This window comes from Pseudomonas sp. 2hn (assembly GCF_019646095.1).
Classification (GTDB): Bacteria; Pseudomonadota; Gammaproteobacteria; order Pseudomonadales; family Pseudomonadaceae; genus Aquipseudomonas; species Aquipseudomonas peradeniyensis.
This window is the reverse complement of sequence record NZ_CP081016.1, coordinates 1,870,935-1,928,605: the sequence shown is the minus strand read 5'-3', so window position 1 is coordinate 1,928,605 and position 57,671 is coordinate 1,870,935. Positions and strand designations below refer to the sequence as shown.

Sequence of the window (57,671 nt, the reverse complement as noted above, 5' to 3'; positions counted from 1 at the left end):
GTGGCGCTTCGCGCTGGTACAGGTCGAACGGCGCGCGGGCCGGCACGTACAGCAGCGAGTTGTATTCGAGCTTGCCTTCGACCTTGTTGTGGGTCCAGGCCAGCGGGTTCTCGAAGTCATGACCGATGTGCTTGTAGAACTCCTGGTATTCCTCGTCCTTGATCTCGGTACGCGAACGGGTCCACAGGGCGCTGGCGCGGTTGACGGTTTCCCACTCCTGCGCCGGCTGCTCTTCACCTTCGGCGGCCGCTGCCTGTTCTTTCGGCAGCTCGATCGGCAAGGCGATGTGATCGGAGTATTTCTTGATGATGTTGCGCAGGCGCCAGCCGTCGGCGAACTCGTCCTCGCCCTTCTTCAGGTGCAGGACAATGCGGGTGCCACGCTCTGGCTTGTCGATCGTTGCAACTTCGAACTCACCCTCGCCCTTGGACGACCAGTGCACGCCTTCGGCGGCCGGCAGCCCGGCGCGACGGCTGAACACATCGACCTTGTCGGCGACGATGAACGCAGAGTAGAAGCCCACGCCGAACTGACCGATCAGGTGCGAGTCCTTCTTCTGGTCACCGGTGAGGTTCTTCATGAAGTCAGCGGTGCCGGACTTGGCGATGGTGCCCAGGTGGGCAATGACGTCTTCGCGGCTCATGCCGATACCGTTGTCCTCGAGGGTCACGGTATTGGCGGCCTTGTCAAAGCTCACGCGGATCTTCAGCTCGGCGCCGCCTTCGAGCAGCTCGGGCTTGGCCAGGGCCTCGAAACGCAGCTTGTCGACGGCGTCGGAGGCGTTGGAGACCAGCTCGCGCAGGAAGATCTCCTTGTTCGAATACAGGGAATGGATCATGAGGTGCAGCAGCTGCTTTACCTCGGTCTGGAAGCCCAGGGTTTCTTTTTGAGTCTCCACACTCATGGTCTTCAAAACTCCAATCTGTTGGTTGTTGGCGCCTGGCGGCCGTCTGGCCTGCTTTTGATGGCGGATGTCCAACAGATGGGGGCAGCCCTGACTATTTCAAGGGCTTTTCCGGTTCGATCTTGAAATGCGCGCGCGCCGTGGCGATCGGCGTGTCGCGATCACCCTGCCAGGCGGTGATGGCGACGTTGGTCACCCGCCGCCCCTGGCGCCACAGCTGACACTGGGCATAAGTGTCGCGAAAATGCCCGGCGCGCAGGTAGTCGATGGAGAAATCGATGATCTTCGGAATACTCGCGCTCTCGCTGTAGATCAGCAGGTAGAGCGCTGCGGACAGCTCCATGAAGCCGGCGATGACGCCGCCATGGATCGCCGGCAGCAGCGGATTGCCGATGTTGTCGGGGTTGGCCGGCAGACGGAACAGCAGGTCGTCGCCCTGGCGCTCGCATTCGATGCCGATCAGCCCGGCATACGGGATCAACGCCAGCAGGGGCTGGTAGTCGCCCCGCGCGTGGGCCTGGTTCAGCTGTTGACGGATGTCGGCGGGAATCACGCGCGGCCCTCCTTGAGGCTGTTGCCGAAGCGGATGCCGCCCTTGACGTCCTGCCCCAGGCGCATGAAGGTGCCGACCACCTGGCAGATCGGTTGCGCAGGGTCATCCTGGTAGGCGGTACCACGGGTAAAGATGACATCGCGGGTCACCCGGTAGCACTGGGCATGGCCGTAGATATCCTTGCCTGCCTCGGCCGGGTGCATGTAGTCGATGCGCAGGTCCAGGGTCGGGCACACCTCTAAGCGCGGCAGCGCGCAGAGCGTGGCCATGCCGCAGGTGGTGTCCATCAGCGTGGTCAGCACGCCGCCGTGCACCGCGCCGTTCTGCGGATTGCCGACAATGGCCGGCGACCAGGGCAGCACCAGCGTCATGCCGTCGGTATCGGCGTGATGCACGCGCATCTGCAATACCTGGCAATGTTTCAGCGCCGAGAGAAAACGCTCGGCCATCGCCATCAATGGCGTCTCGTTCATTGTCCCTCGCTTCATAAAATGGATAAAAAGTCCATATAGGTCGGGCAGTTATATATCTGTAACCTTTGTGGAACTTATTCGTACCCGGTGAACTCGAAGGTACAAGTAAAGTTATTCCACCCAGGAGAAACACCCCATGCGTAAACCTTTTGCTTTTGCTCTGATGCTGGCCGCTGCCATGGGCCTGGCTGCTTGCGATAAAGCGAGCGAAGACAAAGCCCAGGACGCACAGCAACACGCCGAGCAAGCCCAGGAGAAGATGGGCGAAGCTCAGGATAAGATGAACGAAGCCGCCAAGGAAAACGCCGAAGCCGCCAAAGATCAGGCCGAAGCGCAGCAGAAGGCCGCCGAGGAAGCCGCGCCGACCACTCCAGCGCCGACCACTGCGCCTGCCGAGCCTGCCAAGCAGTAATCGCGCAGCACAAAAAAACCCGACAATGTCGGGTTTTTTTGTACCTGGCGCTTAACGCTGAAAGGCTTCAGCTGGTAATACCGGAAGTTTCCTTGCCTGCCTCGACCGAAACACTTTCGGTCGGCGTGAACACCATCACTTCCAGTACATGGGAATGAAACTCGCGGCGATACAGGATGAATACCACGCCCACGCTCATGACCATGAACAACCAGGGGCTGATGAACCAGCTCAGCATGGCCATGCCGAAGTAATACGAACGTAATCCCAGGTTGAACTGGTTGGCGGCCAGCGACAGTACTCGTGCGGCCCGAGAGGCGAAAGCCTTGCGCTCGAGTTCGTTGACCAGGCGCTCGCCGATCATCGGCGCCGAGCCCACCAGCACGGCGGCGAAGTTGTATTGACGCATGCACCAGCTGAAGGTGAAGAAGGCGTAGACGAACACCATCGCCAGGCACAACAGCTTGATTTCCGACATGCCTTGCGAGGCCTGCTGCACCAGTGGCAGGTCGGCCAGCAGCGACAGCGCGCGATCCGACGCACCGAGCACGGTGAGGATACCGGCGAGGATGATCAGCGTGCTGGACGCGAAGAACGAGGCATTGCGCTCGAGGTTGCCGATCACGCTGGCATCGGCGATGCGGTTGTCGCGCAGCAGCATGCGCCGCATCCAGTCCTCGCGGTACAGGTGCAGCACGCTGGCCAGGCAGGCCGTGTCGCGCCCCTTCCAGATGGCGTAGCGGGTGTAGCCACCCCAGCAGATGGCGAACCAGCAGGCGGCCAGGAGGTTGCCCAGGTTGTTTTGGATGAAGCTCATGCAGGAATCCCGTCAAAGAGAAACAGACCGGTTTTCGACGCCCGGATTCGCCATAAGACACATGTGCGCCATTTTTTGGTTTTCCTGCACCGGCCTCTTCGCGGGTAAACCCGCTCCCACAGGGATCGCACGCCTGTGGGAGCGGGTTTACCCGCGAAAGGGCCGGCACAGGCAATAAAAAACCCCGCTCCTTCACAGGAAGCGGGGTTTCGATATCCACCTTGGTCAGGCGCCCTTCGGCTTGTGGCCGGCGCCCTGCCCTTCGGGCTTCAATCCATCAGGCCAGCGCCTCGCGCGGCTTGCCCAGCATGCGGTCGAAGACCACGGCGGCGGCCAGGGTAACCACCGAAGGCACCAGCCAGGCCATGCCTTCGTTGCTGAACGGCAGGTGCGCCAAGGCGTCAGGCAGTACGTGGGCAAAGCTGCTGCCCTTGATCGCGTCGACAACGCCGAACACCAGCGACACCAGCATGACCGGGGCCAGGATACGGGTCGGCGAATTCCACAGGTCCTTCACGAAGCTCAGGCCCACGACCACGATGCACGGCGGGTAGATCGCCGTCAGCACGGGAATCGAGAACATGATCAGCTTGGTCAGGCCCAGGTTGGAGATCACCAGCGAGAAGCCGGCCAGGATCACCACCAGGGTGCGGTACGACAGCGGCAGGATCTGGCTGAAGTACTCGGCGCAGGCGCAGGTCAGGCCAACGGCGGTCACCAGGCAGGCCAGGGCGATCAGCACGGCGAGGAAGCCGCTGCCCAGGGAACCGAAGGTGTGCTGCACATAGGCATGCAGGACCATCGCGCCGTTGGTGGCATCGGCGGCAATGTCATGGCTGCCAGCGCCGAGGCGGAACAGGCTGACATACACCAGCACCAGGCCGACACCGGCAATCAGGCCGGCGATGATGGCATAGCGGGTGATCAGTTTCGGCGACTCGACGCCACGCGAGCGGATGGCGTTGACGATGACGATACCGAAGACCAGTGCGCCCAGGGTATCCATGGTCAGGTAGCCATCGGAGAAGCCTTTGGAGAACGCGGCGGCGGCATAGGCAGGCTGGGCCTCGCCAATGGTGCCGGCCGGCAGGGCGAAGGCGGCGATGCCCAGCACCGCCAGGGCGATGATCTTCAATGGCGCGAGGAAACGGCCCACGGTATCGAGCAGCTTGCCTGGGTACATGGATACGGCCAGGACCACGGCGAAGTACACGATGCTGTAGATGAGCAGCGCGGTCGGGCTCTCGCCGGTCAGCGGCGCAACGCCCACTTCGAACGACACGGTCGCGGTACGCGGAGTGGCGAACAGCGGGCCGACCGAGAGGTAGCACACGGCCGCCAGCAGGCCACCGAAGAACTTGCCGATCGGGCTGCTCAGGGCGTCCATGCCGCCACCGACCTTGGCCAGGGCGACCACGGTGATGACCGGCAGGCCCACGGCGGTGACCAGGAAGCCGAGTGCGGCCATCCATACGTGCGGACCGGACTGCAGGCCGACGATAGGCGGGAAGATGATGTTGCCGGCGCCGACGAACAGCGCGAACGTCATAAAGCCAAGCGCCAGGATATCCTGGCCTTTTAACACTTTCATTTAAGGAAATACCACACTGCTGAAATCGGGAGTCGGAGGGGATTTCCCATAGGATGAAGGGAAATGCTGCCCGGCTTGGTGAGCCAGACCCGTTTAGCGTGTCGTTCCCTTTTGGGGTACGGGCACAGAGTGAACGCGTAGCCTACCTGTTTTGCCCGACAAACGCACTGGCACAGTGCTGCTTGTCCGATGTGCGTATGTGTTTGTCGTCTGGTTGAACGTGTTAGGCGACAATTTATTGCTCATTTGGGTAGATGTCTGGTTGAAAAACCTGATTGAGGTGATCGAATTTTCCCAGGTGTAGGAACGGCCGCTGATCGCCAGGAAAAACGACAAAGGCCACCCGAAGGTGGCCTTTGTGCGCGTGGGGGGTACTGCGTGTTACTTACTTCTTGACTTCCCAGCCAGTCAGCTCGGCCAGGGCCTTGCCGATGTCAGCCAGGGAACGCACGGTTTTCACACCGGCGTCCTGCAGGGCGGCGAACTTCTCGTCCGCAGTGCCCTTGCCACCGGAGATGATGGCGCCAGCGTGGCCCATGCGCTTGCCCGCAGGTGCGGTAACACCGGCGATGTAGGAAACGACAGGCTTGGTCACGTTGGCCTTGATGTAGGCCGCGGCTTCTTCTTCAGCGGAACCGCCGATCTCGCCGATCATGACGATCGCTTCGGTCTTCGGGTCTTCCTGGAACAGCTTCAGGATGTCGATGAAGTTGGAGCCCGGGATCGGGTCACCGCCGATGCCGACGCAGGTCGACTGGCCGAAGCCGGCGTCGGTGGTCTGCTTCACAGCTTCGTAGGTCAGGGTGCCGGAACGCGAAACGATACCGACCTTGCCTGGCAGGTGGATGTGACCCGGCATGATGCCGATCTTGCACTCGCCCGGAGTGATCACGCCTGGGCAGTTCGGGCCGATCAGGGTCACGCCCAGCTCGTCGCACTTGACCTTGGCGTCCAGCATGTCGAGGGTAGGAATACCCTCGGTGATGCAGACGATCAGCTTGATGCCACCGAAGGCGGCTTCCAGGATCGAGTCCTTGCAGAAAGGAGCCGGTACGTAGATGACCGACGCGTCAGCGCCGGTGGCCTCTACGGCTTCTTTCACGGTGTTGAACACCGGCAGGCCCAGGTGGGTGGTGCCACCCTTGCCCGGGGTGACGCCGCCGACCATCTTGGTGCCGTAGGCGATGGCTTGTTCGGAGTGGAAAGTACCCTGCGAGCCGGTGAAGCCCTGGCAGATGACTTTGGTGTCTTTATTGATCAGGACGCTCATTACTTGCCCTCCGCAGCTTTGACAACTTGTTGAGCAGCGTCGGTCAGGCTGGTTGCCGCAATGATGTTCAAACCGCTTTCTGCCAGTACTTTAGCGCCCAGTTCGGCGTTGTTGCCTTCGAGGCGAACGACAACCGGAACCTTGACGCCGACTTCTTTCACAGCGCCGATGATGCCTTCGGCAATCATGTCGCAGCGAACGATGCCGCCGAAGATGTTGACCAGGACGGCCGCGACATTGCTGTCGGACAGAATGATCTTGAACGCTTCGGTAACGCGCTCTTTGGTAGCGCCGCCGCCCACGTCGAGGAAGTTGGCTGGCTTGCCGCCGTGCAGGTTGACGATGTCCATGGTACCCATGGCCAGGCCGGCACCGTTGACCATGCAGCCGATGTTGCCTTCGAGGGCGACGTAGTTCAGTTCGAACTTGGCGGCGTGGGCTTCACGGGCGTCGTCCTGCGACGGGTCGTGGAAGGTCTTCAGCTTCGGCTGACGGTACATGGCGTTGGCGTCGATGTTGATCTTGGCATCGAGGCAGTGCAGATCGCCGTCGGCCTTGATCACCAGCGGGTTCACTTCCAGCAGGGCCAGATCGTGATCCTTGAACAGCTTGGCCAGGCCTACGAAGATCTTGGCGAACTGTTGAACCTGCTTGCCTTCCAGACCCAGCTGGAACGCCAGTTCACGACCCTGGAACGGCTGAGCGCCGACCAGCGGATCGATGGTGGCCTTGAGGATCTTCTCAGGAGTTTCGTGAGCGACTTTCTCGATGTCCACGCCACCTTCGGTGGAGGCCATGAACACGATGCGACGGCTCGAACGATCGACTACAGCGCCCAGGTACAGCTCTTTGGCGATGTCAGTGCAGGACTCGACCAGGATCTTGGAAACTGGCTGACCGTTGGCGTCGGTCTGGTAGGTGACCAGGTTCTTGCCCAGCCACTGAGCAGCGAACGCCTTGGCGTCTTCCTTGCTGCGAACCAGCTTGACGCCGCCCGCCTTGCCGCGACCACCGGCGTGGACCTGGGCTTTGACGACCCACTCGTTCCCGCCGATCTTGTCGCAGGCTTCTGCAGCTTGCTCAGGGGTATCGACAGCGAAACCCTTGGAAACTGGCAGGCCGTACTCAGCGAACAGCTGCTTACCCTGATACTCGTGAAGATTCATGCTTTTTACCGTCTTCGTTAGGTACTGCGCTTCGGCGCTGCGCCATTACTGGCGCCGCACCACCTGTGACCGTTGACCCCGGGTTTTCCCGTGTGATCCGGTCCGGCGGACGTTCCGCGGTGAGTCTTGCACGCAAGACCCACGACGGGCAGCCCGCCGTGGTTTCTTATAATTAACGCTTCTTACGGTTGGCGACGTGAATGGCACCGCCATTCACCGCCAGCGCTGCTTCATGCAACGCTTCGGACAGGGTCGGATGGCTGAAGACCATCATGCCCAGGTCCTCGGCACTGGTGCCGAATTCCATTGCGATCGCGCCTTGCTGAACCAGCTCGGCAGCCGATGGGCCGATCACGTGAACGCCCAGTACGCGGTCGGTCTTGGCATCGGCGATGACCTTGACGAAACCACCGGTGTCGTTGGCCGCCATCGCACGGCCGCTGGCCGCGAACGGGAAGGTGCCCACGTTAACCTCAACGCCTTCGGCTTTCAACGCCTGTTCGGTCTTGCCGACCCACGCGATTTCCGGGTGGGTGTAGATGACCGACGGGATCAGGTCGTAGTTCATCTGGGCTTTGTGGCCCTTGATGCGCTCGACGACCATGATGCCCTCTTCCGAGGCCTTGTGCGCCAGCATCATGCCGCGCACCACGTCACCGATGGCGTAGACGCCCGGAACGCTGGTGGCGCAGTGATCGTCGACGAAGATGTAGCCACGCTCGTCGATGGTCACGCCGCTGTCGGCAGCCAGCAGGTCGGTGGTCACCGGACGACGGCCGACCGCAACGATCAGCTTGTCGAAGGTGATCTTCTGCTCGCCTTCGGCGTTGGTGTAGGTGACTTCGACTTCGTTGCCGTTGACTTTCGAGCCGGTGACGCGAGCGCCCAGCTTGATGTCCAGGCCTTGCTTGGTCAGGGTCTTCTGGGCTTCTTTCGACACGGCGGTGTCGGCAGCCATCAGGAAGGTGTCCAGGGCTTCCAGGACGGTGACTTCGGCACCCAGTCGAGCCCAGACCGAGCCCAGCTCCAGGCCGATCACACCGGCACCGATGACGCCCAGGCGCTTCGGTACGCTCTGGAATTCCAGGGCGCCGGTGGAATCGACGATGACGTTCTGGTCGACCGGAGCCGGCGGAATGTCGATCGGACGCGAACCGGAGGCCAGGATCACGTTCTCGGCTTCGATGACTTCGGTGGTGCCGTCAGCCTTGGTGACTTCGACTTTCTTGCCGGCCAGCAGCTTGCCGTGGCCCTGGATCGAAGTGACGCCGTTGGCCTTGAACAGGGTGGCGACGCCACCGGTCAGGTTCTTGACGATACCGGCCTTGCGGCCAACCATCGCGGCAACGTCCATCTTCACTTCGCCAGTGGAGATACCGTGCACGTTGAAGCTCTCTTTGGCTTCCTTGTACTTCCAGGAGCTGTCCAGCAGCGCCTTGGACGGAATGCAACCCACGTTCAGGCAGGTGCCGCCCAGGGCCAGCTTGCCCTCGGCGTCGGTGTATTTCTCGATACAGGCAGTCTTCAGACCGAGTTGGGCAGCCTTGATGGCGGCAACATAGCCGCCAGGACCTGCACCAATCACCACTACGTCGAATTTCTGGGTCATAAAAGATTCCTTATCAGCTACAAGCTACAGGCCGCGTACCGCACGGCCCCGTCTCTTGCGAAGAGCGGGGCCGGCGGCGCGCAGCTAGTTGATTAGATGTCCAGCAGCAGGCGAGACGGATCTTCCAGCAGGTTCTTGATGGTCACCAGGAAGGTTACCGCTTCCTTGCCGTCGATCAGGCGGTGGTCATAGGACAGCGCCAGGTACATCATCGGGCGGATCACCACTTGGCCATTGATGGCCATCGGGCGCTGGATGATGTTGTGCATACCCAGGATCGCGGCCTGCGGCGGGTTGACGATCGGGGTCGACATCATCGAGCCGAAGGTACCACCGTTGGTGATGGTGAAGGTACCGCCAGTCATCTCTTCGATCGACAGCTTGCCGTCACGGGCTTTCTTGCCGAAGGTGGCGATGCCGTTCTCGATCTCGGCCAGCGACATCGATTCGGCGTTGCGCAGCACCGGTACCACCAGGCCACGGTCGCTGGAGACGGCGACGCCGACATCAGCAAAGCCGTGGTAGACGATGTCGTTGCCGTCGATCGAGGCATTGACCGCCGGGAAACGTTTCAGCGCCTCGGTGGCAGCCTTGACGAAGAACGACATGAAGCCCAGGCGCACGCCGTTGTGGGTCTTCTCGAACAGGTCCTTGTACTTCGAACGCAGGGCCATGACTTCGGTCATGTCGACTTCGTTGAAGGTGGTCAGCATGGCCATGTTCGACTGGGCTTCGACCAGACGCTCGGCGATCTTGGCGCGCAGGCGGGTCATCGGCACGCGCTTCTCGGTACGATCGCCAGCGGCGACGACGACCGGGGCAGCGGCAGCAGCGGCCGGCTTGGCAGCCGGTGCGGCGGCAGGGGCCGACTTCTTGTTGGCGACGGCAGCAACGACGTCTTCCTTGGTGATGCGACCGCCCTTGCCGGTGCCCGCAACGGTAGCCAGGTCGATGCCGTTCTCTTCAGCCAGCTTGCGCGCGGCTGGAGCGGCGACCGGGTCGTCTTCGCCAGCATCGGCGGCTGCGGCAGCCGGGGCAGCAGCAGCGGCCGGAGCGGCAGCAGGAGCTGCGGCGGCAGCGCCACCTTCAACGATCGAGCCCAGGACTTCGTCGGACAGGACGGTGTCGCCCTCGCCCTTGACGATGGCGCCCAGCACGCCGTCGGCGGTGGCCAGGACTTCCAGGACGACCTTGTCGGTCTCGATGTCGACGATCAGCTCGTCACGCTTGACGGCGTCGCCCGGCTGCTTGTGCCAGGTGGCAACGGTGCCATCGGCAACCGATTCCGGGAAGGTTGGGGCTTTGATCTCGATAGCCATTATCTGTGTTTCCTTAAATTCGGTTTCAGGTGCGCGAAGGCGTTAGACAGTGAAGGCGTCTTGCAGCAGTTTTTCCTGCTGTTCGGCGTGCTTCGATGCGTAACCACAAGCTGGCGCGGCGGAAGCGTCGCGACCGGCGTATTCCAGGACCAGCGCCTTGTTGTGGCGGCCCAGGATACGGCGCATGTGGTGCTGGCTGCTGTACCAGGCGCCCTGGTTCATCGGCTCTTCCTGACACCACACTGCGTGCTTGAGGTTGGTGTAAGGCGCGAGGATCTCGACCAGGTCGTCCTCAGGGAACGGATACAGCTGCTCGATACGCACGATGGCGATATCTTCGCGGCCTTCGGCACGGCGTTTTTCCAGCAGGTCGTAGTAGACCTTGCCACCGCACAGGACCAGGCGCTCGACCTTGGCAGGATCCAGGGTGTCGATTTCCGGGATCACGGTCTGGAACGAGCCATCGGCCAGGTCTTCCAGGGTCGAGATGGCCAGCTTGTGGCGCAGCAGCGACTTCGGCGTCAGCACGATCAGCGGCTTGCGCAGCGGACGGATGACCTGGCGACGCAGCAGGTGGTAGATCTGTGCCGGGGTGGTCGGTACGCAGACCTGGATGTTGTGCTCGGCGCACAGCTGCAGGTAGCGCTCCAGACGCGCGGAGGAGTGCTCCGGACCCTGGCCTTCATAGCCGTGCGGCAGCAGCATGGTCAGACCGCACAGGCGGCCCCACTTGTGCTCGCCGCTGGTGATGAACTGGTCGATCACCACTTGCGCACCGTTGGCGAAGTCGCCGAACTGGGCTTCCCAGATCACCAGCGCGTTCGGCGTGGTGGTCGAGTAGCCGTATTCGAAGGCCAGTACCGCTTCTTCCGAGAGGAAGGAGTCGTACAGCTCGAAGCGCGGCTGACCCGGGAACAGGTTCTTCAGCGGCACGTAGGTGCTGGCGTCCTTCTGGTTGTGCAGCACCGCGTGACGGTGCGAGAAGGTGCCGCGGCCGATGTCCTGGCCGGTCATGCGGATCGGGTGACCTTCGAACTGCAGGGTGGCGTAGGCCATGGTCTCTGCATAACCCCAGTTGATCGGCAAGCCACCGGCCTGCATCTTCTGGCGATCTTCGTAGATCTTGGCGACCTGGCGCTGGACGACGAAACCTTCAGGCAGCTCGAGCAGCTTGGCCGACAGCTCCTGCAGGGTCTTGAGGTCGAAGCGGGTGTCGTGACGCGCGGTCCAGGCATGGCCCAGGTACGGACGCCAGTCGACGAACAGCTCGCGGTTAGGCTCCTTGACCAGGCTCTTGACCACATGCAGGCCGTTGTCCAGGGCGTTGCGGTACTCGTCGATCTTGGCCTGGGCGCGCTCGGCGTCGATGCGACCGGCGCTGATCAGTTGCTCGGCGTACAGCTCACGGGTGGTGCGCTGCTTGCTGATCTGCTGGTACATCAAAGGCTGGGTGCCGTTCGGCTCGTCGGCCTCGTTGTGGCCGCGACGACGGTAGCAGACCAGGTCGATGACCACGTCACGCTTGAACTGCATGCGGTAGTCGATGGCCAGCTGGGTGACGAACATCACCGCTTCCGGATCATCGCCGTTCACGTGCAGGATCGGCGCCTGGATCATCTTGGCAACGTCGGTGGCGTACTCGGTGGAGCGCGCATCCAGCGGGTTGCTGATGGTGAAACCGACCTGGTTGTTGATCACGATGTGCACGGTGCCGCCGGTCTTGAAACCGCGGGTCTGCGACATCTGGAAGGTTTCCATGACCACACCCTGGCCGGCGAACGCTGCGTCACCGTGGATGGAGATCGGCAGGACCTTGTCGCCAACGGTGTCGTTGCGGCGATCCTGGCGGGCGCGAACCGAACCTTCCACCACTGGCGAGACGATTTCCAGGTGGGAGGGGTTGAACGCCATGGCCAGGTGGACTTCGCCACCGGGGGTCATCACGTTGGAGGAGAAGCCCTGGTGATACTTGACGTCACCGGAGCCCAGCTCGTTCATCTTCTTGCCTTCGAACTCGTCGAACAGCTCGCGCGGGTTCTTGCCGAAGGTGTTGACGAGCACGTTGAGGCGGCCACGGTGGGCCATGCCGATCACGACTTCCTTGGTGCCGTAGGAGCCGGAGCGCTGGATCATTTCGTCCAGCATCGGGATCAGGCTTTCGCCACCCTCGAGGCCGAAGCGCTTGGTGCCCGGGTACTTGGTGCCCAGGTACTTCTCCAGGCCCTCACCGGCCGTGACGCGTTCGAGCAGGTGAGCCTGCACGTCGGCGGAGAATTCCGGACGGCCACGCACGCTTTCCAGGCGCTGCTGGAACCAGCTGCGCTGCTCGGAATCGACGATGTGGGTGAACTCGGCGCCAATGGTGCGACAATATGTCTTCTGCAGCGCTTCGAAGATTTCGCGTAGGCTCGCTTCCTCTTTGCCGATGAACAGGTCGCCGGCACGGAAGGTCGTATCAAGATCGGCATTGGTCAAGCCGTAGTGATTGATCGACAGGTCTACGGGCGCAGGACGCTGCCACAACCCCAACGGGTCGAGCTTGGCAGCCTGATGGCCGCGCATACGATAGGCCTGGATCAGTCGCAGCACTTCAACCTGCTTCTTCTCGTGTTCACTGCTCACGCTCCCGGCGGATACCGGTTGGGCGCGGCGCTGGTTCTTTGCCAGCAGTACGAAATGGTCGCGGATCGTCGAGTGCGATACATCGGTAGCGGTGCTGCCGTCGGCGGGCAACTTCTGGAAGTAAGTGCGCCACTCTTCTGGCACAGCGTTAGGGTCGTGCAGGTAGAGCTCATAAAGCTCTTCCACATATGCAGCGTTACCACCTGAAAGGTGGGCGCTATCCCACATGCGCTGCATCACGCTTTCTTGCATGCTTGGTCACCCTCGGTTAGGGGACTGATCGGCGAGAGCCACAGCAAACCTGGAAAAGTCCGAACACAGCGACTGAACCACGCCACCTGGATCCTGCTGATTTTCCGGGTACCAGCCCGGAAGCCCCTGCTGGTCTCATATCTTCATAGGTAATGAGCGCGGGCTTTTTGAGCCCTTGCTCGGGTTTTACCTCAGTGCGGGCTCACCACCCGCACCTCGGCTTACTGCAGGTACAACGCTTTGAATCAGGTGCCGCTTTGCAGCAGCATGTTACGTACGTGGCCGATTGCCTTGGTCGGATTCAGACCTTTGGGGCAAACGTTCACGCAGTTCATGATCCCGCGGCAGCGGAACACGCTGAACGGGTCATCCAGGGACGCCAGGCGCTCCTGAGTCTTGGTGTCGCGGCTGTCGGCCAGGAAACGGTAGGCCTGCAGCAGTGCGGCGGGGCCCAGGAACTTGTCCGGGTTCCACCAGAACGACGGGCAGGAGGTCGAGCAGCAGGCGCACAGGATGCACTCGTACAGACCGTCCAGCTTGTCGCGATCTTCCGGCGACTGCAGACGCTCGATGGCCGGGGCCGGGGTGTCGTTCTGCAGGAACGGCTTCACCTTCTCGTACTGCTTGTAGAAGATGCTCATATCGACGACCAGGTCACGGATAACCGGCAGGCCTGGCAGCGGGCGCAGGACCAACTTGTTACCTTTTACGACAGCGGACAGCGGCGTGATGCACGCCAGGCCGTTCTTGCCGTTGATGTTCATGCCGTCGGAACCGCACACGCCTTCACGGCAGGAGCGACGGTACGAGAAGCCCTCGTCCTGCTCCTTGATCAGCGCCAGCACGTCCAGGACCATCAGATCCTTGCCGCCGGTGTCGACCTGGAAGGTCTGCATCTTCGGCGCCGAATCGGTGTCCGGGTTGTAACGATAAACTTCGACTTGCAACATAGCGGCCACCCTTAGTAAGTCCGGACTTTCGGTTCGAAGGCAGGAACTGTCTTCGGCGCAAAGTTGACGCCACGCTTGGCGACGCGCTTCTCACCCGGGTAGTACAGGGTGTGGCACAGCCAGTTCTCGTCGTCACGGTCTTCGAAGTCTTCACGGGCGTGCGCGCCGCGGGACTCTTTACGGGCTTCAGCGGCAATGGCGGTCGCTTCGGCGACTTCCAGCAGGTTCTGCAGCTCCAGCGCTTCGATACGCGCGGTGTTGAAGGCCTGGGACTTGTCGTTGATCTTGACGTTGGCGATGCGGTCACGCAGGCCAGCCAGCTGCTCGATACCCTTCTGCATGTATTCGCCGGTACGGAATACACCGAAGTAGTTCTGCATGCAGCTCTGCAGCTCGCGCTTGAGGCTGGCGACATCTTCGCCGGTGGTGCGCTCGTTGAGCTTGCTCAGGCGGTTCAGGGCAACGTCGATGTCGGTGTCGCTGGCATCGCGGTACTCGACGCCGTCGCTCAGCGCCTTCTCCAGGTGCAGGCCGGCGGCGCGGCCGAAGACCACCAGGTCGAGCAGCGAGTTGCCGCCCAGGCGGTTGGCGCCGTGGACCGATACGCACGCCACTTCACCTACGGCGAACAGGCCCGGGATGATGTGGTCGTTGCCTTCGGCGTCCATGGTGATGGCCTGGCCATGAATGTTGGTGGCAACGCCGCCCATCATGTAGTGGCAGGTCGGGATGACCGGTACCGGCGCGACCACAGGGTCGACGTGGGCGAAGGTCTTGGACAGTTCGCAGATGCCCGGCAGGCGGCTGTGCAGCACTTCCTCGCCCAGGTGATCCAGCTTCAGCAGTACGTGGTCCTTGTTCGGGCCCACGCCGTTGCCGGCGATGATCTCTTTGACCATGGAACGGGCGACCACGTCGCGGCCAGCCAGGTCCTTCGCGTTCGGCGCGTAACGCTCCATGAAGCGCTCGCCGTGGGCGTTGATCAGGTAGCCACCCTCACCGCGGCAACCTTCGGTGACCAGTACACCGGCGCCGGCGATGCCGGTCGGGTGGAACTGCCACATCTCGATGTCCTGCACCGGCACGCCGGCACGCAGGGCCATGCCGACACCGTCACCGGTGTTGATCAGGGCGTTGGTGGTGGAGGCGTAGATACGACCGGCACCGCCAGTGGCCAGAACGGTGGCCTTGGACTTGATGTACATGGTTTCGCCGGTTTCGATGCAGATCGCGATCACACCGACGAAAGCGCCGTCCTGGTTCTTCACCAGGTCGACGGCGTAGTACTCGTTGAGGAAGGTGGTGCCTGCTTTCAGGTTGCCCTGGTACAGGGTGTGCAGCAGCGCGTGACCGGTACGGTCGGAAGCGGCGCAGGTACGGGCGGCCTGGCCACCTTTACCGAAGTCCTTGGACTGGCCACCGAACGGACGCTGGTAGATACGGCCAGTCTCGGTACGCGAGAACGGCAGGCCCATGTGGTCCAGCTCGAAGACCGCAGCCGGGCCTTCCTGACACATGTATTCGATCGCGTCCTGGTCACCGATGTAGTCGGAACCCTTGACGGTGTCGTACATGTGCCAGCGCCAGTCGTCGTTCGGGTCGGCCGAAGCGATGGCGCAGGTGATGCCGCCCTGGGCGGAAACGGTGTGCGAACGGGTCGGGAACACCTTGGTGACTACGGCGGTCTTGTGGCCGCCTTGAGCCAGCTGCAGCGCTGCGCGCATGCCAGCGCCGCCGCCACCGATGATGATGGCGTCGAAGGAAATCGTAGGAATGTTAGCCATGAATCAGATACCCCAGAGAATCTGCACACCCCAGACGAAGTAAGCGAACATCGCTACACCGCATACCGCCTGGAACAGGAAACGAATCGCAGTCGCCGACTTGCCGAAGGACATCGGCGTCAGGTAGTCGGTGGCAATGGTCCACATGCCGACCCAGGCGTGAGCGCCCAGGGCAACGAGGGCCAGCAGACTGAAGATGCGCATCGCGTTGTTGGAGAACAGAGCGTGCCACTGGGCGTAGTCGATGCCCGGGTGGGCAGCGAGGTAGCCGATCAGGAAGATGAAGTAAGCCGCGAGAACGACCGCCGAGACGCGCTGCGCCATCCAGTCGTAGAGGCCCGAACGCGACAGGTTCGTGACGTTAGTTACCATACCCAAACTCCTGCCAGAACGATCAGCACCACGGAGATGACGATCACGATTTTCGAGCCCAGCTTGCCGCCTTCCAGCGTCTCACCGATACCCATGTCCATGATCAGGTGGCGCACACCTGCCACGAGGTGATACAGCAGGCCGGACAGCAGGCCCCAGGTCACCAGTTTGGCCAGCGGACTGGTCAGACACGCCTTCACCTCGGCAAAGCCTTCCTCGCCACCCAGCGACTTGCTCAATGCGTACAGCATGATGGCAAGGCCGAGGAACAGGATGACGCCGGAGATACGGTGAAGAATGGACGTGTACGCGGTGATCGGGAGTTTGATGGTCCTTAGGTCTAGGTTTACAGGTCGTTGGCTTTTCACGGCTTTTTTCACACTGAAGAGCCCCTAGCTAACAGGGCAAAGTTGTTGGTAAGTGTACTGGTCAGGTACCCACCACCCAGGAGAGCGACGACACCCAGCAGGGCGGGCTTGAAAGCCCCTGGGAGTCGGCTGCCGAGTATAGACAGTTAGGCTGCTTATGACAACGTGAGGGGCTCGCCCAAATAGCGCATTGCCTTTAGTGAACAAAAGGCGTAAACGGGCGAGAATTTCGTGAAAAACCAGGCTTCAGGGGGCGTTTCAACCAGCCTTTAGGCAAATTGACATTCGAATTTATCCCTCTATAGTGGTGCGGGCCCTGCGTGGGGGGTCTGTCTGATGATTTCAAGCATTAATAGGAGGCCACATGGCTGACAAAAAAGCGCAGTTGATCATCGAGGGCGCTGCCCCCGTCGAGCTGCCCATTTTAACCGGCACCGTTGGTCCCGATGTTATCGACGTCCGCGGGTTGGGGGCATCCGGCCACTTCACCTTCGACCCCGGCTTCATGGCGACCGCCTCGTGCGAGTCGAAGATCACCTACATCGACGGCGACAAGGGCATCCTGCTGCACCGCGGCTACCCGATCGAACAGCTCGCCGAACAGTCGGACTACCTCGAGACCTGCTACCTGCTGCTCAACGGCGAACTGCCGAATGCCGAGCAGAAGGCCCAGTTCGTCAGCACCGTGAAGAACCACACCATGGTTCACGAGCAGCTGAAGTCGTTCTTCAACGGCTTCCGCCGCGACGCCCACCCGATGGCGGTGATGTGCGGCGTGGTCGGCGCCCTGTCGGCGTTCTATCACGACTCGCTGGACATCAATAACCCGCAGCACCGCGAAATCTCCGCGGTTCGCCTGGTCGCCAAGATGCCGACCCTGGCCGCGATGGTCTACAAGTACTCCATGGGCCAGCCCATGATGTACCCGCGCAACGACCTGTCGTACGCGGAAAACTTCCTGCACATGATGTTCAACACCCCGTGCGAGATCAAACCGATCAGCCCGGTGCTGGCCAAGGCGATGGACCGGATCTTCATCCTCCACGCCGACCACGAGCAGAACGCCTCCACCTCTACCGTGCGCCTGGCGGGCTCCTCGGGCGCCAACCCGTTCGCCTGTATCGCCGCCGGCATCGCCGCGCTGTGGGGCCCGGCCCACGGCGGCGCGAACGAAGCCGTACTGACCATGCTCGATGAAATCGGCGATGTCTCGAACATCGACAAGTTCATCGCCAAGGCCAAGGACAAGAACGATCCGTTCAAGCTCATGGGCTTCGGTCACCGCGTCTACAAGAACCGCGACCCGCGCGCCACCGTGATGAAGCAGACCTGCGACGAAGTCCTCAGCGAACTCGGCATCAAGAACGACCCGCAGCTGGAACTGGCCATGCGCCTGGAAGAGATCGCCCTGACCGATCCGTACTTCGTCGAGCGCTCGCTGTACCCGAACGTCGACTTCTACTCGGGCATCATCCTCAAGGCCATCGGCATCCCGACCAGCATGTTCACCGTGATCTTCGCCCTGGCACGTACCGTGGGCTGGATCTCGCACTGGAAGGAAATGCTCTCCAGCCCGTACAAGATCGGCCGTCCGCGCCAGCTGTACACCGGTTACGAGCAGCGTGACATCGTTGACCTGAAGGACCGCAAGTAAGCTTCATAGGCTGAACGCAAAAAGGCTGCCCTCGGGCAGCCTTTTTTGTTCCGGCCTATATACCCTTCCCCTGTGTAGGAGCGGCCTTGTGCCGCGAAAGGGCTGCACAGCAGCCCCAGGATCTCGTGCCAGACTCAAAATCGCCGGGGCCGCTGCGCAGCCCTTTCGCGGCACAAGGCCGCTCCTACACAGGGAACACGCCAGCCTTTAGTTCTTCTCGGCGCGCTCTTTCAGCCCCTTGAGGGTATTGAACGGTGCATCGACCACGAACTTGTTGGCCAGCCACGACGGCACGCTGCCGCCCGGTTCGGTGTGCACCTGGTAGGTCACCTCGGTGCTGTCACCCTTGGGCACCAGCTTCCAGAAGCCTTCCACCTGGGCGACACGCACGAAGCCCTTTTCCTCCGGCAGATACTTTGGCTCTTCCTGAAGCTTGCGGGTCAGGCTGCCATCAGCCTCCTGGACCGTGGTCACATGCAGGATCGAATCCCGCGGCGTCACCGGCCAGGGCGTATTGAACTGGGTGTAGGTCCAGCTCTGGTCACCTTCGCTCTTGAGCAGCTTCTGCGACTTGCACTCGTGGATCCAGGCACAGGCCCCCGCCACGTCCTCCTGCAGCGCCTTGACCTTGGCCAGCGGCGCCTTGATCACGGTCACGCCGCGATAGGCCTTGTACTTCGAGCCGGCCACCTCGCTGAGGGAGACCTTGATCCCCTCCTCGTCCTTGGCCACCTGCCAGTTCTCGGCCCAGGCCGTCGGTGCCAGCAGCACGCCCATGCCACACAGCAGTGCAATACCTTTGATCGATCTCATCATCTTGTTCCTTGTTGTCGAAGATCCAACCTGTCACGCCGCCGTCATCTGCTCCAGCCACCCGATGATGCGGATAGCCTCGTCACGATCGTTGCCACAGATGTCCGCTTCCGCCTTGAAGCCGCCACACACCTGCGGCCGCTCGGGCTTACCGAACAGCGCACAGAGGTTTTCGACATTCAGGTGCAGACAGCGTTCGCCGGCCGGCTTGCCCTGCGGCATACCGGGGATCGGTGAACTGATGGACGGGGCGATGCAGCAGGCACCACAGCCCTCGCGGCATTTCATGACAACAGGACTCCCAGGAGCAAAACGGGACGAACGTCCCTGGATACTAACCGCTCAAACATATGTTTGAAATTGCCGAGCGGATGAAATCAGCCGTGACCCGGCAGTCAGTTGCGGAATTCGAATTCGATGGCCGCGCCTTCCACGTCCCGCCGACTGTCGTTGCGCAACTGCAACTGCATTTCGTTGCTGATCAGCCGGCCGTTGAGCTGGAAGGGACTGCTGTCGGATTCGGGCTTGGTGGGGAACATCGAGGGCAGCAGCGGCTTGCGCACCACCGGCCCGTCGCCAAGATCCGGCTCGAGATGCTTGACCATGTCCTTGGGCAGGCTCAGGTCGATCTTCGGCTTGGGAAGCGGCTTGGCCACGGACTTGCTGACAGACCTGGCCTTCGGTTTGGGTTTGGGCTTCGCCTTGGTTACCGGCTTGGCCTGAGGTTTGGCAGGGGCCTTGGTGGACGCCTTGTTCACCGACTTGTGTACACCCTGCGCCTTGGCCGCCGGTTCGGCAGCCTGCACCGCACCGACCGACAGCCAGGGCAAGGCGAAACACAGGGCGATGGCGAGAGGACGAAGCAGGTTCATGGGTACCAGGAGCGCAAGCTGTAAAACGCGTATGCTCCCTGTTCCCGACTCGTCTGACAAGCCTACAACAGCACGCCGTTCGATTCCCGGCACAATTGCTGGGCCAGCAGCCCCAGCGTCATCACTGCACGCTCGGCCTCGCGATTCCAGGGAATGCCGCAATTAAGCCGGATACAGTGGTTGAACTGCTCGGTATTGCTGAAGATCAGCCCGGGGGCGATGCTGATGCCCTGCTCCAGCGCCCGCACATGCAGCTCCTGGGTATTGACCCGCCCCGGTAGGCTGACCCAGAGAATGAAGCCGCCGGTTGGCCGGGTCATCTGAGTGCCTTCCGGGAAGTGCTGCTGCACCGCCAGTTGGTAAGCGCTGAGGTTTTTGCGGTATTCCTGTCGGATGAAGCGCAAATGCCGATCGTAGCCACCATTCTCCAGGTAGGCGGCCACCGCCATCTGCGTGACGCTGCACGCCGAGTGGGTGGTGAAGGTCTGCAGGCGCTGGATCTCGTCCTGGTAGCGCCCGGCGATCATCCAGCCAACCCGCACCCCCGGCGACAAGGTCTTGGAGAAGCTCGAGCAGTAGATCACCCGATCCAGCCGATCGAACGCCTTGAGCGACTTGGTGCGCCCTTGCTCGAACATCAGCTCGCCGTAGATATCGTCCTCGACGATCTGGATGTCGAAATCCGAGGCCAGGCGCAGCAACTGTTTCTGTCGTTCCTCGGGAATGGTGCCACCCAGCGGATTACTCAGTCGCGCGGTCAGCACCAGGGCCTTGATCGACCACTGGTTGGCGGCCAGCTGCAGGGCCTCCAGGCTGATGCCGGTGGAGGGGTCACTGGGGATCTCGATGACCTTGAGCCCGAGCAGGTCGGCCAGTTGCAGCAGCCCATAGTAGGTAGGCGACTCGGCGGCGATCAGGTCGCCCGGCCGGGTCAGGACTCGCAGCGCCATTTGCAGGGCATCGACACAACCATGGGTCACCACCACTTCGCGGGGATCGACCAGCACGCCGGCATCGCGCATGCGGATGGCAATCTGCCGACGCAACGGCTCGAAGCCGGGGCTGAACATGTAGCTGAAGGCACGCGGGCTATGGAAGCGCGTCACCTTGGCCAGTTGCTGGTGCAGGGCGCGCACGGGCAGGTAGTCGACATGGGGCACCGCCGCGCCGAAGGGAAAGACGCCATCGCGTCGCGCCTCGACCAGTACCTGCTGGATGATGCTGGCCCGGGTGACCAGGCCAGGGCGCTCGACCCGGGCGATATCCGGGGTCTGCGCCGTCAGTGCCGGGGTCTGGTGGACATAGTAGCCCGACTGCGGTCGGGCGCGGATCAGGCCCTGGTCCTCGAGATTGGCATAGGCCTGCAGCACGGTGGCGTGGCTGACATTGAGCTGGGCGCTCATCTTGCGCACCGACGGCACCCGTTCGCCTGGCTGGTAGACACCCTGACGGATGTCATCGGCCAGTTGCTGGGCAATACGCTGGTACAGCAGCAGGTTGGTCATGGCGTGTTCTCGAAGCGCGGACGGGGTCGTTATTCTTGTGTGACTCACTGCCGAGGCAGAATACCGTAACAGTTGCGAAGTGTACTGGGACAGATCGCAGGATAGTCAACAATACAGTTGCGTGACAGAGCAACGATTAATGTTTGAGTCGGCGCGCCGACGAACGCACAGAATGGTGATGCTGCCCGCTGTTGCCTGTTACCCGTTACACGTTACACGTTGCCGTTGCCGTTGCCGTTGCCGTTGCCGTTGCCGATCAGGAGTCTAGCGCCATACCCCGCTAGCGACAGCTGCGCCAGCCCAGGCGCCGCCCGTACCTTCGCGACTTCAGGAGGCCGAACGCAGGCCTTGCGGAGGGAGGTGACGGGCATGGATGCCCGTCAAGCGCTGCGCCCCAGGATGGGGCGTTCAGCGCGGTCCTCCCGGGAGCAAGGCCGGAGTGAGGGGACCCGGAGCGAAGCGGAGGGCCGGATGAATGGAGCGAGGATTTTTTGGTTCCTTTTTGATCCTTCAAAAAGGAACTCGCCGTAAGGGCGAAAAGGTGACTTCGCGTCACCATCGCAAATGAATGCGCTTACAACTATTAAAACCAGCACCAACCGACTTTGACTTTGACTTTGACTTTGACTTTGACTTTGACTTTGACTTTGACTTTTAGAGCATGTGTTTTGAAAGTTATATGCGCATTCATTTGCGATGGTGACGCAAAATCACCTTTCCGCCCTTACGGCGGGTCCCTTTTTGAAGGATCAAAAAGGAACCAAAAAATCCTCGCTCCATTCATCCGGCCCCTACGCTTCGCTCCGGGGTTCCCTCGCTCCGTTCTTGCTCCCGGGAGGACCGCGCTGAACGCCCCATCCTGGGGCGCAGCGCTTGACGGGCATCCATGCCCGTCACCTCCCTCCGCAAGAACTCCGCTCGGCCTCCTGAAGTCGCAATTGGTGTTGCCTGAACTACCGCGCACTTAGAAGCAAGAGCAAGAGCAAGAGCAAGAGCAAGAGCAAGAGCAACCAGTCAAACTAACCGACTAACCGACTAACCGACTAACCGACTAACCGACTAACCAACTAACCAACTAACCAACTAACCAACTAACCAACTAACCAACTAACCAACCAATTAAAATATACAACCCACTTCAAGACAACTCTCCCTCAACCCGATCCCGCCCTCCCTGCTTAGCCACATAAACCCCAGCATCCGCCCGCAACAACAACGCATCAGCCCCTTCCCCAACCCGCCACCCCGCCACGCCAAAGCTCGCCGTCACCCGCCCAACCCCCTCGACCGGCACACTCCGCACCCCCTGCCACAACTCCTGCGCCAGCATCCGCGCCTGCTCGGCATTGCTCCCCGGACACAGCACCATGAACTCCTCCCCCCCCAACCGACAAAACACATCGGTTCGCCGCAACCGCTGCCCGATCCGCTGACACAGGCTGCGCAGCACATGATCCCCCACCGCATGCCCATATTGATCGTTGATCCGCTTGAAGTGATCGATATCCAGCATGATCACCGCCAGGTCCAACCCATCCCGCTGCGCCCGATCCAGTTCGTTGCGCAGCCGCTCCTGGAAATAGCGCCGGTTATAGATCCCGGTCAGGGCATCGGTCACCGACAGCGCCCGCAGCTCCTCCTCTACCCGCTTTAGGTCCGAGATATCAGTCAGGTACCCATGCCAGAGCGTACTGCCGTGCTCGCCAATTTCCGGAGTCGCCTCCCCCCGCACCCAACGCAACCCCGCCCGTGGCAGGCACACCCGGTACTCCTCCCGCCACGGCGTCAGGTACTCGGCGGAGTAGCGCACCGAGCGCCGTACCCGCTCCAGGTCGTCCGGATGAATACGCTCGAACACCGCCGCGGCGTCCTGGCGCAGCAACGCCAGGTCCACCTCATAGATGTCGTGCAGGCCCTGGCTGGCATAGGGGAAACAGGAATGACCATCGGCATCCAGACGATACTGGTAGATCCCGCCAGGCACCTCCGCGCTGAGTTTTTCCAGCAGCCGGTCGCGGGCCGCCAGGGCCTCGTGCACCCGGCGCCGCTCGGTGACATCGATGCAGATCGCCAGGTAGCCCACCCACAACCCCTGCTCGTCCAGCACCGCCGTCACCAGCATGTTGGCCAGCAAGTGACTGCCATCCTTGCGCACCAGGGTCCAGTCGGCCGGCTCCGCGCCGCCCTCCTGCACCGTCTCGGCGAACATCGCCTGACCCGCGCCGACCTCACGACCGAATCGCACGCTCAAGGCGTGGGCACGCTGGTGCAACTCTTCGGGCAAGACCAGATCCTCGAGCCGCAATTGGCCCAGCGCTTCGCCGGCCGAATAGCCCAGCATGCGTTCGGCGCCCGCGTTGAAGGTGCCGATCACCCCGCGCAGGCTGGTGGCGATGATCGCCACCTGGGTCGCGGCATCGAGCACGCTGCGCAACTGGTTGTGAGTCTCGCGCAATGACTGCTCGCTGACGCGCAGCTCGGCAGTGCGCCGGGCCACCAGGCCCAGGGCGCGCTGGCGCTGGCTGAACAGGCTGTACAGCAACAACGCCAGCAACACACTGAGCAAGCCGCCGAGCAACGCCACCACCGGCACCGCCGACGAGCGATTGGCCGCGAGAAAGCCCTGACTGGGGCGAATATCGAGCTGGTAATGGTGGTCGGCCAGGTGCAGCAGGTGACTGCTGGCAAATCCCATCCGCGCCGGCGGCATCCCCGAATCGAACAACACCTCGTGCCCACCCTCGGTGGACAGGTCGAGGATGCGCACCACCAGGTTGTCGTCGGCCACCGTCGGCAGGCTCTCGGCGATCAGCTGATGCAAGCTCAGCAAGGCCATGACGTAGCCTCGGGGCGGCTCGCCCGCAGACGCTTGCTCGGCGAACACCGGGGCGACTATCAGCAGGCCACGGGTATAGGTCGGCTCGACGTTGATCATGTCCAGCGGCGCCGACACCGCCATGCTGCCGGGGCTCACGGCCCGGGCCAGGGTCGCGGCGCGCAGCGGCTGCCCGCCCAGGTCGAAGCCGTAGGGCTGGGCCTGGCGGCTCGTCGCCTGGGTGTACAGAACCGGATAGTAGTGATCGCGCGCGGGCGCGGCCTGCCAATCGCCCTGGGCGTCCACGTCGCGGATCCGGTAAGGCTGGCCCAGCCAGGCACTGGCGCGCCGCTCGAAGTCCTCGCGTTGCGCCGCCGCTACCCGCGGTGCCCAGGAGTAGGCCTGGGTGCGGTGCAGCAAGGGACGTGCGTAGCCATCGAACTCGCGGGGGGTGATCTCGGTGGAATAGGCGAAGAACCGACGCAGGCCGTCCAGGCGCTGTTCCTGCTCCTCGAAACGCTCGGCGATACGGCTGTAGCGCTCACTGGCCAGCAGCTCGAAGCGCTGGCGCAGTTGCTGCTGGTAGAAGGTCTGGGTGGCGATCGCCAGGGCCGCCGTGAGCAACGCCCCGGCGACCAGCGCCGCCAGGGCCACGCCCCAGGCCGACAACTCGTCGCCGAGCAGGCCAAGCCGCTTCACAGGTACGCCCGGGGTCGACATAGAGGACTCCAACCAAGGTCAGCGTCCTGCGTATTGTCCCGCCCTGTCCTGAGTTATAGCCACTGGCCAGCAGGCGCGCCACGTACCTCGTCGGTTCAGCGCAGGCGTAGCTGCCAGGCGCGGTGGATGCGGTTGTTGCGGGCGAAGTCCGGGTCCAGGGTCTGGGCACTGATCTCCTCCACCACGTACCGCGTCGCCAGGTGCTCGTCGAGCTGGAACTTGCGGAAGTTGTTGGAGAAGTACAGCACACCTCCCGGGGCCAGGCGCGCCATGGCCAGGTCGAGCAGCTGCACATGGTCGCGCTGCACGTCGAATACCCCTTCCATGCGCTTGGAATTGGAGAAGGTCGGCGGGTCGATGAAGATCAGGTCGTAGCTGTCTTGGGCGTTCTCCAGCCAGGCCATGACATCGCCCTGCTCCAGGCGGTTGCGCTCGGAAAAACCGTTGAGCGACAGGTTGCGCCGCGCCCAGTCCAGGTAGGTCTTCGACAGGTCCACGCTGGTGGTGCTGCGCGCGCCGCCCTTGGCCGCATGCACGGTGGCCGTGGCGGTGTAGCAGAACAGATTGAGAAAACGCTTGCCCGCCGCCTCGCGCTGGATACGCATGCGCATCGGGCGGTGGTCGAGGAACAGCCCGGTATCCAGGTAGTCGGTGAGGTTGACCAGCAGCTTGACGCCGCCTTCGTTGACCTCCTGGAAACGTCCTTCGGTGGCCTGGCGCTCGTACTGGCGAGTGCCGGTCTGGCGCTCCCGGCGCTTGAGCACCACACGCTGAGGATCGACGCCGAGGGCCTGGGGAATCGCGCTCAGCGCATCGAGCAGGCGCGCCTGGGCCTTGTCCGGATCGATCGAGCGGGGCGCGGCGTATTCCTGCACATGCACCCAGTCGTGATAAAGGTCGACCGCCAGGGCGTACTCAGGCATGTCGGCATCGTACACACGGTAGCAATCGACCTTCTCGCGGCGGGCCCATTTGCCCAGCTGCTTGAAGTTCTTCTGCAGGCGGTTGGCGAACATCTGCGCGCCTTCCGACAGGCGCGCCGGCTCGCTGGCCACCGGGGCCTGGCGACGAGGCTCGCCCTCAGCCGCCTCGGCCTGGGCCGAACGACGATCACCGGTAACGAACTGGTCGGGCTGGACCTTGAACAGCAACAGCTTGCACGGCAACGCGCCGTTCCAGAAGGCATATTGCTTGTGGCTGCGGATGCCCATGCGCTTGCCCAGTTCCGGCGCGCCGGTGAACACCGCCGCCTCCCAGCCCATGCAGGCCTGACGCAGGCGCTCGCCGAGGTTCTGGTAGAGGTACAGCAGGCTGGCTTCGTCGCCCAGGCGCTCGCCGTACGGCGGGTTGCTGATCACCAGACCTTTCTGGTTCTGGTCCGGGCGCGGCTCGAAGCTGGCCACCTCGCCCTGGTAGATCTTCACCCAGTCGCCCAGGCCCGCGCGCTCGACGTTGTTGCGCCCCGGCTGGATCAACCGCGGGTCGGCCTCGTAGCCGCGGATCCAAAGCGGCGGCTTGGCCAGGCCGGCCTGAGCCCGGGCCTGGGCCTCGTCGTGGACCTTGCGCCACAGCGCCGGCACATGGCCGAGCCAGGCGCTGAAGCCCCAGCGCTCGCGCTTGAGGTTGGGAGCGATATCGGCGGCGATCATCGCCGCCTCGACCAGGAAGGTGCCCACGCCGCACATCGGGTCGGCCAGGGCCCCGCCCTCGGCCGCAATACGTGGCCAACCAGAGCGGATCAGCACCGCCGCCGCCAGGTTTTCCTTCAAGGGTGCCGCGCCCTGCTGCAGGCGATAGCCACGCTGGTGCAGGCTGTGGCCGGACAGGTCGAGGGACAGGATCGCCTCGCCACGGTCCAGGCGCAGGTGCACGCGCACATCCGGATCGACCTTCTCCACAGACGGACGCAGGCCTTCGCGGTTGCGCAGCTTGTCGACGATCGCATCCTTGACCTTGAGCGCGCCGAAGTGGGTGTTGTCGATGCCCGAGCCATGGCCGCTGAACTCCACCGCCAGGGTGCCATCGGCCGCCAGGTGGTCGGCCCAGTCGACGGCATGCACGCCATCGTACAGGTCGTCGGCGTTCTTCATCGGGAAGCGCTTGAGCACCAGCAGCACGCGGTTGGCCAGGCGCGACCAGAGGCACAGGCGATAGGCGGTTTCCATGTCGGCGTCGCCGCGAATGGCCGAGGTGTGCTCACGCACCTCGTTCAGGCCCAGTTGACGGGCTTCCTCGGCGAGCAGGCCTTCAAGACCCTTGGGGCAGGTAAGGTAAAGTTCGAAACGGTCCGACATGTGCAATCCAGAGCCTTTGGCTAGGTAGATGGCGAGCCGACGCATCGGCTGCCGCTGTTTGCCCGCACGCCTTTCCACGAGGCGCCCGGGTGGCCCGGCGAAACGCTCGCCAGGCCTGGCCGCCCGTCGATCATGCCTTTGCCGGGTGGCGAAAAAGGCTTTGATCGTCGAGCAGTATGAAAATTGCGTGGACGCAGGGTTCAGATGTGACCCTTCGTCGCATTACCAAATATTACTGTCATCAACCAGCAACGCTGGCCAATTGACGTCAAGGTTGGGTAAACCCTGATCATAGCGGGCTCAACGGCAAACAAGGTTGAGTCGCATTTATTTACTTATCCCCTCACCCTCGGAAAGGTTACGTCCTTATGACAAATCGATCATTCACACTGTGACTCGCATTCGTTAGAACTGATCTCAGGCCGCACCGCAACGGGGCGGCACTTCCAGCCCGCGACGCCGGCAGCGGGCGCACACCGGCAGAACGATTCTGCCCGGCCTCGGAGAGGCCGACGGGACATTACAGTCAACAAGTGAGGGCAACACCCTATGAGAAGACTTAAGCGTGATCCGTTGGAAAGAGCATACTCACGTGGCTACCAGTATGGGGTCACCGGCAAATCCCGCGAACTTTGCCCCTTCAATCTACCCTCTGTACGCCAAGCCTGGATCAACGGCTGGCGCGAAGGTCGCGGCGACAACTGGGATGGCATGACCGGCACCGCTGGCATTCATAGACTCAACGAAAATCACGCCGTTGGCTGAACGAGGACACTGAATTCGAGTCACCATGCGCGCCCTATCCGGGCGGCGGGCTGCGGCCCAGGGGGTCCCTTGAGGGACCCCTTTTTTATTGCGTCGCATCTTACACCAGCGCCGGCCGCTTCGCGGGTAAACCCGCTCCCACAGGTACAGCGCCAACCTCAAGGCAGCATGAGACCTGTGGGAGCGGGTTTACCCGCGAAGAGGCCTTGTTAGGTCAACGCTTCATCGCAGCAATCGCATCCACCGCCTCACGGATCAGCGCCGGCCCCTTGTAGATGAAGCCCGAGTAGATTTGCACCAGGCTAGCTCCGGCGGCGATCTTCTCAGCCGCATGGCGTCCTTCGGTGATCCCGCCCGCTGCGATGATCGGCAGCTTGCCACCCAGCTCACCCGCCAGCACCTTGACCGTGTGGGTGCTCTTCTCCAGCACCGGCGCCCCCGACAGGCCGCCTGCCTCACCGCCATACGGCAGGCCTTCGACGCCCTCGCGCCCCAGGGTGGTGTTGGTGGCGATCACCGCATCCATCCCCGACTCGACCAGCGCCGCCGCTACCAGGGCGGTTTCCTCATCGCTCATGTCCGGGGCGATCTTGATCGCCAGCGGCACGCGCTTGCCGTTCGCCTGCGCCAGCTGTTCGCGGCGTTCGGCCAGGGCATCGAGCAGTTGCTTGAGCGAGTCGCCGAACTGCAACGAACGCAGGCCCGGGGTGTTCGGCGAGCTGACGTTGACGGTGATGTAGCTGGCGTCGTTGTAGACCTTCTCCAGGCAGATCAGGTAGTCGTCCTGGGCCCGCTCGACCGGGGTGTCGAAGTTCTTGCCGATGTTGATGCCCAGCACGCCGGTGTACTTCGCGGCACGTACCCGCGCCAGCAGGTGGTCGACGCCCAGGTTGTTGAAGCCCATGCGATTGATGATGGCCGTTGCTTCCGGCAGGCGGAACAGTCGCGGCTTGGGGTTGCCCGGCTGCGGACGCGGCGTCACGGTGCCGATCTCGACGAAGCCGAAGCCCAGCTGGGCAAAGCCGTCGATGGCCGCGCCGTTCTTGTCCAGGCCGGCGGCCAGGCCGACCGGGTTGGCGAAGTTCAAGCCCATCACCGTCACCGGCAACGCCGCTGGCTGCTTGCACAGCAGGCCGTTGAGCCCAAGGCGGCCACCGGCGCCGATCAGGTCCAGCGAGAGGTCGTGGGAGGTTTCCGGGGAGAGCTTGAACAGCAGCTGGCGGGCCAGGGTATACATGGGCGGGCGGACTCGCGGTGTGTGAGGGGGCGATTATAGCCAGCGCGCCGCCGGGGCGACAGGGCCATGGCATATGGGTTGCTATGTCTGCTGCATGCGGCCATCCGCGAATGCCCGAGGATTCTCGTGAACACACCCCTCCCGACAACGCCCCTGGCCTGGGTCAACGGCAGCGACGCGCCGGAAAAGCCCAGCCTGGACATCGGTTTCATGGCCCTGACCGACTGTGCCTCGGTGGTGGTCGCCGCCACCCAGGGCTTCGCCCAGCAGTTCGGCCTGACCCTCAACCTGCGCCGCCAGGCCTCCTGGGCCGGGCTGCGCGACAGGCTGGTCAGCGGCGAGCTGGACGCCGCCCACTGCCTCTATGGCCTGGTGTACGCGGTGCACCTGGGCATCGGCGGCGTGCCCGCCAGCCCCCTGGCCGTGCTCATGGGCCTTAACCAGAACGCCCAGGCCATCAACCTCTCCCCTGCACTGCAACGCAAGGGCGTGACCAGCCCCGAGGCACTGGCGCGATTGGTGCACCAACAGGGCGCACGACTGACCTTCGCCCAGACCTTCCCCACCGGCACCCATGCCCTGTGGCTCTACTACTGGCTGGCCAGCCAGGGCATCCACCCGCTGCGCGACGTGACCAGCGTGGTGGTGCCCCCGGCGCAGATGGCCGCCCACCTGCAGGCCGGGCGTATCGACGGTTTCTGTGTTGGCGAACCCTGGTCGGCGGATGCACTCGCCAATGGCCAGGGCTTCACCCTGGCCACCAGCCAGTCGATCTGGCCCGACCATCCGGAAAAGGTCCTGGCCTGCGCCCGCGGCTTCGTCGAACAGTACCCCAACAGCGCCAGGGCGCTGATCAAGTCGGTACTCGCCGCCGCGCGTTTCATCGAGCAGAGCCAGGAGAACCGCCGCGGCACCGCGCAACTGCTCAGTGGCAGCGCCTACCTGGACGCTCCGGTCGGCAGCATCGAGCCGCGCCTGCTCGGTGACTACCAGGACGGCCTGGGCCATCGCTGGCACGACCCTCATGGCTTACGCCTGTTCGACCAAGGGCGGGCCAACCTGCCGTACCTGTCCGACGGCATGTGGTTCATGACCCAGTTCCGCCGCTGGGGCCTGCTGCGTGACGACCCGGACTACCTGGCCGTCGCCGGCCAGGTGCAGCAGCTGGCGCTGTACCGCGAGGCCGCCACAGCGCTGGGCGTCCCCTGCGCCGACCCGCCCATGCGCAGCAGCCTGCTGATCGACGGCAGTCGCTGGGACGGCAGCGACCCCCATGGTTATGCGCGCAGCTTCGCCCTGCACGCCCTGGACGCGGCGCCTGGCGCCCGCGCCCATCGCTGAGGGCGCGGCCATGTTGCGTATCCTGCTGATCGACGACACGGAAAAGAAGGTCGGCCGCCTCAAGGCCGCCCTGATCGAGGCCGGCTTCGAGGTGATCGAGGCGGGTAGCCTGAGCATCGACCTGCCCGCCTGTGTCGAAACGGTGCATCCGGACGTGGTGCTGATCGATACCGAGTCACCGGGCCGGGACGTGATGGAACAGGTGGTGCTGGTCAGCCGCGACCGGCCGCGCCCCATCGTGCTGTTCACCGACGAGCATGACCCCGGTGTGATGCGCCAGGCGATCCAGGCCGGGGTCAGCGCGTACATCGTCGAGGGTATCCAGGCCACGCGCCTGCAACCGATCCTCGACGTGGCCATGGCCCGCTTCGAAAGCGACCAGGCGCTCAAGGCCCAGTTGATGGCCCGCGACCAGCAACTGGCCGAGCGCAAGCGCATCGAGCAAGCCAAGGGCCTGCTGATGAAGATGAAGGACTGCAACGAGGAACAGGCCTACACCTTGATGCGCCGCCAGGCCATGAGCCGCCAGCAGAAGCTGATCCAGGTGGCGGAACAGATCATTGCCATGTCGGAGATGTTGGGGTAGCTGTAACGCCATGGTGTCGCGCAATACCCTTCCTGTAGGAGCGGCCTTGTGCCGCGAAAGGGCCGCAAAGCGGCCCCGGCGATCTTTGTCAGAACCCTGAAATCCTGGGACCGCTGCGCAGCCCTTTCGCGGCACAAGGCCGCTCCTACAGGAATTGCGCATGGCCGGAACATTGGCCCGCCTCTTGCTCTGAAAACCCCGGTAGCCAACGGCGGTTGCCCCCATACCCTGACAAAGACGTCGCTTGCCCTTCCACATCCGTGGACCGGGCAGCGGCGTCTTTTCGTTTCCGCGCCCAACGAGGTGTTCGATGAATACGAGCTTCTGGAAATCCGGGCATGTGCCCACGCTGTTCGCCGCCTTCCTGTATTTCGACCTGAGCTTCATGGTCTGGTACCTGCTCGGCCCCCTGGCGGTGCAGATCGCCACCGACCTGCAACTGAGCGCTCAGCAACGGGGCCTGATGGTCGCCACGCCGATCCTCGCCGGCGCGGTGCTGCGCTTCGCCATGGGCCTGCTGGTCGATCGCCTGTCGCCCAAGACCGCCGGGCTGATCGGCCAGGTCATCGTGATCGTCGCCCTGGCCTGCGCCTGGCACCTGGGGGTACGCAGCTACGAGCAGGCGTTGCTGCTGGGCGTGTTCCTCGGCTTTGCCGGAGCCTCGTTCGCCGTGTCCCTGCCGCTGGCCTCGCAGTGGTATCCGCCCCAGCACCAGGGCAAGGCCATGGGCATCGCCGGCGCCGGCAACTCCGGCACGGTGTTCGCCGCGCTGCTGGCCCCGGCGCTGGCCGCGGGCTTCGGCTGGAACAATGTGTTCGGCTTCGCCGTGCTGCCCTTGCTGCTGACGCTTGTGCTGTTCGCCCTGATGGCGCGCAATGCGCCCCAACGCCCCAGGCCCAAGGCCATGGCCGACTACCTCAAGGCCCTGGGTGACAGGGATAGCTGGTGGTTCATGTTCTTCTACAGCGTGACCTTCGGCGGCTTCATCGGCCTGGCAAGCGCCCTGCCCGGCTACTTCAGCGACCAGTACGGCCTGAGCCCGGTGACTGCAGGCTACTACACCGCCGCTTGCGTGTTCGCCGGCAGCCTGATGCGCCCGCTCGGCGGTGCCCTGGCCGACCGTTTCGGCGGGATCCGCACCCTGCTGGCGATGTACGGCGTGGCCGCCGCGTGCATCGCCGCGGTGGGCTTCAACCTGCCCAGCGCGGCGGCGGCCCTGGCCCTGTTCGTCAGTGCCATGCTCGGACTGGGCGCCGGCAATGGCGCGGTGTTCCAACTGGTACCACAGCGCTTCCGTCAAGAGATCGGCGTGATGACCGGACTGATCGGCATGGCGGGTGGCATCGGCGGTTTCCTGCTTGCCGCAGGCCTGGGCACCATCAAGCAGCATACCGGCGACTACCAGCTCGGCCTGTGGCTGTTCGCCAGCCTCGGCCTGCTGGCCTGGTTCGGCCTGCATGGGGTCAAGCAACGCTGGCGCACCACCTGGGGCTCGGCGGCGATCACCGCAGCGCGGGTCTGAGGCCTTGCCATGAGCCTGCGACTGAGCTTTGCCCAGGCCAGCGCAACCGGGCCGCGCCCGGAAAACCAGGATGCCCTGCGCCTGGTGACCCCCGCACCGGAGCTGGCCGCCAGCAAGGGCTACCTGTGCGCACTGGCCGACGGTGTCAGCCAGTGCGCCGACGGCGGCCTGGCGGCGCGGGCCAGCCTGCAGGCCCTGGCCCTGGATTATTACGCCACGCCCGCCACCTGGGGCGTGACCCAGGCGCTGGACCGCCTGCTCACGGCACAGAACCGCTGGCTGCGTGCCCAGGGCAATGGCCAGCCGCTGCTGACCACCCTCAGCGCCCTGGTGCTGCGCGGGCGGCGATTCACCCTGGCCCATGTCGGCGATTGCCGGGTGTATCGCTGGCAGGCCGACCAGTTGCACTGCCTGAGCGAAGACCATGTCTGGGACCAGCCCGGCATGCAGCATGTGCTCAAGCGCGCGCTGGGGCTGGACCAGCACCTGCTGGTGGACTACCTGGAAGGCGACCTGCGCCAAGGCGAGTGCTTCGTGCTGCTCAGCGACGGCGTGTGGGCCAGCCTGGGCGATGCGCACATCCGCTCGATCCTGCGCGAACAATCCGATTTGCAGGTGGCCGCCCACACTCTGGTCACCAGCGCCCATCACTGCGGCAGTCAGGACAACGCCAGCGCCCTGTTGGTGCGGGTCGACCAGTTGGGTCCCAGCACCCTGGGCGACGCCCTGGCACAGCTCCAGCAATGGCCGTTACCGGGCGCGCTGCGTGACGGTCAGTCGATTGATGGCTGGCAGGTCGACGGCCTGCTGGCCCAGAGTCGGCAATCGCTGCTGTACCGGGTCCGCGACCCGCAAGGCCAGTCCTGGCTGCTCAAGACCCTGCCGCAGTCCCGCGATCAGGAGCCCGGCGCCGCCCAGGCGTTGTTGCTGGAAGAATGGTTCCTGCGTCGGGTCGCCGGCCGTCACTTCCCTGAGGTACATCCGGCCAGCCAACGCCAGCACCTGTACTACCTGATGCGCGAATACCCGGGCACGACCCTGGCCGGGCAGCCCCCGCTACCACTGGCACAATGGCTGGAGGTCGCCCGCCAGCTGCTGCAGGCCGTCGGCGTGCTACACCGGCGCAACCTGCTGCACCGCGACATCAAGCCGGACAACCTGCACCACGGCAGCGATGGCCAACTGCGCTTGCTGGACTTCGGGCTGGCGTACTGCCCGGGGCTTTCCGAAGACCCGCCCCATGCCCTGCCGGGCACGCCCTCGTTCCTCGCCCCGGAAGCCTTCGACGGCCTGCCCCCCGCGCCACGACAGGACCTGTATGCCGTTGGCGTGACGCTTTACCACCTGCTCACCGGCCACTACCCCTATGGCGAGGTCGAAGCGTTCCAGCGGCCGCGCTTCGGCATGCCAGTGAACCCGGCGCGGTATCGACCTGATTTACCGGAGTGGTTGCAACGCAACCTGTTGCAGGCGGTGGCGGCAGATCCGGCGCAGCGCTTCGAGACCGCCGAGCAGTGGTTGCTGTTGCTGGAGCGGGGGGATCGCCAGGAGCTGGACGAACGGCCACGGCCGCTGCTGGAGCGCGAGCCGTTGAAGGTGTGGCGTACGATTGGGTTGGTGTCGTTGCTGTTGAACATGGTGTTGTTGCTGGTAATGCTCAAACGCTAAACGCATAGCCGAGCGACGTTCCATGTAGGAGCGGCCTTGTGCCGCGAAAGGGGTGCGCAACGCCCCCCAGAATTTCGGCATCATGTGAGACTGTCGGGGCTGCTACGCAGCCCTTTCCGGCCGGTCCGACGCCTCGGCAAGGCCGCTCCTACAAAGGAAGGGCGACGTGTGCCTCGAGAAATCGCAGGCAAAGAAAAACCCGGCCGAGGCCGGGTTTTTCATGAAGCGTCAGACCAATTACTTGGCCTGGGCTTCTACCTGAGCTTCTACGCGACGGTTGACGGCGCGGCCAGCATCGGTGGCGTTGTCGGCGACCGGACGGGTCTCACCGTAGCCAACCGAGTCAACACGGCTCGATTCGATGCCGTACTGCTGGGTCAGGACGTTCTTGACAGCGTTGGCACGACGCTCGGACAGCTTCTGGTTGTAAGCGTCTGGGCCGACGGAGTCAGTGTGACCTTCCACGGTGGTGGTGGTCTGTGGGTACTGCTTCATGAAGTCAGCCAGGTTCTTGATGTCGCCGTAGCTGTTAGGCTTGACGACCGACTTGTCGAAGTCGAACTTGACGTCCAGCTCAACGCGAACGACTTCGGCAACAGCCGGGCAGCCATCAGCGTCAACGGTAACGTTGGCTGGGGTGTCAGGGCACTTGTCGACGTTGTCGCAGACGCCGTCGTTGTCGCTGTCGGAGCAGACTTCGGCAACTGGAGCCGGCGCAGGAGCGGCTTTCTGGCCACCGCTGCCACCGAAGTTCAGACCCAGACCAACGGTCGGGCCCCACTCGGTGTTGCCGTTGTCGATGTTGTACATGGCTTCGACGCCGGCACGGGCGAAGAACATGTCGGTGATGTACCACTTGGCGCCAGCGCCAACGTTGGCGAAGGTGGAGTGGTCACGGCCGCCGCGAGTGGCCTGGCCCAGGCTCTCGTGGGCGAAACCAGCGGAAACGTACGGACGCAGGGCGTCGCCGACGGTACCGAAGTGGTAGGTGGCGTCCAGCTTGGTCTTGGAGCCTTTGATGTCTTTGTTGAAGACTTCACCACGAGCGTTGTGGGTCTCGTTGTAGCCCAGGTCCAGGGAGACGTCGTCGGTCAGGAAGTAACCGAGGCGAACACCTGGATTGGTGCCGGTGTTCTTGAAGTTACGTTCGCTGTCGTAGTACTGCTTGGTAACGTTGCCTTCGATTTCGACAGCGCCTTGGCCTTGAGCCAGAACGCCGAACGAAGTAGCGGCCACGAGCGAGCCAATGGCCAAGCCCAAGGTGTTTTTCAATTTCATCCGTTAAATCCCCATCTGGTGATAGTTAAGCAGTCCCACCAACATCCGGGGGACAACTCGACGGCAAGTCTAGCAGAACTTGCCGGTTGGTTAGAGGTATTTGCTGGCCACTAAGTTTCAGCCAGGCCTGCAAATTTCTCTCTAAGCTTGTCGAGCGCACGCTTGTAGCGCATTTTCGTGGCGCTCAGGCCCATGTGCATGATGTCCGCGATCTCCTGGAATTCCAGCTCTGCGACAAATCGCAGCACCAGGATTTCCCGGTCGATCGGGTTCACATGCACCAGCCATTTGTCCAGCCCGCCTTTCTCCTCCGGCTTCGGTGCCTTGTCCTCGGACGCCTCTTCGACAGGATCCAGACTCAGGGCATCCATCAACCGGCGCTTGCGGCGCTCCTTGCGGTACTGGGTGATGCATTCGTTGTAGGTGATGCTGTAGAGCCAGGTCTTGAACTTGGACTTGCCCTCGAAGTTCTTCAACCCGTAGAGCACCTTGAGCATCACCTCCTGACAGACATCGTCGGCATCCCGATCGTTCCCCAGGTAGCGCGCGCAGACGTTGAACAGCGTGCGCTGGTAGCGGCGCATCAGCTCCTCGTAGGCGCGGGTGACATGAAACAGCTCCTCATGCGAACGCGCCACCAACTCCTCGTCGGTGAGCTCGCGGGGGTCATAGCGCATGGGCGGCGAATGAACTTTATTCAAAACGGATCTGGCCGACAGTCAGGTCAATGTCGCCGCTCGGCCCCCAGGGCCGATTTTTGCGGCGGCATACATTAACAGCTTTTGTGCGGTTAGCGGCTATTCACGCGCTGCTCGAGCAGCTCGCGATTAGACAGCGACACCAGTTCGCCATCATCGGTCAGCAGGGTCGTCTTGACCGTGCCGATCTCCTCGATGTGGCCTTCGACCTCGCCAATCCGCACCTGCTGGCCTACCTGATACAGCTCGCGCACATAGATGCCGGCCAGGATCTGCCCGGCGATTTCCCGGCTGCCCAGGCCCATGGCCAACGCAATTGCCAGACCAACGGTAATCAAGCCAATGACGATCACGTGGTTCAGCAGGTCGGTCTTGACCTCGAGCTGGCTGATGGCCACCGAGATGCTGATGATGATCACCAGGCCCTGGGCGATACGCCCGACGCCGGCGGCATATTCCAGGCCGATGCCCTCGGCGGCGCCGCGCACCAGGCCGTTGACCAGTTGCGCAAGGAGCACACCCGCCAGCAGCACCAGGGCCGCGCCAAACACCTTGGGCAGGTACAGGGCGAGCATGTCGAGGGTCGCCGAGACCCGCTCGAGCCCCAGGGATTCCGCGGCCGAGACCAGGAAGATCAGCAGCACGAACCAGTAGACGATCTTGCCGATCAGGGTCGAGATCGGCACCTGGATGCCGACCCGGGCGAGCATCTTGGTCAGCCCGGTGCCGCTCATCAGGCGATCCAGGCCGAACTTGGCGAGCACCTTGGACAGCAGGGTGTCGAGCAACTTGGCGACGACGAAGCCGAGCAGCACCACGACCAGCGCGCCGAACAGGTTGGGGATGAAGTTCGCCACCTTGGTCCAAAGGGCAGTCATGGCGGTGACCAGGCTCTGGGTCCAGAGATCGAGTTCCATATTCAATCGGCCTTATCTGCGTTGCTGCCGGCGGCAGGTTTGCGGGTAGAGTTGCGACGGACCGGCGCGACATGCGCCGAGCCATTGTTCACGGCAATCAGCAGCGCCTGGCTCCAGCGGCCAAGCAAGCTGAACAGATCGCCCGCGCCGACCTGGCGGTTGGCGGTCTTGAGTACGCGACCCAGGCAGGCGGCGTCGTCACGGTCCTGGCCGGACGGCGACGCCTTGAGCAGGTCGCGCAGGGATTCTTCAAACGGATCGTGCATGGGCACCTCGCGCAATGTCAGTCAAAGACGAGGGCGCCGAGCGATGGGTCACACAGGGATGTGGGACGAATGTTTCAAAATGAGTGTGCGAACCCATCGCGGGGCAAGCCCGCTCCCACGGAACCACGCTCAGAGCGTGGGAGCGGGGTTGCCCCGCAACAAGACACATCACACCCACCGCAACCGCCGGAACAGCAGCCACTGCCCTACCGCCAGCCCCAGCACGATCAGGCTGGCGAACAGGAATCCGTAGGGGCTGTCGGAGCCTGGAATACCGCCGACATTGATACCCAGCAGCCCGGTGACGAAGCTCATGGGCAGGAAGATGCAGGTGATGATGCCGAACCGGTACATGGTCCGGTTCATCCGCTCGCTGCGCCGCCGGTCCTCGCTTTCCAGCACGAGCGCTGCGCGCTCGCGGGCCAGTTCGAGCTCTTCGAGGTAGCGGATCAGGCTGTTGTTCAGCTCGTTCCAGTAGTCCCCATCGGCATCGGCGAACCAGCTGCATTTGTTGCGTGACAGCTGGGCATAGATGTCGCGCTGGGGGGCGAGGAAACGCCGCAGGCCGGCGGCGCGACGACGGATCTGCTGCAGGCTGCCCTGGGCCGGAGAATACCGTTCGTCGGATTCTGCCTTTTCTTCTTCCAGATCGACCGCTTCCGACAGGTCGCTGACCAGCGCCTGGACCTTTTCGGTCAACAGCTCGCCCATCAGCAACAGCAGTTCCGAGGCGGTCTTCGGCCCCCTGCCCTCGTCCAGTTGCTGCAAGACCTCGTCACTCGCCCGCAGAGGCCGCAGACGCAGGGAAATGACCCGCCGCGCCTCGGCGAAGATGCGCACCGAGACCATGTCCTCGGGCTCGGCGCCCGGATTGAGGTTGACCCCGCGCAGGAACAGCAGCATCTGCTCGTCGGCCAATGGCAGCAGGCGCGGGCGGGTGTTCTCCTCCAGCAGCAGTTCGCAGGCGAACTCGCTGAGGCCGCTGTCGTGAAGCAGCCAGGTGCGGGTCTGCGGGTGACTGCGGTCCCAGTGCAGCCACAGGCTCTCCTGGGGCTGCAACTGCAGGTCGTCCAGCTCGGTGCGGGCGATCGAACGCGCGCCACCCTTGCCATCGAGCACCAGGGCATGCACCAGGCCCCACTGCGCGTTGTCTTCCTCGAACATCAAAGCTCCATCGGTGTACGGCGCGTCACTCGGGCATTTTCAGCGGGCTTGGCGAGACCAGCACACCGTTGTTGTCGGCATACACGTACTCGCCCGGGCGGAAGGTCACGCCGGCGAAGGTCACCGCGACATTGAGGTCGCCGATGCCGCGCTTGTCGGTCTTCATCGGATGACTGGCCAGGGCCTGGATGCCGACATCGGTCTGCGCCAGCACGTCCACGTCACGCACGCAGCCGTAGATCAGCAGGCCTTCCCAGCCATTCTTCGCCGCCTTCTCGGCGAGCATGTCGCCCAAAAGCGCACGGCGCAGCGAGCCGCCGCCGTCGACCACCAGGACCTTGCCCTTGCCGTCGAGTTCGACCTGCTCCTTGACCAGCGAATTGTCCTCGAAGCACTTGATGGTGACGATCTGGCCACCGAACGAGTCGTGGCCGCCGAAGTTGCTGAACATCGGTTCGAGCACCTGGACCAGGTCCGGGTAGGCGTCGCACAGGTCGGGCGTTACGTAATGCTGCATGGGAAACTCCTGTCAGTCACAACGAAAGCGGATGTGGAGCAAGGCTACACCGCAGGAGGCCGGCAGTCATCCGGGACCGAGCAGTCAGTTCGCCTTTACCTGCGAAGAAGCCGACACGCAATCAATTGGCGGGCACCGGCTCCATCACCACCGTCGAGGCATGCACCGGCACCCGCGGATCCCTCAGCCAGCGCTCCACCAGCGGCCACACCTGGGTTTGCGCCGCCTTGCTGACCAGCATGTCGACATGTCCGAAGGCCTCGAAGCCTTCCTCGCGCCCCAGGCGCAGGAACTGCCTGGCGTCACCGCCAAACTGCTCGAACAGCTTGCGGCAGGCCCACACCGGGTCCTGGAAGTCGCCGGCCCCGGCCACCGCCAGTAGCGGTACCTCGACCTCGGCCAGCCCCGCCCACCAGTCCTTGTCCTTGTCGCCGAAGCGGCCAAACAGGCCATTCCAGCGCAAGCTCTCCAGGGCCAGGCCGATAGGTTCGTCCTCCGGACCACGCTTGAGGCGCGAACCCGAGATCTGCGCGAAGCGCTTGAGCAGCACGCGCGCGCCCCATTCCACCGGCGGTACTTTCAGCGGCCAGTAGACCCGGCTGACCTGGGTGCCGAACAGCGCCGCGCTGGCCACCAGCGCGACGTCCAGGTAACCGCTGCCCAGCGCCGCCGCCAGGGTGGTGCCGCCCAGCGAGTGGCCGACCCAGTGCGGCGCCTGCCCGGCCTGCTCGCGAACGAAGGCGCCGATCACCGGCAGGTCGTAGCGGGCATAGTCGGCCACCCGGTTCTGCCGCCAGTCGCGGTTGCGCGGCGACAGGCCGTGGCCGCGCATCTCCGGGATCCACACATCGAAACCGGCGCGGGCCAGGTAGGCGCCCAGACCGATGCCCTTGGGCGAGTACCAGAAGCGACGGTTGGAGAAACTGCCGTGCAGGAGAATGACCGGCACGCCCTGGGCGTGTTCCTGATCAGCCAGGCCCAGGCGGGTGACAGCCAGCTCGACGCTCGGATCGGGGCTGTTGCCGGCCTTGATCCGGTAGACGTCTTCGCTGAGGTCGCCGCGGCGCTCGGCACTGAGCAACGCGACGGGGAATTGGGTGGAGCTGCTTTGCATGGGTTCACAAACAAACAGAGGATATGAACGTGGGAGCGGGCTTGCCCCGCGATTGAACCAGACCTACAGACACTGCTGTCCCATCTGGCGCTATCGCGGGGCAAGCCCGCTCCCACAGTGTGTTGCCTTCAGCGCATCACGCCGCGCCCTGGCCCTCGGCCAGGAAGAACCAGGTCTCGAGCACCGAGTCCGGGTTCAGCGACACGCTCTCGATACCCTGCTCCATCAGCCACTTGGCCAGGTCCGGGTGGTCCGACGGGCCTTGACCGCAGATGCCGATGTACTTGCCGGCCTTGTTGCACGCGGCGATGGCGTTGGCCAGCAGCTTCTTCACGGCCGGGTTACGTTCATCGAACAGGTGGGCGATGATGCCTGAGTCGCGGTCCAGGCCCAAGGTCAGCTGGGTCAGGTCGTTGGAGCCGATGGAGAAGCCGTCGAAGTACTCGAGGAACTCTTCGGCGAGGATGGCGTTGGACGGCAGCTCGCACATCATGATCACGCGCAGGCCGTTGTCACCGCGGGCCAGGCCGTTCTCGGCAAGCAGGTCGACGACCTGGCTGGCTTCGCCCAGGGTGCGCACGAACGGCACCATGATCTCGACGTTGGTCAGGCCCATCTCGTTGCGCACGCGCTTCAGCGCACGGCACTCGAGCTCGAAGCAGTCACGGAACGACTCGCTGATGTAGCGCGAGGCGCCGCGGAAGCCCAGCATCGGGTTCTCTTCTTCCGGCTCGTAGAGCTTGCCGCCGATCAGGTTGGCGTATTCATTGGACTTGAAGTCCGACAGGCGCACGATGACCTTTTTCGGGTAGAAAGCCGCGGCCAGGGTGCTGATGCCCTCGACCAGCTTCTCGACATAGAAGCCGACCGGGTCGTCGTAGCCGGCGATGCGCTTGTCGACGCTTTCCTTCAGCTCCGGCGGCAGGCCGGCATAGTTGAGCAGCGCCTTGGGGTGCACGCCGATCATGCGGTTGATGATGAATTCCAGGCGCGCCAGGCCGACACCGGCGTTGGGCAGCTGGGCGAAGTCGAAGGCGCGGTCCGGGTTGCCGACGTTCATCATGATCTTGAACGGCAGTTCAGGCATGGCATCGACCGAGTTCTGCTTGACGTCGAAACCCAGCTCGCCTTCGAAGATGAAGCCGGTGTCGCCCTCGGCGCAGGACACGGTGACGCCCTGGCCGTCTTTCAGGACCTGGGTGGCGTTGCCGCAGCCGACGACGGCCGGAATGCCCAGTTCACGGGCGATGATCGCCGCGTGGCAGGTACGCCCGCCGCGGTTGGTGACGATGGCGCTGGCGCGCTTCATCACCGGCTCCCAGTCCGGGTCGGTCATGTCCGAGACCAGCACGTCGCCCGGCTGGACCTTGTCCATTTCCGAGACATCGTTGATCACGCGGACCTTGCCGGCACCGATGCGCTGGCCGATGGCGCGGCCCTCGACCAGCACGGTGCCCTTCTCTTTCAGCAGGTAGCGCTCCATGACATTGGCGCTGGAACGGCTTTTCACGGTCTCGGGACGGGCCTGAACGATATACAGCTTGCCGTCGTCACCGTCCTTGGCCCACTCGATGTCCATCGGGCGCTGGTAGTGCTGCTCGATGATCATCGCCTGCTTGGCCAGCTCGTTGACCTCGGCGTCGCTCAGGCAGAAGCGCGCGCGCTCGGCACGCTCGACCTCGACGGTCTTGACCGAGCGACCGGCCTTGGCTTCGTCGCCGTAGACCATCTTGATCGCCTTGCTGCCCAGGTTGCGGCGCAGGATCGCCGGACGGCCGGCCTGCAGGGTCTGCTTGTGCACGTAGAATTCGTCAGGGTTGACCGCGCCCTGCACCACGGTTTCGCCCAGGCCGTAGGCGCCGGTGATGAACACCACGTCGCGGAAACCCGACTCGGTGTCGAGGGTAAACATCACCCCGGCGGTACCGGTCTCGGAGCGGACCATGCGCTGCACGCCGGCAGACAGGGCCACCAGCTTGTGGTCGAAGCCCTGGTGCACGCGGTAGGAAATGGCGCGGTCGTTGAACAGCGAGGCGAACACTTCCTTGGCCGCGCGGATCACGTTGTCGACGCCACGGATGTTGAGGAAGGTCTCCTGCTGCCCGGCAAAGGAGGCATCCGGCAGGTCTTCGGCGGTGGCCGAGGAACGCACGGCCACGGCCATGTTGTCGTTGCCACCGGCCATCTCGGCGAAGGCCGTACGGATTTCCGAATCAAGACGCGCCGGGAAATCGGCTTCCATCACCCACTGGCGGATCTGCGCGCCGGTCTTGGCCAGGGCGTTGACGTCATCGACGTCCAGCGCATCGAGCGCGGCGTGGATGCGGTCGTTGAGGCCACTTTGTTCGAGAAAATCGCGGTACGCCTGAGCCGTAGTGGCAAAGCCGCCCGGCACCGAGACACCGGCACCTGCGAGGTTACTGATCATCTCGCCCAGGGATGCGTTCTTGCCCCCCACATGCTCCACATCATGGACGCCGAGCTTATCGAGGGAAACTACGTACTCTACCAAGGTGATCTCTCCACTAACTGTATTGGAAAAGCTCAAGGGCGCCCGCCTGCCTGACTGACTGGGCCGGACGCTTGTGGCCTGGACCTGGAAAATAAGTGAGAATGCCGAGCAACCGCGTTCGGCAAACCGAACCTATCATATCCAGAAATCTTCGGCAGCTTAAGGCCCCCAGGTGCAAATGAAACGAACCGCGTTCTTCATCTCCGACGGTACCGGCATCACTGCAGAAACGCTGGGCCAGAGCCTGCTCGCACAATTCGAGAGCATTCCGTTCAATAAATTCACGCGCCCCTACATCGACACGCTGGATAAGGCCCGGGCCATGGTCCAGCAGATCAACGCCGCGGCCGAGCGCGACGGGGTGCGACCGATCATTTTCGACACCATCGTCAACCAGGACATCCGTGAGGTCATGGCCACGTCCAATGGCTTCATGATCGACATCTTCTCGACGTTTTTATCCCCGCTCGAGCAGGAATTGACCGCCCATTCGTCGTATTCCGTGGGCAAATCCCACTCGATCGGCGGCAATTCCAACTACATGGAGCGCATCGAGGCGGTCAACTTCGCCCTCGACAACGACGACGGCGCGCGCACCCACTACTACGACAAGGCCGACCTGATCCTGGTCGGCGTGTCGCGCTGCGGCAAGACCCCGACCTGCCTGTACATGGCCATGCAGTTCGGCATCCGCGCCGCCAACTACCCGCTGACCGAGGACGACATGGAGCGCCTGCAGTTGCCGGCGGTGCTGAAGAAGCACCACAGCAAGCTGTTCGGCCTGACCATCGACCCCGACCGCCTGACCGCCATCCGCCACGAGCGCAAGCCCAACAGCCGCTATTCGAGCTTCGCCCAGTGCGAGTTCGAGGTGCGTGAGGTGGAGAACCTGTTCCGCCGGGAGAACATTCCCAACATCAACTCCACGCATTTCTCGGTGGAGGAGATCTCGGCGAAGATCCTGGTGGAGAAAGGCGTGGAGCGCAGGTTCAAGTAAGCCGCTGCGAACCTGTGGAAACAGGTTCGGTACGGACAGCGTGGGAGCGGGGTTGCCCCGCGATTGACCATGGCCTGATCCGACGCAATCGCGGGGCAAGCCCGCTCCCACGCCTCGCCTCCCCCAGACAAATGAAAAAGCCCCGGCATCACTGCCGGGGCTTTCTTTTACCTCAACGCCAGGCTCAGGACGGAATCACCGCCGCCTGCCCGCTCATCGCCAGGTCGACCAGCTCGCGGTTGGCCACCGCATACATCGCATAGTCGGTGCCGGTGGCGTTGCGCAGGTCGTCGAGCATGGCGCGCCAGCGCTCGACCATCACCCGGTGCTGCTCGCACCACAGTGCCACCCGTGCATCCATGTCTTGCGGCGCGTCGGCCATCTGCAGCACGGAGATGGTGATCGCCCGCTGCTGCAGGTCGATGTCGTCGCGGAACGCCTCGCGGGCCAGGGCCTGCCAGTTGTTCTCCACCGGCAGGTTGCTGATCTCCTGCAGGTACCAGGTCAGGTCCAGCGAGCTGCCCACGGCGAAGAACGCCTTGGCTACCTGCGCCGGATCGTGACCGGTGACGTCCGAAGCTTCGATGATCGGCAACAGGGTGTAGAGGTGGGTAGTGCCGGCAACCATGCGCGCCAGCAGTTCCGGTACACCCGCCTCGACGAAGCCCTGGTAGCGGACCATCCAGCGCTCGCGGGTCGGGCCTTCCAGCAGTTCATCCAGCTTGAGCCCCAGCTGGGCGAGCACCGGCCCGAAGTGGGCGACGTCACGACCCGCGTCCTGCTCGTTGCGACGGCTGCGCAGGAACCAGCGGGTGGCGCGGCGGCCCAGGCGCATCAGCTCGTCCATCAGGGTCAGCTGGATCTCGGCTGGGACCTGATAGTCCAGGGCCTCGATCTGGCGGAACCAGTGCGGCAGGTGGAAGATGTCACGCACGATCACATAGGCGCCGGCGACGTTGGCCGGGCTCATGCCGGTGGACTCCTTCAGACGCTGGACGAAGGTGATGCCCATGTTGTTGACCAGGTCGTTGGCGATCTGGGTGCTGACGATCTCACGCTTGAGGCGGTGACGGCGCATCGAGTCGGCGAACTTGCTCACCAGCGACGGCGGGAAGGCCGTCTCCATGTCGCGGGTCAGGTAGTCGTCGTCCGGCACCAGCGACTTGAGCAGTTGCTCCTTGAGGTCGATCTTGCTGTACGAGATCAGCACCGACAGCTCGGCGCGGGTCAGGCCCTGGCCGGCGGCCAGGCGTTCGGCCAACTGCTCCTCGGTCGGCAGGAACTCGATGGCGCGGTCCAGCTTGCCACGGGCCTCGAGGTCGGCCATCAGGCGCTTGTACTCGGCGATCCGCTCGCGGGCGCGGCGGGCCGCCAGCGACAGCGCTTGCGTCTGCTTATAGTTGTTGCCCAGCACCAGCCCTGCGACTTCGTCGGTCATGCTGCCCAGCAGCTGGTTGCGCTGCTTCTCGGTCATGTCGCCACCCTGCACCACTTCGTTGAGCAGGATCTTGATGTTGACCTCGTGGTCGGAGCAGTCCACGCCGCCGGCGTTGTCGATGAAGTCGGTGTTGGTGGCGCCGCCATTGAGGCCGAACTCGACACGGCCGAGCTGGGTCATGCCCAGGTTGCCGCCCTCGCCCACCACCTTGCAGCGCAGCTCGTTGCCGTTGACGCGCAGGGCGTCGTTGGCCTTGTCGCCGACATCGGCGTGGCTTTCAGTGCTGGCCTTGACGTAGGTGCCGATACCGCCGTTCCACAGCAGGTCCACCGGCGCCTGCAGCAGCGCGTGCAGCAGTTCGGTCGGGGTCAGGCGGTCGGCTTCGATGGCGAAGCGTTCCTTCATCTGCGGGCTGATGGCGATGCTCTTGGCGCTGCGCGGGAAAATCCCGCCGCCTTCGGACATGATGCTGGTGTCGTAGTCGCTCCAGGCCGAACGCGGCAGGTCGAACAGGCGCTTGCGCTCGACGAAGCTGGTGGCCGGGTCCGGATTCGGGTCGATGAAGATGTGCAGGTGGTTGAACGCTGCCACCAGTTGTAGCTTGTCGGACATCAGCAAGCCGTTGCCGAACACGTCGCCGGCCATGTCGCCGACCCCGACCACGGTGATCGGATCTTCCTGCACGTTGATGCCGCGCTCGCGGAAGTGACGCTGCACGCCGACCCAGGCGCCACGGGCGGTGATGCCCATCTTCTTGTGGTCGTAGCCGGCCGAGCCGCCGGAGGCAAAGGCGTCGCCCAGCCAGAAGCCGTAGTCGATGGCGATGCCGTTGGCGATGTCGGAGAAGGTCGCGGTGCCTTTGTCGGCCGCCACCACCAGGTACGGGTCGTCGTCATCGTGGCGCACCACGTTGGCCGGCGGCACCACGCCACCATCCTTGAGGTTGTCGGTGATGTCGAGCAGGCCGGAGATGAAGATGCGGTAGCACGCCACGCCTTCGGCGGCGATCTCGTCACGGCTGCCGCCCAGCGGCAGGCGGCGCGGCAGGAAGCCGCCCTTGGCGCCCACCGGCACGATCACCGAGTTCTTCACCTGTTGGGCCTTGACCAGACCGAGCACTTCGGTGCGGAAGTCCTCTTCGCGGTCCGACCAGCGCAGGCCGCCGCGGGCGACGTTGCCGAAGCGCAGGTGCACGCCCTCGACCCGCGGCGAATAGACGAAGATCTCGAACTTCGGCACCGGTTTCGGCAGTTCCGGGATCAGCTTGGGGTTGAACTTGAAGCTGAAGTACGACTTGTTCTGGCCGTTGGCGTCCGGCTGGTAGAAGTTGGTGCGCAGGGTGGCCTTGATCAGGTCCAGGTAGCGGCGCAGGATGCGGTCCTCGTTGAGCACCTGGACCTCGTCCAGGGCGCTGAGGATCGCCTGCTCCAGGCGCAGCTGCTTGTCGTCCAGATCTTCCTGGGTCAGCTTGCGCGCCAGGTAGAAGCGGGTCTTGAACAACCGGGTCAGCTCGCGGGCGATGTCGGTGTGGTTGTTCAGGGTGCTGGCGATGTAGCCCAGGTCGAAGCCCAGGCGGATCTGCTTGAGGTAGCGGGCGTAGGCGCGCAGCAGCGCCACGTCGCGCCACGGCAGGCCGGCGGTCAGCACCAGGCGGTTGAAGGCGTCGTTCTCGGCATCGCCCTTGACGATATGGACGAAGGCGTCCTGGAAGGTGTCGTTGAGCTGCTGGATATCAAGATTGAGGCCTTCGCTGTAGGTGAAGGCGAAGTCGTGGATCCAGAACTCGCGGCCGCTGGCGTGGCGCAGGCGGTACGGGAACTCGCCGAGCACGCGCAGGCCGAGGTTTTCCAGGATCGGCAGCACATCCGACAGCGCCAGCGGCGTATCGGCATGGTACAGCTTGCAGTGCAGCTGGCGTTCGCCCAGCTGGGTCAGCGGCTGGTAGAAGCTCATGGCCAGCGGCTTGGCTTCCGACAGGTTCAGCACATGCTGCATGTCGACCACTGCCGAGTGCGCGGCGAAGCGCTCGCGGTAGCCGGCCGGGAAGCCTTTCGGGAAGTCGGCCAGGATGTTGGTGCCGTGGGCCTCGCCGAAGTTCTCCACCACCAGCGCCGAGAAATCGTCCTGCCACGAACGGCAGGCCTGGATCACTTCGTTTTCCAGCTGCTGCGGATCGATGTCGATGCGGTTCTTCGGGTCCACCCGCAGGATCAGCTGCACGCGGGCCAGCACCGACTCGGAGAAGAAGGTCCAGAACTCGCAGTCGGTGGCCTTCAGGCGCTCCATCAGCACCTGCTGGATCTTCTGCCGCACCTCGGTGGAGTAGATCTCACGTGGCACATAGGCCAGGCAGTAGCAGAAGCGGCCGTACGGGTCCTTGCGCAGGAACACGCGAATCTTGTTGCGCTCCTGGATCTGCACGATCGACATGACGGTGCTGAGCAGTTCGTCGACCGGGGTCTGGAACAGGTCGTCACGGGGCAGCACCTCGAGGACCTGGGCCAGCTCCTTGCCCAGGTGGGCCTTGGGGTCGAAGTTGGAGCGGCGCTCGACTTCGGCGACCTTGCCACGGATGTACGGGATGGTATGCACGCTCTCGCCGTACACCGACGAGGTGTACAGGCCCATGAAGCGGCATTCCTTGATGACCTTGCCGTCCTGGTCGATCTGGCGGATCGACACGTAGTCCGGGTACGCCGGGCGGTGCACGCGGCTCGGCTGCGAGGCCTTGGCGAACGACAGCAGGCGCGGCTCGCGCAGGTAGGCGACGGCGTAGTCCTCGATGCGCAGGTCGTCGGCGCCCAGGCCTGCGCGCAGCAGGCGGGCAAGGCCCAGGAACGAGGCCTCGTCGTAGACCAGGTGACCGCCGTCGGAGTCGGACTCGACGGTGAACTCCTCGTAGCCGAGGAAAGTGAAATGGTTGTCCAGCAGCCACGACAGGAAGCTCTTGACCTCGGCCTTGTCGTTCTGCGCCGGGCCGAAGGCGTTCTGCTCCACCAGTTCCAGCAACTCGCGGATCTTGGCTTTCATCGGCTCGAAGTCGGCGACCACGCCGCGCACTTCGGCCAGTACCTGCTCCAGCTCCATGCTCAGGGTGTTGAGCTCGGCGGCATTGGCGCAGCGGTCGATCTCCAGGTACATCAGCGACTCATGGCTGACGCCCTCGCCCTGGGTGCCCTTGGGCAGCAGTTCGACCAGCTCGCCCTTGGCGCCGCGGCGCACGCTGAGCACGGTGGTCTGCAGGGTGTGGATGCTGTAGCCGCGGCGGTTGAGCTCGGTGCGTACCGAGTCGACCAGGAACGGCAGGTCGTGGTGCAGCACCTCGACCACGGTGTGGGTCGATTGCCAGCCGTGGCGTTCGTAATCAGGGTTGTAGACCCGCACCTGCGGGTGTTCGGGGTCGAAGCGCTCGATGATGCGCCAGGCGGACAGCGTGCAGCCGGCCAAGTCCGACAGCCTGCGCTGAGTGAGTTCGTCCAGAGAGATGATGCCGAAGAACTGCTCGGCGAACAGCGCCACTTGTGGCAGGGACTGTTCGCTGATGTGCTGCGCCAGGGCCGCCTGCAGTTGATGCTGGAAGTCGGCTTTGCTGGCTGCGGTGAAAAACGCCATCTGTGGTACTCCGCTTGGGCTTTGTTATAGGTGAAGCGTCGCGTACGTCCGCCGTGTACGGATCAACGATAGCCAACCCGCGGCAAGCCGGACGGTAAAACCAGGCGTTGGACACGAGCGTCATGTCCACCGACTGGGGAGCTTAACGACTGAACGGTCACTACGGCTTGCAGCGCTGCGACAATTTCGGTCAATGCGCGGTAACTTTACGTTTATCGCGGCCGCCAAGGCTGTCAGAATTCCTTTCCCTTGCCATTGACCCGAGCCGCCCATGCAACTGAAAACCGCCCTGCTCTTCGCCACCCCCTGTGACGATGAGGAAGACAACATGGCGACCCTGTGCTGCCACAGCGACAAGGGCCAGATGTTCCTGCTGACCCGTTACCCGGACGAGGACACCGTCGACCTGACCCTGGATGACGAGCCGTCGACCCTGGACGGGCTGAAGGTGACCCTGAGCGCGCAGCGGCTGCTGATCGAGGTGGCGGCTGGGGATCGTGATGCGCTGAAGGGGGATGAGGAACTGGAGATCATCCTGACCAGCGCCGGAACCGACCTGGATGAAGTGGCGCTGACCTTGCGCAATATCCTCGACGGGACCGGGACGTTCGTGTCCGAGCTCTGAGCCCGGCGCATCGCCCTCTTACGAACAAAACGTAATTTTCTGACTTGACCAGGACAGCGTGGGAGCGGGCTTGACCCGCGATCACCGGCGAAGCCGGTGCCATACACCCCATCGCGGGGCAAGCCCGCTCCCACGCCGGATACTTACAGCGCAGCTCCGATCCCCTACAGAAACACTGGCAGCATTGACAGCTGGCCATCAGAGCAGGCATTGTCTGACAACCTGACCAACAAGAAACCTCTGTCCATGCTCCAGCTCCAGCGCCCCGACACCCTCGTCGAACGGGTCGTCAGTGCCATCCGCGCCGAGATCGATTCCGGCCGCCTGGCCGCCGAATCGCGCCTGCCCACCGAACAGCAACTGGCTGAACAGCTCAATGTCAGCCGCTCGGTGGTGCGCGAGGCCGTGGCGCAGCTCAAGGCCGACGGGGTGCTGATCGCCCGCCGCGGGCTCGGCTCGTACATCTCGCAGACGCCCAGCGGCACGGTGTTCCGCTTCCCCGGCAGCCAGGGGCGCAAGCCGGACCTGGTGCAGATGTTCGAGATGCGCCTGTGGATCGAGACCCAGGCCGCCGCCATCGCCGCCCGCCGCCGCGACGCCGACGACCTCGCGCGCATGGCCAGCGCCCTGGGCACCATGGAAGACCCGCGCAGCGACTTCGCCACGGCCTCGGCCGCCGACGTGGCCTTCCACCGCGCCATCGCCGAAGCCAGCAAGAACGACTACTTCGTCGCCTTCCACGATTTCCTCGGCGGCCAGTTGGCCGCCGCGCGCCGCACCGCCTGGGAAAACTCCGCCACCCCGGCGGTGGGCGGCTCGGCCGATGCCCTGCGCGAGCACCGGGCGCTGTACCAGGCCATCGCCGACGGCGACCGCCAGGCGGCGGCCGGCTGCGCCGAAGCCCACCTGCGCGCTTCGGCCAAGCGCCTGAAACTCGACCTTCCCGATCTCGACTGACCCCGGAGAACCCCATCGGCCTGGCGAGGCTTTCACGCGCACCACTTAGTCTGACAACCTGATAAGCAGATTCACCGACAAGAATACCAAGGTACCCTGCATGACCTACGACTACTGCATCATCGGTGGTGGCATCGTCGGCCTCGCCACCGCGATGGCCCTGCTCGAACAACGCCCCGGCGCTTCGCTGCTGATCCTGGAAAAAGAGGCCAGCCTCGGCCGCCACCAGACCGGCCACAACAGCGGCGTGATCCATGCCGGCATCTACTATGCGCCCGGCAGCCTCAAGGCCGACCTGTGCAAGCGCGGCGCCCAGGCCACCAAGGACTTCTGCAGCGCGCACGGCATCGCCTTCGAGGTCTGCGGCAAGCTGCTGGTGGCCTCCAACGACCTGGAGGTGCAGCGCATGCAGGCGCTGTACGAGCGCTCCCAGCAGAATGGCCTGAAGGTCGAGCGCCTGGATGCCGGTGTCCTGCGCGAGCGGGAACCGAACATCGTCGGCAAGGGCGCGTTGTTCCTCGATGCCACCGGCATCGTCGACTACCAGCAGGTGTGCGACGCCATGGCCAGGGTGATCCGCCAGGCCGGCGGCGAACTGCGCCTGTCCACCACTGTGCGCGCCATCCAGGAACATGCCGATCATGTCGCGATCAGCGCCGACGGCGATGCCTGGCGCGCCCGCCAGCTGGTGGCCTGTGCCGGCCTGCAGTCCGACCGCCTGGCCCGTCTGGCAGGCGTGAAGATCGACCATCAGATCATCCCCTTCCGCGGCGAGTACTACCGCCTGCCGGCGAGCAAGAACCAGATCGTCAACCACCTGATCTATCCGATTCCCGACCCGGAGCTGCCGTTCCTCGGCGTGCACCTGACGCGGATGATCGACGGCAGCGTCACCGTAGGGCCCAACGCGGTGCTCGGTTTCGGCCGGGAGAACTACCGCAAGTTCTCGGTGAACTGGCGCGATGTCGCCGAGTACGCCCGCTTCCCGGGTTTCTGGAAAACCATCTGGAACAACCTCGGCTCCGGCACCACCGAGATGAAGAACTCGCTGTTCAAGCGCGGCTATCTGGAGCAGTGCCGCAAGTATTGCCCGTCCCTCGAAGTCGAGGACCTGCTGCCCTATGAAGCCGGCATCCGCGCCCAGGCGGTGATGCGCGACGGCACCCTGGTGCACGACTTCCTGTTCGCCGAGACGCCACGCATGGTGCATGTGTGCAATGCGCCATCGCCCGCCGCCACCTCGGCCATCCCCATCGGCCAGATGATCGCCGAGAAGATTCTCCAGGCCCGCTGATCCACCCGTTGCATCCACAATTACAAAGACAACAAGGAAACCCCCCATGTCGGTACACGAGACGGCCCTGGCCGCGAGCGAAACCCCCGAACAGCAACGCAAGCGCCTGCGCAAGGTAGCGGCGGCGACCATCTTCGGCTCGATGCTGGAGTGGTACGACTTCTACCTCTACGCCACCATGGCGGCGATCGTCTTCTCGAAGATCTTCTTCGACCCGAGCAACCCGGCGGTGGCCTCGCTGCTGGCGTTCTCCACCTTCGCCATCGGTTTTATCGCCCGCCCCTTCGGCGGCGTGCTGTTCGGCTATCTGGGCGACCGCTTCGGACGCAAGCACGTACTGGTGATCACCTTCTGCATGATGGGCCTGTGCACCATGCTGATCGGCCTGATCCCCGGCTACGCCACCATCGGCATCTGGGCACCGATCCTGCTGGTGATCATCCGCATCATCCAGGGCCTGGGCGCCGGCGCCGAACTGTCCGGCGCGGCGGTGACCTCCTACGAGCACGCCAGCGAAGGCAAGCGCGGCAGCCAGGGCGCCTGGCCGGCGCTGGGGCTGAACCTGGGCCTGCTGCTGTCGTCGCTGACCGTGTACCTGCTGACCATGAACGGCAACGAGTTCCTGCTGGCCGGTGGCTGGCGCATCCCGTTCATCGCCAGCATCGCCCTGGTGGCGGTGGGCCTGTGGGTGCGCAAGAGCATCCCCGAGACCCCGGACTTCAAGGAACTGGACAAGGCCGACGACAAGCCGCAGGTGTCGCCGCTCAAGCTGCTGTTCAGGAATGACCTCAAGGGCCTGGCGGTGGTGTTCTTCGTGGCCGTGGGCTACAACGCCCTGAGCTACATCTTCAAGACCTTCTCGCTGGCCTACCTGACCCAGTTCAAGGGCGTCGAGGCCCATGTCACCTCGCTGTCGGTGACCCTGGCCAGCCTGGTGGCGATCTTTGCCGTGCCGTTCTTCGGCTGGCTGTGCGACAAGTGGAGCAGCAAGACCGTGCTGATGCTCGGCGGGCTGTTGTCGGCGCTGTTCGCCTTCCCGTTCCTGCAACTGCTGTCGACCGGCGAGCCGATGATGATCTACCTGGCCATCGCCGTGGGCACCGGGATCCTGGCGCCGATGATGTTCGCCCCGCAGGGCTCGTTCCTCAGCCGCCAGTTCCCGACCCAGACCCGTTCGTCGGGGTTCGGCACCGGCCGCGAGGTCGGCACCGCCGTGGCCGGTGGCCTGGCACCGCTGGGCGGGCTGGCGCTGGTTGCCGGGTCGGCGACTCATTCCACGGATGGCGTAGCCTTGATCCTGGCGGTGGCCGGGGTGCTGGTGGTGGTGTTTGCCTTCTTTGACCAGGGCTGGCGGCATTCGAAGTCGAAGAACTGACCTGGCGACAGACGGGTAAACCCGCTCCCACAGGTACTACGCCAACCTGTAGGAGCGGCCTTGTGCCGCGAAAGGGCCGCATAGCGGCCCCGGCAATTTCTGCGTCGGTGCTGACATCCTGGGGCTGCTTTGCAGCCCTTTCGCGGCACAAGGCCGCTCCTACACGTTGGCGTAGTACCCGCGAAGAGGACAATCCCGGGCATTGGCCAGGATTTCCCAGGTGGACCACCGCCAACTGCTGCCTCGGGAGGGTATAATGGCCCCCTCCCCAGGCAGCAGCCTCCAGACATGATCCAGTCCAGCCTCGATCTCTTCGACCCCCACCCCCAGCGCCTGGCGCGCCATACCCTGCTGCTGCCCGGCTTCGCCCTGCCCGAACTCGAAGCCCTGCTCGACGCCCTGCGCCCCGTGCTGCGCGCGGCACCGTTTCGTCACATGCACACCCCCGGCGGCCTGCGCATGGCCGTGGCCCTGACCAACTGTGGCGCGCTGGGCTGGGTCAGCGACGAGAATGGCTACCGCTACACCCCCATCGACCCGGTCAGCGCAAAACCCTGGCCCGCCCTGCCCCCGCTGCTGGTCGACCTGGCCACCCGCGCCGCCGCGCAAGCCGGCTTCGATGGCTTCGTGGCCGATGCCTGCCTGGTCAACCACTACCTGCCCGGTACCCGCCTGAGCCTGCACCAGGACCGCGACGAACAGGACTACGGGCAACCGATCGTCTCGATTTCGCTGGGCTTGCCTGCAGTATTTCTGTTCGGCGGGCTGCAACGCTCGGACCGCCCCCGGCACATCCCGCTGAGCCACGGCGATGTGCTCGTCTGGGGCGGCGAGGACCGCCTGCGCTTTCATGGCGTATTGCCGATCAAGCCGGGCGTGCACCCGCGCATGGGCGAGCGGCGGATCAACCTCACGCTGCGCAAGGCGGGATAAGCCGCCCGCCTACAGGCTGGCGAACCACTCGCGGCGCTCCTCGAACGCCGCCCGGATCGCCCCGACCATCACCTGCACCAGTGGATCGTCCTCGGTCTGCCCATTGACCGCCAGCCACACCCGCCGCCGCATCGGTTCGCGGAACAGGCCCGGCAGGGCCAGCAACCCGCGGTCCAGGTGCGTCGCATAGTGCGGCAGCAAGCCGACACTGGCGCTGCACTTGATCAGCTGGCAGTACATTTCGTAATCCTCGATCTGCGTCACCCCGGCCGAACGGGTCCGCAGCAACGCCTGCCAGGGCATCAGCGCCTGCACACCTGCCTCACCCTGCCACTGCACCAGCATGTAGTCCTGCAGGTCCGCCAGGCGGGTCGGTCGATTGGCCTCGCGGGCGTAGCGCTTGGCGATATGCGGCAGGTACTCGAGGCTGGCCAGGGCCTCGGGGGCGGCACCGGCAAAGCTGCCGGCGCGGGCACCGTGGCTGGCGTCGCCCAACCACAGGGCGACATCGGCGACCTGTTCGGGTACCTGGCGACCGTCGAGGGTGGCCACCTCCAGGCGCATGCCGGCATGCTGGCGCACGAAGTTGATCAGGTTGCGACCCAGCAGGTCCTGCAGCAGCGGTTCGGCCACGGCCAGGCGCACGCTGGCGCTTTGCTCTCGTGGCAGCGGCACGACCGGCTCGCGCGCCTGGAGTATCTGCAGCAGGCGCTCGCCCTGCTGGCTGAGCACCGGGTTGTTGTTGCGGTTGACGAACAGGCTGTAGCCCAGGCGCGCTTCCAGCGCCGCCAGGCGTTTGCGCAAGGCCACCGGCTTGAGGTTGAGCCGCCGCGCCGCCTGCATGAAGCAGCCACAGCGCGCGGTGACCAGGAAACAGTTCAGGGTCTGTTCGTCCAGGGCCAGCGGCACCTGGGGACGAACGACAGGCACGGCGGTATCCGGGGCTCGCTCCCGGGGCAGATCGATCGGCATTCCTCGCCTCCCGCGGGCCCGCCTGGGCAGGCCCGGTTCTTCCATGGTTGTTGGCGACTAGCGGCTGCTGCTCTCCAGCACCTGGTTCAGCGCCGCGCCATCGATACTCAGGGTGGCGGTGTCGAACATGCCCTCGACATAGGCCTTGGCCACCTGCTCCTGGCGCTGGGCACGCAGCAACTCGCGCAGGCGTGGCGCCACCTCCTCGAAGGTCGCCGCCCGGGCGGGCTGTTGCTCGACCAGCTTGATGATGTGATAGCCCGCCGCACTCTGCACCGGTTCGCTGACCGTGCCCACCTTGAGCTTGGGCACCACCCCGCGCACCTCTGGCAACAACTGCGCCAGCGCTTGCAGGCCGGTGTCGCCGCCGCCTGCGGCCGTGCCGGCATCCTGGGAGCGCTCGCGGGCCAGTGCGGCAAAGTCGGCATCGGCGGCCTGGGCCTGCTTGGCCAGTGCCTGGGCCTGCTTGCGCACGGCCTCGTCGTCCCTGGGGTTCTCCACCCGCAGGAAGATCTGGCTCAGGCGGTAGCGCACCGGCAACTGCAACCCGGCCTTGCCTGCCTCATAGGCCTGCTTGAGCTCCGCCTCGCCGGGATAGTCGTCGGGCACCTTGCTCACCGAGTTCAGGTAGTCGCGCAGGACGATCTGCTCGGTGGCCGCGCGGGTCTGCACCTGGATTTCCGGGCGCTGCAACCAGCCCTGGGCCTCGGCCTGCTGGTACAGGGCCTTTTCCGCCAGGCGAGCGCGGATCCAGGCCTCCAGTGCCGGGCGGTCGCCGCGCAGGCTGGCGCGGGCCTCTTCGGGCAACTGGGCGAACAGCGCCTTGAGCTCGCCGCTGCCGACCTGCTGCTCGCCCAGGCGCGCCAGTACCGGGCCGTTGTCGGCGGCCGCCAGGGCGGCGGGCGACGCCGGACGCGCCGCCGCCACCGGCTCGTCGCCCGGGCGCAAGGCCAGGGCGACCGCCACCGCGACAATGGCCAGCGCGCCGGCGCCGGCCCAGAAAGTGCGCGCCGTCACGAGGCGCGCTCTTCGTCGTGGGCGACCTGGGCGTTCTGCTGGTCGGCCACATTACGGCTGTAGTCACGCAGATAGACGATCAGCTCCTGCAGCAGCCGGTCCCACAGCACCAGGCTGCCCAGCAGGTGTTGCTGGCTGACGCCGTCGGCGACCACCACGTCCTGCTCCATCACCAGGAACTCGCCCTGCACCGACAGGCGGGCGAAGCGCCGGCTGGCATTCCAGTGCTCGGCCAGGCCCGCCGGCAGCTCGCCCTGGATACGCAGGGCACAGCTGAAGGTGAAGTCGAGGAATTCGCCCTCCTTGCCTGCGGCCCGGTTGCCGAAACGAACGGCATAACCCACGCCCTGGCTGGCGCTGAGCAACTGCACCACGGCGTTCTGCTCGGTGCGGTTGACCCGGCAGCCGGCATCCTGCAGCAGCTGGGTCAGGGAGTCGGCGCTAACGGTTTCGATCAGGGTGACTTCGGTCATGTGCTTACTTCCTTGCGTTGAGAAAACATCACTGGGTCACGCCCTTGGGGGCGTCGAACTGGCTTTCGTAGAGCTTGTCGCCGTAAGCCTGGGCCAGCTCCTCGAACTTGACCCGGGCGCCACCGGCAAAAGGCTGGCGCATCTTCATGACATCGGCGATATCGACCTTCTCGTAGGCGGCCAGCATCTCCTTGGCCACCCCGTACATCTGCTGGTTGCGGGCCTGGCATTGCTGCACCTGGCCATCACGTTCGCCCAGCTGCGCCTGCAGGGTGGCGCGTTCGCTTTCCTTGGTGCGCGCCATCGCCAGCAGCTCGTCATAGGCCTGCTTGTACTTGTGCAGTTGTTCGTTGCTGCTGGCCACCAGCGCCTGGGCCTGGCTGTGCACGGCCTGTTGCTGGCCGGCCAGTTGCTCGCTCTGGCCACGGGCCTTGGCCAGTTGCGCGGTCAGTTCGCGCACCTGGCCAAGGGCCGCGTCGCGCTGCTGCTCGGCCGCCTGGCGGGCGGCGCTGGCCTGGGCCTGCTCGCTCTGCAGGGCCTGCAGCTGTTGCGTGGTGCTGCGCAGCTGGGTGCGCAGGCGTTCCTCGAGGGTCTCGGCCGACGCCGAGGCCGCCAGGCTTGCGCCCAGGGCCAGCATCAACCAGGCGCAGCGGCGGCGATAAGCTCCCTTGTTCATGCCCGTGCTCCTTCCCTAGAACCGCGTGTTGACTTCAAGTTGTAGCACATCGATGTCAAACGGCGCGCCGTAGACCGCCTCGCTGCTCAACCAACGTGCTGTAGCGTAGACGTTGTCGGCCAGGCCGTAGTTGCCACCGAGGAAATAACCCTTGGCGTTGGTGCCGCCGAGGTGGAAGCTCGAGTCGTTGAAGCCGTCCGGCAGCGCGTCGGGTTCGATGCGCTTGTAACCGGCGAACAGGTTCCAGTCGCCGGCCTTGCGCATGTCCAGGGCGTTGCCCAGGGTGAACTGGAACATCCAGGCGTCGCCGCCACTCTTGATGTTGCCGTTCTCGTCGACGTTGTTGGCCAACTGCCCGGCCGAGCGCTTGCGCATGTCGCCCTCGTCGTAGGCCAGGTTGTGGATGTAGTTGGCCTGGCTGCGCAGCTTGAAGTCATGGGGCAGGTCGGCGTCCCACACCAGGTTCAGGTCGAGCAGCTCGAATTCCGAGGCAATGCCGACGAACTGCGGCTGCGGCGTGGCCGCCGGGTTAGCCGGGTTCGGCGTGATGTCGCGTAGCAGGAACACGGTGTTGCCCTTCTG

49 protein-coding genes (2 of these 49 cut by a window edge) are annotated in these 57,671 nt (G+C 64.1%); 13 read left to right on the top strand and 36 right to left on the bottom strand.

Features of this window, described 5'->3' with window-relative positions; translation table 11 throughout:
* From htpG to K2O50_RS08800, 3 genes are all read right to left on the bottom strand, one after another.
* Positions 1–904, bottom strand: the 5' end (the start) of a protein-coding gene (htpG, locus tag K2O50_RS08810) for a molecular chaperone HtpG (RefSeq protein ID WP_050706514.1). It extends 1,004 nt beyond the left edge of the window; the window shows 904 of its 1,908 coding nt (coding positions 1–904); it begins with the start codon at positions 902–904; its stop codon lies off the left edge, out of view.
* A gap of 94 nt (positions 905–998) precedes the next feature.
* Positions 999–1,457 (bottom strand): PaaI family thioesterase, encoded by a 459-nt coding sequence (locus tag K2O50_RS08805; RefSeq protein WP_050706515.1) that lies wholly within the window; start codon positions 1,455–1,457, stop codon positions 999–1,001.
* The gene (locus tag K2O50_RS08800; protein ID WP_050706516.1) at positions 1,454–1,930 is read right to left on the bottom strand and encodes a PaaI family thioesterase; all 477 of its coding nucleotides are present in this window, start codon (positions 1,928–1,930) and stop codon (positions 1,454–1,456) included. Before K2O50_RS08800 ends, K2O50_RS08805 begins: the two co-directional genes overlap by 4 nt.
* A 136-nt stretch (positions 1,931–2,066) precedes the next feature.
* Between K2O50_RS08800 and K2O50_RS08795 the strand changes: the two genes are divergently transcribed.
* Positions 2,067–2,342 carry a hypothetical protein gene (locus tag K2O50_RS08795; RefSeq protein WP_050706517.1) on the top strand — a complete coding sequence of 92 codons (276 nt, stop codon included), beginning with the start codon at positions 2,067–2,069 and terminating at the stop codon, positions 2,340–2,342.
* A gap of 67 nt (positions 2,343–2,409) precedes the next feature.
* On the opposite strand, the gene K2O50_RS08790 is transcribed toward K2O50_RS08795, so the two are convergent.
* The 11 genes from K2O50_RS08790 to sdhC all read right to left on the bottom strand — a co-directional run bounded on the left by K2O50_RS08790 (position 2,410) and on the right by sdhC (position 16,474).
* Complete coding sequence (locus tag K2O50_RS08790; protein WP_050706518.1) at positions 2,410–3,159, bottom strand: DUF599 domain-containing protein; 750 nt, start codon at positions 3,157–3,159, stop codon at positions 2,410–2,412.
* 277 nt (positions 3,160–3,436) lie between these two features.
* Entirely contained in the window at positions 3,437–4,750 is a 1,314-nt protein-coding gene (gene brnQ, locus K2O50_RS08785) for a branched-chain amino acid transport system II carrier protein (RefSeq protein WP_050706519.1), read from the bottom strand.
* Between the two features lie 385 nt (positions 4,751–5,135).
* A complete protein-coding gene (gene sucD / locus K2O50_RS08780; RefSeq protein ID WP_004376004.1) occupies positions 5,136–6,020 on the bottom strand; it encodes a succinate--CoA ligase subunit alpha in 885 nt (294 codons plus the stop codon).
* Positions 6,020–7,186 (bottom strand): ADP-forming succinate--CoA ligase subunit beta, encoded by a 1,167-nt coding sequence (gene sucC, locus K2O50_RS08775; RefSeq protein ID WP_003254205.1) that lies wholly within the window; start codon positions 7,184–7,186, stop codon positions 6,020–6,022. The genes sucD and sucC overlap by 1 nt, the downstream gene beginning before the upstream one ends.
* A gap of 172 nt (positions 7,187–7,358) precedes the next feature.
* On the bottom strand, positions 7,359–8,795 hold the full coding sequence (gene lpdA, locus K2O50_RS08770; protein WP_028690460.1) for a dihydrolipoyl dehydrogenase: 1,437 nt from the start codon (positions 8,793–8,795) through the stop codon (positions 7,359–7,361).
* 92 nt (positions 8,796–8,887) lie between these two features.
* The gene (gene odhB / locus K2O50_RS08765) at positions 8,888–10,114 is read right to left on the bottom strand and encodes a 2-oxoglutarate dehydrogenase complex dihydrolipoyllysine-residue succinyltransferase (protein WP_050706520.1); all 1,227 of its coding nucleotides are present in this window, start codon (positions 10,112–10,114) and stop codon (positions 8,888–8,890) included.
* 42 nt (positions 10,115–10,156) lie between these two features.
* Positions 10,157–12,988: a 2-oxoglutarate dehydrogenase E1 component gene (locus K2O50_RS08760; RefSeq protein WP_028690458.1), complete on the bottom strand. Its 2,832-nt coding sequence runs from the start codon at positions 12,986–12,988 to the stop codon at positions 10,157–10,159.
* Positions 12,989–13,233: 245 nt separating this feature from the next.
* The gene (locus tag K2O50_RS08755; protein ID WP_028690457.1) at positions 13,234–13,938 is read right to left on the bottom strand and encodes a succinate dehydrogenase iron-sulfur subunit; all 705 of its coding nucleotides are present in this window, start codon (positions 13,936–13,938) and stop codon (positions 13,234–13,236) included.
* A gap of 11 nt (positions 13,939–13,949) precedes the next feature.
* Entirely contained in the window at positions 13,950–15,722 is a 1,773-nt protein-coding gene (sdhA, locus tag K2O50_RS08750; RefSeq protein WP_028690456.1) for a succinate dehydrogenase flavoprotein subunit, read from the bottom strand.
* A 3-nt stretch (positions 15,723–15,725) separates the two neighbouring features.
* Positions 15,726–16,094 (bottom strand): succinate dehydrogenase, hydrophobic membrane anchor protein, encoded by a 369-nt coding sequence (sdhD, locus tag K2O50_RS08745; protein ID WP_028690455.1) that lies wholly within the window; start codon positions 16,092–16,094, stop codon positions 15,726–15,728.
* Complete coding sequence (gene sdhC, locus K2O50_RS08740) at positions 16,088–16,474, bottom strand: succinate dehydrogenase, cytochrome b556 subunit (protein WP_088852917.1); 387 nt, start codon at positions 16,472–16,474, stop codon at positions 16,088–16,090. Before sdhC ends, sdhD begins: the two co-directional genes overlap by 7 nt.
* Before the next feature lie 352 nt (positions 16,475–16,826).
* On the opposite strand from sdhC, the gene gltA reads away from it, so the two are divergent.
* Entirely contained in the window at positions 16,827–18,116 is a 1,290-nt protein-coding gene (gltA, locus tag K2O50_RS08735) for a citrate synthase (RefSeq protein ID WP_050706521.1), read from the top strand.
* Between the two features lie 207 nt (positions 18,117–18,323).
* Here gltA and K2O50_RS08730 read toward each other — a convergent pair whose 3' ends face one another.
* The 7 genes from K2O50_RS08730 to rlmKL form a co-directional block, all read right to left on the bottom strand.
* Entirely contained in the window at positions 18,324–18,929 is a 606-nt protein-coding gene (locus tag K2O50_RS08730) for an START domain-containing protein (RefSeq protein ID WP_050706522.1), read from the bottom strand.
* Positions 18,930–18,962: 33 nt separating this feature from the next.
* Positions 18,963–19,217, bottom strand: a complete 255-nt coding sequence (locus K2O50_RS08725; RefSeq protein ID WP_023628900.1) for a YkgJ family cysteine cluster protein — start codon at positions 19,215–19,217, stop codon at positions 18,963–18,965.
* 107 nt (positions 19,218–19,324) lie between these two features.
* Positions 19,325–19,801, bottom strand: coding sequence for a hypothetical protein (locus K2O50_RS08720; protein WP_050706523.1), 477 nt, complete (start codon positions 19,799–19,801; stop codon positions 19,325–19,327).
* Between the two features lie 62 nt (positions 19,802–19,863).
* The gene (locus tag K2O50_RS08715) at positions 19,864–21,306 is read right to left on the bottom strand and encodes a PLP-dependent aminotransferase family protein (RefSeq protein ID WP_050706524.1); all 1,443 of its coding nucleotides are present in this window, start codon (positions 21,304–21,306) and stop codon (positions 19,864–19,866) included.
* 212 nt (positions 21,307–21,518) lie between these two features.
* Positions 21,519–21,677, bottom strand: a complete 159-nt coding sequence (locus tag K2O50_RS08710) for a hypothetical protein (protein WP_220689993.1) — start codon at positions 21,675–21,677, stop codon at positions 21,519–21,521.
* Between the two features lie 767 nt (positions 21,678–22,444).
* Positions 22,445–24,841, bottom strand: coding sequence for a diguanylate cyclase (locus K2O50_RS08705; protein ID WP_220689992.1), 2,397 nt, complete (start codon positions 24,839–24,841; stop codon positions 22,445–22,447).
* Positions 24,842–24,936: 95 nt separating this feature from the next.
* Entirely contained in the window at positions 24,937–27,135 is a 2,199-nt protein-coding gene (rlmKL, locus tag K2O50_RS08700) for a bifunctional 23S rRNA (guanine(2069)-N(7))-methyltransferase RlmK/23S rRNA (guanine(2445)-N(2))-methyltransferase RlmL (RefSeq protein WP_050704766.1), read from the bottom strand.
* A 549-nt stretch (positions 27,136–27,684) separates the two neighbouring features.
* On the opposite strand from rlmKL, the gene rmf reads away from it, so the two are divergent.
* Complete coding sequence (gene rmf, locus K2O50_RS08695; protein ID WP_003248687.1) at positions 27,685–27,900, top strand: ribosome modulation factor; 216 nt, start codon at positions 27,685–27,687, stop codon at positions 27,898–27,900.
* A gap of 214 nt (positions 27,901–28,114) precedes the next feature.
* Here the strand turns inward: rmf and K2O50_RS08690 are convergent, their stop codons facing one another.
* The gene (locus K2O50_RS08690) at positions 28,115–29,137 is read right to left on the bottom strand and encodes a quinone-dependent dihydroorotate dehydrogenase (protein WP_050704765.1); all 1,023 of its coding nucleotides are present in this window, start codon (positions 29,135–29,137) and stop codon (positions 28,115–28,117) included.
* 66 nt (positions 29,138–29,203) lie between these two features.
* On the opposite strand from K2O50_RS08690, the gene K2O50_RS08685 reads away from it, so the two are divergent.
* The 4 genes from K2O50_RS08685 (at position 29,204) to K2O50_RS08670 (ending at position 34,254) form a co-directional block, all read left to right on the top strand.
* Positions 29,204–30,478, top strand: a complete 1,275-nt coding sequence (locus K2O50_RS08685) for a CmpA/NrtA family ABC transporter substrate-binding protein (RefSeq protein ID WP_156329599.1) — start codon at positions 29,204–29,206, stop codon at positions 30,476–30,478.
* 10 nt (positions 30,479–30,488) lie between these two features.
* Positions 30,489–31,064 carry an ANTAR domain-containing response regulator gene (locus tag K2O50_RS08680; RefSeq protein ID WP_050704763.1) on the top strand — a complete coding sequence of 192 codons (576 nt, stop codon included), beginning with the start codon at positions 30,489–30,491 and terminating at the stop codon, positions 31,062–31,064.
* Between the two features lie 310 nt (positions 31,065–31,374).
* A complete protein-coding gene (locus K2O50_RS08675; protein ID WP_050704762.1) occupies positions 31,375–32,586 on the top strand; it encodes a NarK/NasA family nitrate transporter in 1,212 nt (403 codons plus the stop codon).
* Between the two features lie 9 nt (positions 32,587–32,595).
* On the top strand, positions 32,596–34,254 hold the full coding sequence (locus K2O50_RS08670) for a bifunctional protein-serine/threonine kinase/phosphatase (protein WP_050704761.1): 1,659 nt from the start codon (positions 32,596–32,598) through the stop codon (positions 34,252–34,254).
* 237 nt (positions 34,255–34,491) lie between these two features.
* Here the strand turns inward: K2O50_RS08670 and K2O50_RS08665 are convergent, their stop codons facing one another.
* The 8 genes from K2O50_RS08665 to ppsA all read right to left on the bottom strand — a co-directional run bounded on the left by K2O50_RS08665 (position 34,492) and on the right by ppsA (position 42,720).
* Positions 34,492–35,532 (bottom strand): OmpA family protein, encoded by a 1,041-nt coding sequence (locus K2O50_RS08665; RefSeq protein ID WP_050704760.1) that lies wholly within the window; start codon positions 35,530–35,532, stop codon positions 34,492–34,494.
* A 110-nt stretch (positions 35,533–35,642) separates the two neighbouring features.
* Positions 35,643–36,209: an RNA polymerase sigma factor SigX gene (gene sigX, locus K2O50_RS08660; RefSeq protein WP_050704759.1), complete on the bottom strand. Its 567-nt coding sequence runs from the start codon at positions 36,207–36,209 to the stop codon at positions 35,643–35,645.
* A gap of 113 nt (positions 36,210–36,322) precedes the next feature.
* Entirely contained in the window at positions 36,323–37,147 is an 825-nt protein-coding gene (locus K2O50_RS08655) for a mechanosensitive ion channel family protein (protein ID WP_050704758.1), read from the bottom strand.
* A 2-nt stretch (positions 37,148–37,149) separates the two neighbouring features.
* Complete coding sequence (locus K2O50_RS08650) at positions 37,150–37,413, bottom strand: hypothetical protein (protein WP_028692938.1); 264 nt, start codon at positions 37,411–37,413, stop codon at positions 37,150–37,152.
* Between the two features lie 168 nt (positions 37,414–37,581).
* Positions 37,582–38,577, bottom strand: coding sequence for a zinc transporter ZntB (locus K2O50_RS08645; protein ID WP_050704757.1), 996 nt, complete (start codon positions 38,575–38,577; stop codon positions 37,582–37,584).
* A gap of 25 nt (positions 38,578–38,602) precedes the next feature.
* Positions 38,603–39,094, bottom strand: coding sequence for a ribonuclease E activity regulator RraA (rraA, locus tag K2O50_RS08640; RefSeq protein ID WP_023630330.1), 492 nt, complete (start codon positions 39,092–39,094; stop codon positions 38,603–38,605).
* Between the two features lie 121 nt (positions 39,095–39,215).
* Positions 39,216–40,208: an alpha/beta hydrolase gene (locus K2O50_RS08635; protein WP_050704756.1), complete on the bottom strand. Its 993-nt coding sequence runs from the start codon at positions 40,206–40,208 to the stop codon at positions 39,216–39,218.
* Positions 40,209–40,344: 136 nt separating this feature from the next.
* The gene (gene ppsA, locus K2O50_RS08630; protein WP_050704755.1) at positions 40,345–42,720 is read right to left on the bottom strand and encodes a phosphoenolpyruvate synthase; all 2,376 of its coding nucleotides are present in this window, start codon (positions 42,718–42,720) and stop codon (positions 40,345–40,347) included.
* A gap of 178 nt (positions 42,721–42,898) precedes the next feature.
* Here ppsA and K2O50_RS08625 point away from each other — a divergent pair, with 178 nt between their 5' ends.
* Complete coding sequence (locus K2O50_RS08625; protein ID WP_028692934.1) at positions 42,899–43,717, top strand: pyruvate, water dikinase regulatory protein; 819 nt, start codon at positions 42,899–42,901, stop codon at positions 43,715–43,717.
* A 184-nt stretch (positions 43,718–43,901) separates the two neighbouring features.
* Here K2O50_RS08625 and K2O50_RS08620 read toward each other — a convergent pair whose 3' ends face one another.
* Positions 43,902–48,767: an NAD-glutamate dehydrogenase gene (locus tag K2O50_RS08620; RefSeq protein WP_050704754.1), complete on the bottom strand. Its 4,866-nt coding sequence runs from the start codon at positions 48,765–48,767 to the stop codon at positions 43,902–43,904.
* Between the two features lie 271 nt (positions 48,768–49,038).
* Between K2O50_RS08620 and K2O50_RS08615 the strand changes: the two genes are divergently transcribed.
* The 5 genes from K2O50_RS08615 (at position 49,039) to alkB (ending at position 53,951) form a co-directional block, all read left to right on the top strand.
* The gene (locus tag K2O50_RS08615; RefSeq protein WP_050704753.1) at positions 49,039–49,392 is read left to right on the top strand and encodes a hypothetical protein; all 354 of its coding nucleotides are present in this window, start codon (positions 49,039–49,041) and stop codon (positions 49,390–49,392) included.
* Between the two features lie 246 nt (positions 49,393–49,638).
* Complete coding sequence (locus tag K2O50_RS08610) at positions 49,639–50,349, top strand: FadR/GntR family transcriptional regulator (protein ID WP_050704752.1); 711 nt, start codon at positions 49,639–49,641, stop codon at positions 50,347–50,349.
* 100 nt (positions 50,350–50,449) lie between these two features.
* Positions 50,450–51,643, top strand: a complete 1,194-nt coding sequence (lhgO, locus tag K2O50_RS08605; protein ID WP_050704751.1) for an L-2-hydroxyglutarate oxidase — start codon at positions 50,450–50,452, stop codon at positions 51,641–51,643.
* A gap of 46 nt (positions 51,644–51,689) precedes the next feature.
* Entirely contained in the window at positions 51,690–53,018 is a 1,329-nt protein-coding gene (locus K2O50_RS08600) for an MFS transporter (protein WP_050704750.1), read from the top strand.
* Positions 53,019–53,306: 288 nt separating this feature from the next.
* Positions 53,307–53,951 (top strand): DNA oxidative demethylase AlkB, encoded by a 645-nt coding sequence (gene alkB / locus K2O50_RS08595; protein ID WP_198744761.1) that lies wholly within the window; start codon positions 53,307–53,309, stop codon positions 53,949–53,951.
* Between the two features lie 9 nt (positions 53,952–53,960).
* Here alkB and K2O50_RS08590 read toward each other — a convergent pair whose 3' ends face one another.
* The 5 genes in view from K2O50_RS08590 to K2O50_RS08570 are tightly spaced (at most 57 nt apart) and all read right to left on the bottom strand, a layout consistent with a single transcriptional unit that may run on beyond the window.
* Positions 53,961–54,923: a LysR family transcriptional regulator gene (locus tag K2O50_RS08590; protein WP_050705808.1), complete on the bottom strand. Its 963-nt coding sequence runs from the start codon at positions 54,921–54,923 to the stop codon at positions 53,961–53,963.
* A gap of 57 nt (positions 54,924–54,980) precedes the next feature.
* Complete coding sequence (locus K2O50_RS08585; protein WP_050705809.1) at positions 54,981–55,940, bottom strand: peptidylprolyl isomerase; 960 nt, start codon at positions 55,938–55,940, stop codon at positions 54,981–54,983.
* Positions 55,937–56,413 carry a YbjN domain-containing protein gene (locus K2O50_RS08580; protein ID WP_050705810.1) on the bottom strand — a complete coding sequence of 159 codons (477 nt, stop codon included), beginning with the start codon at positions 56,411–56,413 and terminating at the stop codon, positions 55,937–55,939. The genes K2O50_RS08585 and K2O50_RS08580 overlap by 4 nt, the downstream gene beginning before the upstream one ends.
* Before the next feature lie 28 nt (positions 56,414–56,441).
* Positions 56,442–57,089: a hypothetical protein gene (locus K2O50_RS08575; protein ID WP_050705811.1), complete on the bottom strand. Its 648-nt coding sequence runs from the start codon at positions 57,087–57,089 to the stop codon at positions 56,442–56,444.
* Positions 57,090–57,104: 15 nt separating this feature from the next.
* A protein-coding gene (locus K2O50_RS08570; RefSeq protein ID WP_050705812.1) for a putative porin crosses the window boundary here: on the bottom strand, positions 57,105–57,671 show its 3' end. It continues 1,134 nt past the right edge of the window; 567 of the gene's 1,701 nt are visible here — the last part of the coding sequence; its start codon lies off the right edge, out of view — the gene reads right to left on this strand; its stop codon occupies positions 57,105–57,107.

Bases quoted from the DNA above. Each gene is read 5' to 3' on its own strand.
- K2O50_RS08650 (WP_028692938.1), bottom strand. From the start codon at position 37,413: ATGCACGATCCGTTTGAAGAATCCCTGCGCGACCTGCTCAAGGCGTCG.
- K2O50_RS08620 (WP_050704754.1), bottom strand. From the start codon at position 48,767: ATGGCGTTTTTCACCGCAGCCAGCAAAGCCGACTTCCAGCATCAACTG.
- lpdA (WP_028690460.1), bottom strand. From the start codon at position 8,795: ATGACCCAGAAATTCGACGTAGTGGTGATTGGTGCAGGTCCTGGCGGC.
- sdhA (WP_028690456.1), bottom strand. From the start codon at position 15,722: ATGGCTAACATTCCTACGATTTCCTTCGACGCCATCATCATCGGTGGC.
- K2O50_RS08710 (WP_220689993.1), bottom strand. From the start codon at position 21,677: ATGCCCGTCACCTCCCTCCGCAAGGCCTGCGTTCGGCCTCCTGAAGTC.
- K2O50_RS08800 (WP_050706516.1), bottom strand. From the start codon at position 1,930: ATGAACGAGACGCCATTGATGGCGATGGCCGAGCGTTTTCTCTCGGCG.
- K2O50_RS08705 (WP_220689992.1), bottom strand. From the start codon at position 24,841: ATGTCGACCCCGGGCGTACCTGTGAAGCGGCTTGGCCTGCTCGGCGAC.
- brnQ (WP_050706519.1), bottom strand. From the start codon at position 4,750: ATGAAAGTGTTAAAAGGCCAGGATATCCTGGCGCTTGGCTTTATGACG.
- K2O50_RS08795 (WP_050706517.1), top strand. From the start codon at position 2,067: ATGCGTAAACCTTTTGCTTTTGCTCTGATGCTGGCCGCTGCCATGGGC.
- K2O50_RS08590 (WP_050705808.1), bottom strand. From the start codon at position 54,923: ATGCCGATCGATCTGCCCCGGGAGCGAGCCCCGGATACCGCCGTGCCT.
- K2O50_RS08685 (WP_156329599.1), top strand. From the start codon at position 29,204: ATGGCATATGGGTTGCTATGTCTGCTGCATGCGGCCATCCGCGAATGC.
- K2O50_RS08655 (WP_050704758.1), bottom strand. From the start codon at position 37,147: ATGGAACTCGATCTCTGGACCCAGAGCCTGGTCACCGCCATGACTGCC.
- rmf (WP_003248687.1), top strand. From the start codon at position 27,685: ATGAGAAGACTTAAGCGTGATCCGTTGGAAAGAGCATACTCACGTGGC.
- K2O50_RS08690 (WP_050704765.1), bottom strand. From the start codon at position 29,137: ATGTATACCCTGGCCCGCCAGCTGCTGTTCAAGCTCTCCCCGGAAACC.
- K2O50_RS08675 (WP_050704762.1), top strand. From the start codon at position 31,375: ATGAATACGAGCTTCTGGAAATCCGGGCATGTGCCCACGCTGTTCGCC.
- K2O50_RS08720 (WP_050706523.1), bottom strand. From the start codon at position 19,801: ATGAACCTGCTTCGTCCTCTCGCCATCGCCCTGTGTTTCGCCTTGCCC.
- K2O50_RS08680 (WP_050704763.1), top strand. From the start codon at position 30,489: ATGTTGCGTATCCTGCTGATCGACGACACGGAAAAGAAGGTCGGCCGC.
- K2O50_RS08755 (WP_028690457.1), bottom strand. From the start codon at position 13,938: ATGTTGCAAGTCGAAGTTTATCGTTACAACCCGGACACCGATTCGGCG.
- K2O50_RS08575 (WP_050705811.1), bottom strand. From the start codon at position 57,089: ATGAACAAGGGAGCTTATCGCCGCCGCTGCGCCTGGTTGATGCTGGCC.
- K2O50_RS08670 (WP_050704761.1), top strand. From the start codon at position 32,596: ATGAGCCTGCGACTGAGCTTTGCCCAGGCCAGCGCAACCGGGCCGCGC.
- K2O50_RS08635 (WP_050704756.1), bottom strand. From the start codon at position 40,208: ATGCAAAGCAGCTCCACCCAATTCCCCGTCGCGTTGCTCAGTGCCGAG.
- K2O50_RS08725 (WP_023628900.1), bottom strand. From the start codon at position 19,217: ATGAAATGCCGCGAGGGCTGTGGTGCCTGCTGCATCGCCCCGTCCATC.
- K2O50_RS08615 (WP_050704753.1), top strand. From the start codon at position 49,039: ATGCAACTGAAAACCGCCCTGCTCTTCGCCACCCCCTGTGACGATGAG.
- lhgO (WP_050704751.1), top strand. From the start codon at position 50,450: ATGACCTACGACTACTGCATCATCGGTGGTGGCATCGTCGGCCTCGCC.
- sucD (WP_004376004.1), bottom strand. From the start codon at position 6,020: ATGAGCGTCCTGATCAATAAAGACACCAAAGTCATCTGCCAGGGCTTC.
- K2O50_RS08760 (WP_028690458.1), bottom strand. From the start codon at position 12,988: ATGCAAGAAAGCGTGATGCAGCGCATGTGGGATAGCGCCCACCTTTCA.
- K2O50_RS08625 (WP_028692934.1), top strand. From the start codon at position 42,899: ATGAAACGAACCGCGTTCTTCATCTCCGACGGTACCGGCATCACTGCA.
- K2O50_RS08715 (WP_050706524.1), bottom strand. From the start codon at position 21,306: ATGACCAACCTGCTGCTGTACCAGCGTATTGCCCAGCAACTGGCCGAT.
- alkB (WP_198744761.1), top strand. From the start codon at position 53,307: ATGATCCAGTCCAGCCTCGATCTCTTCGACCCCCACCCCCAGCGCCTG.
- K2O50_RS08665 (WP_050704760.1), bottom strand. From the start codon at position 35,532: ATGAAATTGAAAAACACCTTGGGCTTGGCCATTGGCTCGCTCGTGGCC.
- K2O50_RS08610 (WP_050704752.1), top strand. From the start codon at position 49,639: ATGCTCCAGCTCCAGCGCCCCGACACCCTCGTCGAACGGGTCGTCAGT.
- K2O50_RS08600 (WP_050704750.1), top strand. From the start codon at position 51,690: ATGTCGGTACACGAGACGGCCCTGGCCGCGAGCGAAACCCCCGAACAG.
- rraA (WP_023630330.1), bottom strand. From the start codon at position 39,094: ATGCAGCATTACGTAACGCCCGACCTGTGCGACGCCTACCCGGACCTG.
- K2O50_RS08790 (WP_050706518.1), bottom strand. From the start codon at position 3,159: ATGAGCTTCATCCAAAACAACCTGGGCAACCTCCTGGCCGCCTGCTGG.
- rlmKL (WP_050704766.1), bottom strand. From the start codon at position 27,135: ATGTCGGACCGTTTCGAACTTTACCTTACCTGCCCCAAGGGTCTTGAA.
- K2O50_RS08580 (WP_050705810.1), bottom strand. From the start codon at position 56,413: ATGACCGAAGTCACCCTGATCGAAACCGTTAGCGCCGACTCCCTGACC.
- gltA (WP_050706521.1), top strand. From the start codon at position 16,827: ATGGCTGACAAAAAAGCGCAGTTGATCATCGAGGGCGCTGCCCCCGTC.
- sdhD (WP_028690455.1), bottom strand. From the start codon at position 16,094: ATGGTAACTAACGTCACGAACCTGTCGCGTTCGGGCCTCTACGACTGG.
- K2O50_RS08730 (WP_050706522.1), bottom strand. From the start codon at position 18,929: ATGAGATCGATCAAAGGTATTGCACTGCTGTGTGGCATGGGCGTGCTG.
- sucC (WP_003254205.1), bottom strand. From the start codon at position 7,186: ATGAATCTTCACGAGTATCAGGGTAAGCAGCTGTTCGCTGAGTACGGC.
- odhB (WP_050706520.1), bottom strand. From the start codon at position 10,114: ATGGCTATCGAGATCAAAGCCCCAACCTTCCCGGAATCGGTTGCCGAT.
- sigX (WP_050704759.1), bottom strand. From the start codon at position 36,209: ATGCGCTATGACCCCCGCGAGCTCACCGACGAGGAGTTGGTGGCGCGT.
- K2O50_RS08645 (WP_050704757.1), bottom strand. From the start codon at position 38,577: ATGTTCGAGGAAGACAACGCGCAGTGGGGCCTGGTGCATGCCCTGGTG.